General features: G+C 73.3%; 51 protein-coding genes and 1 pseudogene (2 of these 52 running past the window's edge). 24 read left to right on the top strand and 28 right to left on the bottom strand.

All coding sequences use genetic code 11. The annotated features are described in order from the left end of the window. A protein-coding gene (locus AB0F01_RS07845) for an enoyl-CoA hydratase-related protein (RefSeq protein ID WP_362090941.1) crosses the window boundary here: on the bottom strand, positions 1-384 show its beginning. Its footprint begins 417 nt before the window's first position; 384 of the gene's 801 nt are visible here — the first part of the coding sequence; the start codon lies at positions 382-384; the stop codon falls past the left edge of the window. Positions 385-600: 216 nt separating this feature from the next. On the opposite strand from AB0F01_RS07845, the gene AB0F01_RS07840 reads away from it, so the two are divergent. Beyond that, a complete protein-coding gene (locus AB0F01_RS07840; RefSeq protein ID WP_362090938.1) occupies positions 601-1,287 on the top strand; it encodes a hypothetical protein in 687 nt (228 codons plus the stop codon). A 477-nt stretch (positions 1,288-1,764) separates the two neighbouring features. On the opposite strand, the gene AB0F01_RS07835 is transcribed toward AB0F01_RS07840, so the two are convergent. Next, entirely contained in the window at positions 1,765-2,874 is a 1,110-nt protein-coding gene (locus tag AB0F01_RS07835; RefSeq protein WP_362090935.1) for an adenylate/guanylate cyclase domain-containing protein, read from the bottom strand. A 310-nt stretch (positions 2,875-3,184) separates the two neighbouring features. Continuing rightward, positions 3,185-4,060 carry a biotin--[acetyl-CoA-carboxylase] ligase gene (locus tag AB0F01_RS07830; protein ID WP_362090932.1) on the bottom strand — a complete coding sequence of 292 codons (876 nt, stop codon included), beginning with the start codon at positions 4,058-4,060 and terminating at the stop codon, positions 3,185-3,187. Positions 4,061-4,170: 110 nt separating this feature from the next. On the opposite strand from AB0F01_RS07830, the gene AB0F01_RS07825 reads away from it, so the two are divergent. The 4 genes from AB0F01_RS07825 to AB0F01_RS07810 all read left to right on the top strand — a co-directional run bounded on the left by AB0F01_RS07825 (position 4,171) and on the right by AB0F01_RS07810 (position 7,298). Continuing rightward, positions 4,171-5,760, top strand: a complete 1,590-nt coding sequence (locus AB0F01_RS07825; protein WP_362090929.1) for an acyl-CoA carboxylase subunit beta — start codon at positions 4,171-4,173, stop codon at positions 5,758-5,760. A gap of 29 nt (positions 5,761-5,789) precedes the next feature. Further along, a complete protein-coding gene (locus AB0F01_RS07820; RefSeq protein ID WP_362092514.1) occupies positions 5,790-5,999 on the top strand; it encodes an acyl-CoA carboxylase epsilon subunit in 210 nt (69 codons plus the stop codon). A 345-nt stretch (positions 6,000-6,344) separates the two neighbouring features. Further along, a complete protein-coding gene (locus AB0F01_RS07815; protein WP_362090926.1) occupies positions 6,345-6,473 on the top strand; it encodes a hypothetical protein in 129 nt (42 codons plus the stop codon). Positions 6,474-6,677: 204 nt separating this feature from the next. Next, entirely contained in the window at positions 6,678-7,298 is a 621-nt protein-coding gene (locus tag AB0F01_RS07810; protein ID WP_362090925.1) for a nucleoside triphosphate pyrophosphatase, read from the top strand. On the opposite strand, the gene AB0F01_RS07805 is transcribed toward AB0F01_RS07810, so the two are convergent. Further along, positions 7,267-7,860 (bottom strand): hypothetical protein, encoded by a 594-nt coding sequence (locus tag AB0F01_RS07805; protein ID WP_362090923.1) that lies wholly within the window; start codon positions 7,858-7,860, stop codon positions 7,267-7,269. The genes AB0F01_RS07810 and AB0F01_RS07805 overlap by 32 nt on opposite strands. Before the next feature lie 356 nt (positions 7,861-8,216). Here AB0F01_RS07805 and AB0F01_RS07800 point away from each other — a divergent pair, with 356 nt between their 5' ends. Continuing rightward, a complete protein-coding gene (locus AB0F01_RS07800; RefSeq protein WP_362090921.1) occupies positions 8,217-9,989 on the top strand; it encodes a biotin carboxylase N-terminal domain-containing protein in 1,773 nt (590 codons plus the stop codon). A gap of 572 nt (positions 9,990-10,561) precedes the next feature. Here AB0F01_RS07800 and AB0F01_RS07795 read toward each other — a convergent pair. Continuing rightward, complete coding sequence (locus AB0F01_RS07795; protein WP_362090920.1) at positions 10,562-11,509, bottom strand: DeoR/GlpR family DNA-binding transcription regulator; 948 nt, start codon at positions 11,507-11,509, stop codon at positions 10,562-10,564. Between the two features lie 199 nt (positions 11,510-11,708). Further along, on the bottom strand, positions 11,709-13,157 hold the full coding sequence (locus AB0F01_RS07790) for an NAD(P)H-quinone dehydrogenase (RefSeq protein WP_362090918.1): 1,449 nt from the start codon (positions 13,155-13,157) through the stop codon (positions 11,709-11,711). 241 nt (positions 13,158-13,398) lie between these two features. Here AB0F01_RS07790 and AB0F01_RS07785 point away from each other — a divergent pair, with 241 nt between their 5' ends. The 3 genes from AB0F01_RS07785 to AB0F01_RS07775 all read left to right on the top strand — a co-directional run bounded on the left by AB0F01_RS07785 (position 13,399) and on the right by AB0F01_RS07775 (position 17,366). Further along, a complete protein-coding gene (locus tag AB0F01_RS07785; RefSeq protein ID WP_362090916.1) occupies positions 13,399-13,836 on the top strand; it encodes a gamma-glutamylcyclotransferase in 438 nt (145 codons plus the stop codon). Positions 13,837-14,258: 422 nt separating this feature from the next. Continuing rightward, on the top strand, positions 14,259-15,083 hold the full coding sequence (locus AB0F01_RS07780) for a purine-nucleoside phosphorylase (RefSeq protein ID WP_362090914.1): 825 nt from the start codon (positions 14,259-14,261) through the stop codon (positions 15,081-15,083). Between the two features lie 651 nt (positions 15,084-15,734). After that, on the top strand, positions 15,735-17,366 hold the full coding sequence (locus AB0F01_RS07775; protein WP_362090912.1) for a phospho-sugar mutase: 1,632 nt from the start codon (positions 15,735-15,737) through the stop codon (positions 17,364-17,366). Positions 17,367-17,930: 564 nt separating this feature from the next. Here the strand turns inward: AB0F01_RS07775 and AB0F01_RS07770 are convergent. Next, the gene (locus tag AB0F01_RS07770) at positions 17,931-18,653 is read right to left on the bottom strand and encodes a PH domain-containing protein (RefSeq protein ID WP_362090910.1); all 723 of its coding nucleotides are present in this window, start codon (positions 18,651-18,653) and stop codon (positions 17,931-17,933) included. 252 nt (positions 18,654-18,905) lie between these two features. Between AB0F01_RS07770 and deoC the strand changes: the two genes are divergently transcribed. Genes deoC through AB0F01_RS07755 form a run of 3 tightly spaced genes read left to right on the top strand, consistent with a single transcriptional unit; the run spans position 18,906 to position 22,184 of the window. Next, positions 18,906-19,859: a deoxyribose-phosphate aldolase gene (gene deoC / locus AB0F01_RS07765; RefSeq protein ID WP_362092511.1), complete on the top strand. Its 954-nt coding sequence runs from the start codon at positions 18,906-18,908 to the stop codon at positions 19,857-19,859. A 5-nt stretch (positions 19,860-19,864) separates the two neighbouring features. After that, the gene (locus AB0F01_RS07760) at positions 19,865-21,301 is read left to right on the top strand and encodes an aldehyde dehydrogenase family protein (protein ID WP_362090909.1); all 1,437 of its coding nucleotides are present in this window, start codon (positions 19,865-19,867) and stop codon (positions 21,299-21,301) included. After that, entirely contained in the window at positions 21,294-22,184 is an 891-nt protein-coding gene (locus tag AB0F01_RS07755) for an aldehyde dehydrogenase family protein (protein WP_362090907.1), read from the top strand. Before AB0F01_RS07760 ends, AB0F01_RS07755 begins: the two co-directional genes overlap by 8 nt. A gap of 143 nt (positions 22,185-22,327) precedes the next feature. Here AB0F01_RS07755 and AB0F01_RS07750 read toward each other — a convergent pair whose 3' ends face one another. Next, positions 22,328-22,732, bottom strand: a complete 405-nt coding sequence (locus tag AB0F01_RS07750) for a hypothetical protein (RefSeq protein WP_362090905.1) — start codon at positions 22,730-22,732, stop codon at positions 22,328-22,330. Between the two features lie 136 nt (positions 22,733-22,868). Between AB0F01_RS07750 and AB0F01_RS07745 the strand changes: the two genes are divergently transcribed. After that, positions 22,869-23,513, top strand: a complete 645-nt coding sequence (locus AB0F01_RS07745; protein ID WP_362090903.1) for a uridine kinase — start codon at positions 22,869-22,871, stop codon at positions 23,511-23,513. Between the two features lie 46 nt (positions 23,514-23,559). On the opposite strand, the gene AB0F01_RS07740 is transcribed toward AB0F01_RS07745, so the two are convergent. Both AB0F01_RS07740 and AB0F01_RS07735 read right to left on the bottom strand, forming a co-directional pair. Then, positions 23,560-23,775: a hypothetical protein gene (locus tag AB0F01_RS07740; protein WP_362090901.1), complete on the bottom strand. Its 216-nt coding sequence runs from the start codon at positions 23,773-23,775 to the stop codon at positions 23,560-23,562. 412 nt (positions 23,776-24,187) lie between these two features. Continuing rightward, positions 24,188-24,922, bottom strand: a complete 735-nt coding sequence (locus tag AB0F01_RS07735) for a SigE family RNA polymerase sigma factor (protein WP_362090899.1) — start codon at positions 24,920-24,922, stop codon at positions 24,188-24,190. Between the two features lie 266 nt (positions 24,923-25,188). Between AB0F01_RS07735 and afsQ1 the strand changes: the two genes are divergently transcribed. The 5 genes from afsQ1 (at position 25,189) to AB0F01_RS07710 (ending at position 29,870) form a co-directional block, all read left to right on the top strand. Next, on the top strand, positions 25,189-25,866 hold the full coding sequence (gene afsQ1, locus AB0F01_RS07730; protein ID WP_024883374.1) for a two-component system response regulator AfsQ1: 678 nt from the start codon (positions 25,189-25,191) through the stop codon (positions 25,864-25,866). After that, positions 25,863-27,662 carry a HAMP domain-containing sensor histidine kinase gene (locus AB0F01_RS07725; RefSeq protein WP_362090897.1) on the top strand — a complete coding sequence of 600 codons (1,800 nt, stop codon included), beginning with the start codon at positions 25,863-25,865 and terminating at the stop codon, positions 27,660-27,662. Before afsQ1 ends, AB0F01_RS07725 begins: the two co-directional genes overlap by 4 nt. Positions 27,663-27,907: 245 nt before the next feature. Then, entirely contained in the window at positions 27,908-28,486 is a 579-nt protein-coding gene (locus AB0F01_RS07720; protein ID WP_362092509.1) for a hypothetical protein, read from the top strand. 546 nt (positions 28,487-29,032) lie between these two features. Further along, on the top strand, positions 29,033-29,611 hold the full coding sequence (locus AB0F01_RS07715) for a VanZ family protein (RefSeq protein ID WP_362090895.1): 579 nt from the start codon (positions 29,033-29,035) through the stop codon (positions 29,609-29,611). 58 nt (positions 29,612-29,669) lie between these two features. Next, on the top strand, positions 29,670-29,870 hold the full coding sequence (locus tag AB0F01_RS07710) for a PspC domain-containing protein (protein ID WP_362090893.1): 201 nt from the start codon (positions 29,670-29,672) through the stop codon (positions 29,868-29,870). A gap of 213 nt (positions 29,871-30,083) precedes the next feature. Here the strand turns inward: AB0F01_RS07710 and AB0F01_RS07705 are convergent, their stop codons facing one another. Then, complete coding sequence (locus AB0F01_RS07705) at positions 30,084-30,437, bottom strand: ATP-binding protein (RefSeq protein ID WP_362090891.1); 354 nt, start codon at positions 30,435-30,437, stop codon at positions 30,084-30,086. A gap of 139 nt (positions 30,438-30,576) precedes the next feature. Next, the gene (locus AB0F01_RS07700; protein ID WP_362090889.1) at positions 30,577-31,734 is read right to left on the bottom strand and encodes an adenosine deaminase; all 1,158 of its coding nucleotides are present in this window, start codon (positions 31,732-31,734) and stop codon (positions 30,577-30,579) included. 112 nt (positions 31,735-31,846) lie between these two features. Between AB0F01_RS07700 and AB0F01_RS07695 the strand changes: the two genes are divergently transcribed. After that, complete coding sequence (locus AB0F01_RS07695) at positions 31,847-32,608, top strand: alpha/beta hydrolase (protein WP_362090887.1); 762 nt, start codon at positions 31,847-31,849, stop codon at positions 32,606-32,608. Positions 32,609-32,643: 35 nt separating this feature from the next. Here AB0F01_RS07695 and AB0F01_RS07690 read toward each other — a convergent pair whose 3' ends face one another. Further along, the gene (locus tag AB0F01_RS07690) at positions 32,644-33,597 is read right to left on the bottom strand and encodes a LysR family transcriptional regulator (RefSeq protein WP_362090886.1); all 954 of its coding nucleotides are present in this window, start codon (positions 33,595-33,597) and stop codon (positions 32,644-32,646) included. A gap of 63 nt (positions 33,598-33,660) precedes the next feature. Between AB0F01_RS07690 and AB0F01_RS07685 the strand changes: the two genes are divergently transcribed. Together AB0F01_RS07685 and AB0F01_RS07680 are read left to right on the top strand one after the other, a co-directional pair. Beyond that, positions 33,661-34,944, top strand: a complete 1,284-nt coding sequence (locus AB0F01_RS07685; protein WP_362090884.1) for an MFS transporter — start codon at positions 33,661-33,663, stop codon at positions 34,942-34,944. Positions 34,945-35,137: 193 nt separating this feature from the next. Next, positions 35,138-36,154: a sigma-70 family RNA polymerase sigma factor gene (locus tag AB0F01_RS07680; RefSeq protein ID WP_362090882.1), complete on the top strand. Its 1,017-nt coding sequence runs from the start codon at positions 35,138-35,140 to the stop codon at positions 36,152-36,154. Here the strand turns inward: AB0F01_RS07680 and AB0F01_RS07675 are convergent. Beyond that, complete coding sequence (locus AB0F01_RS07675) at positions 36,038-36,430, bottom strand: STAS domain-containing protein (RefSeq protein WP_362090881.1); 393 nt, start codon at positions 36,428-36,430, stop codon at positions 36,038-36,040. The genes AB0F01_RS07680 and AB0F01_RS07675 overlap by 117 nt on opposite strands. 272 nt (positions 36,431-36,702) lie before the next feature. Between AB0F01_RS07675 and AB0F01_RS07670 the strand changes: the two genes are divergently transcribed. Beyond that, the gene (locus tag AB0F01_RS07670) at positions 36,703-37,626 is read left to right on the top strand and encodes an AEC family transporter (RefSeq protein ID WP_362090879.1); all 924 of its coding nucleotides are present in this window, start codon (positions 36,703-36,705) and stop codon (positions 37,624-37,626) included. Between the two features lie 84 nt (positions 37,627-37,710). On the opposite strand, the gene AB0F01_RS07665 is transcribed toward AB0F01_RS07670, so the two are convergent. The 10 genes from AB0F01_RS07665 to AB0F01_RS07620 form a co-directional block, all read right to left on the bottom strand. Next, entirely contained in the window at positions 37,711-39,765 is a 2,055-nt protein-coding gene (locus AB0F01_RS07665) for an ATP-binding domain-containing protein (protein WP_362090877.1), read from the bottom strand. 32 nt (positions 39,766-39,797) lie between these two features. Beyond that, a complete protein-coding gene (locus AB0F01_RS07660) occupies positions 39,798-40,448 on the bottom strand; it encodes a TetR/AcrR family transcriptional regulator (protein WP_362090875.1) in 651 nt (216 codons plus the stop codon). An 87-nt stretch (positions 40,449-40,535) separates the two neighbouring features. Further along, complete coding sequence (locus AB0F01_RS07655; RefSeq protein ID WP_362090873.1) at positions 40,536-41,120, bottom strand: Uma2 family endonuclease; 585 nt, start codon at positions 41,118-41,120, stop codon at positions 40,536-40,538. Between the two features lie 94 nt (positions 41,121-41,214). Then, positions 41,215-42,492, bottom strand: coding sequence for a thymidine phosphorylase (locus AB0F01_RS07650; protein WP_362092507.1), 1,278 nt, complete (start codon positions 42,490-42,492; stop codon positions 41,215-41,217). A gap of 88 nt (positions 42,493-42,580) precedes the next feature. Next, on the bottom strand, positions 42,581-42,982 hold the full coding sequence (locus AB0F01_RS07645; RefSeq protein WP_362090871.1) for a cytidine deaminase: 402 nt from the start codon (positions 42,980-42,982) through the stop codon (positions 42,581-42,583). Beyond that, positions 42,979-44,253, bottom strand: coding sequence for an ABC transporter permease (locus AB0F01_RS07640; protein ID WP_362090870.1), 1,275 nt, complete (start codon positions 44,251-44,253; stop codon positions 42,979-42,981). Before AB0F01_RS07640 ends, AB0F01_RS07645 begins: the two co-directional genes overlap by 4 nt. After that, on the bottom strand, positions 44,250-45,371 hold the full coding sequence (locus AB0F01_RS07635; RefSeq protein WP_362090868.1) for an ABC transporter permease: 1,122 nt from the start codon (positions 45,369-45,371) through the stop codon (positions 44,250-44,252). Before AB0F01_RS07635 ends, AB0F01_RS07640 begins: the two co-directional genes overlap by 4 nt. Then, on the bottom strand, positions 45,371-46,984 hold the full coding sequence (locus tag AB0F01_RS07630) for an ABC transporter ATP-binding protein (RefSeq protein WP_362092504.1): 1,614 nt from the start codon (positions 46,982-46,984) through the stop codon (positions 45,371-45,373). Before AB0F01_RS07630 ends, AB0F01_RS07635 begins: the two co-directional genes overlap by 1 nt. Before the next feature lie 168 nt (positions 46,985-47,152). Next, positions 47,153-48,208, bottom strand: a complete 1,056-nt coding sequence (locus AB0F01_RS07625; RefSeq protein WP_362090866.1) for a BMP family ABC transporter substrate-binding protein — start codon at positions 48,206-48,208, stop codon at positions 47,153-47,155. 527 nt (positions 48,209-48,735) lie between these two features. Then, positions 48,736-49,788: a BMP family ABC transporter substrate-binding protein gene (locus AB0F01_RS07620; protein WP_362090864.1), complete on the bottom strand. Its 1,053-nt coding sequence runs from the start codon at positions 49,786-49,788 to the stop codon at positions 48,736-48,738. A gap of 400 nt (positions 49,789-50,188) precedes the next feature. On the opposite strand from AB0F01_RS07620, the gene AB0F01_RS07615 reads away from it, so the two are divergent. Together AB0F01_RS07615 and AB0F01_RS07610 are read left to right on the top strand one after the other, a co-directional pair. Further along, positions 50,189-51,160, top strand: a complete 972-nt coding sequence (locus tag AB0F01_RS07615) for an aldo/keto reductase (protein WP_362090862.1) — start codon at positions 50,189-50,191, stop codon at positions 51,158-51,160. Positions 51,161-51,182: 22 nt separating this feature from the next. Further along, complete coding sequence (locus AB0F01_RS07610) at positions 51,183-51,533, top strand: MerR family transcriptional regulator (protein WP_362090860.1); 351 nt, start codon at positions 51,183-51,185, stop codon at positions 51,531-51,533. A 142-nt stretch (positions 51,534-51,675) separates the two neighbouring features. On the opposite strand, the gene AB0F01_RS07605 is transcribed toward AB0F01_RS07610, so the two are convergent. From AB0F01_RS07605 to AB0F01_RS07590, 4 genes and pseudogenes are all read right to left on the bottom strand, one after another. Continuing rightward, positions 51,676-52,905, bottom strand: a complete 1,230-nt coding sequence (locus tag AB0F01_RS07605; RefSeq protein WP_362092502.1) for a M20 family metallopeptidase — start codon at positions 52,903-52,905, stop codon at positions 51,676-51,678. A 657-nt stretch (positions 52,906-53,562) separates the two neighbouring features. Then, positions 53,563-54,617 (bottom strand): annotated as a pseudogene (locus tag AB0F01_RS07600) (hypothetical protein); the annotation flags it as partial. Between the two features lie 23 nt (positions 54,618-54,640). Next, the gene (locus AB0F01_RS07595; protein ID WP_362090858.1) at positions 54,641-55,579 is read right to left on the bottom strand and encodes an N-acetylneuraminate synthase family protein; all 939 of its coding nucleotides are present in this window, start codon (positions 55,577-55,579) and stop codon (positions 54,641-54,643) included. Positions 55,580-55,593: 14 nt separating this feature from the next. After that, positions 55,594-56,408 carry the 3' portion of an N-acylneuraminate cytidylyltransferase gene (locus AB0F01_RS07590; RefSeq protein WP_362090857.1) on the bottom strand. The gene runs 490 nt beyond the window's last position, so 815 of the gene's 1,305 nt are visible here — the last part of the coding sequence; the start codon falls outside the window, past its right edge; the stop codon is at positions 55,594-55,596.

The following is a 56,408-nucleotide window of genomic DNA, read 5'->3' as shown; positions in this document are numbered from 1 at the left end:
GATCACGTCGCAGGACAGCGCCAGCTCGAACCCGCCCCCCAGGGCGAAGCCGTGCACCGCGGCCACCGTGGGCACGGGCAGTTCCAGCACGCCGGTGTAGGCGCCCCGCGCCACCGGACGCTGGCGCACCAGATCGGCGTCGCTGAAGGAGTTGCGCTCCTTGAGATCGGCCCCGACGCAGAACGCCCGTTCGTGCGAGGACGTCAGCACCACCGCGCGCACCTCGCGGTCCGCCCCCAGCGCCGCACAGGCCCCGGCGATGGACCGGGCCATCTCCGTCGAGACGGCGTTCATGGCCTTGGGCCGGTCGAGGACGAGTTCCGCGACATGCCCCTGCTCGTGCCGTCGCACCAGCACGAACTCCCCGAACCGTTCCTCACTCATGACGCCCTCCGGTTAACGCGGGTTAACAACACGGTCGTGCCGATCATCGCAGCCGGAGCCCGCCCGGAAAAGGGCGTGCGGCCGGTTCCCCCGTCACGCCCCGCCCACCCGTTCGAGTGACATCCGCGCGACTCCGGTCATAGGGCGGACCACAGCGGCCTAACGTGCGCTCCACCGCGACGCGTACGGGGGCGCGTGCGCGGGGGGAGGGACGTCATGACAACCACCGCACCGACCGGACCGGCCCGCGGCGCACCGGCGCCGCCCGGCGCGACGCGCCCCCGGGGCCGCCACCGCAAGCCCCGCCCCCGCAAGGCCCTGCTCGCCGTGGGCGGCCTGGCCCTGGCCGCGGGCGCCCTGGGTCTCGTCCGGCTGGTGTCCGACCCGGGCGGAGCGGACACCGGTGCGGTGGCGGGCCCGCGTCCCGTCCCGGACGGTGCGGCCACCAGCGCCGCGGCGTCCCCCACCCCGGCCGACACCACCGCCCCGGCCGCCCCCGACGCCGACCCGACCTCCCCCACCACCCTCGGCGGCCAGAGCGGAACGCCGGTCACGGCGACGACCGGCCCCCCGGCGACGACGCCTCCGTCCGCATCGGCGGCTGCGGGCACCGGCACCTCCCGCGCACCTCGCATCCCGGCGGCTCCCCACGCCCCGGGCGCGCAGGGCACCCCGGCCGCGCCCGGCGCCCCGGTGCCCGAGCCGACCACCGGGCCGCCCACCCGGCCGACCCCGCCCCCGGCGCCCGAACCCGGCCGCCCCCGCCTGCCCGCACCTCCGTCGCAGCCCGAACAGCAGCAGCCCGCACCGCCCCGCCCACCGGCACAGAACACCGGGCTGTGCATCCCGCTGCTCAACCTGTGTGTGGGCGGCCTGGGCCTCGACGGCGGGACGAAGGGCTGAGCCGCGGGACAGCGAACGGGGAACGACGAACGGAGAGCGGCGAGCGGCGAGCGGCGAGCGGGGAGCAGGGGAGCCGCGAACCGAACCGCGAACCGCGGACGGCATAAACCCGACGGCGGGCAGCGGATTCAGCGGGACGGACGACGAGCCGCGAACGCCCGGGAGCGGAGCGCCGAGGGACGTCCCCCGGGCCGTCCGCCGGCTTCGGTCACCCCCGACTCCAGCCTCCCCGACGGCGGTCCTTCCCCACTCCGGTTCTCCCCCGGCCGGTGTCCCTCCCGACCGGCCGCCGCCGACGCTCCCGCAGCGGCCGGGGGCCGCTGTCCCGCCGCGGCCGCCGGTGCACCGCCCAGGGCGACTCCCCGGCAAGTCCCCGGAGTCCCCGGAGTCCTGGAGTCCCCGGGTTCCCCAAAGGTCCCCCGGCAGGCGTTCCGCCGTCGTCCGTCGTCCGTCGGCCGTCGTCCCGGCCCTCGCCGCTCAGGACTCCGGTGCCGGTCCGCCCCTGCGGGTGAGCAGCCAGGGTTCCACGACGCCGAGGCCACGCACCGGCCGCTGCCACATCGGCTGGAGCGCGAAGCGGTACGTGGGCGGATCCTCGCCCTCCTTCTCCGCCGCCGCCGCTGCCTCCGCCGCGGCGGCCTCGGAGGCGGGGGCGTCGCCGGACCGGATCAGTTCCTGGGCGAACGCGGCGTCCACCAGGACGGCGTCCCGCGGGGCTATCGACGTGAGGCGGGAGGCGAGGTTGACGGTCGTGCCGAAGACGTCGCCCATGCGGGTGGTCACCGTGCCGAAGGCCATGCCGACGCGCAGTTCCGGCATCGTCTCGTCGTTCGCCATGGTGTCGATCAGCCGCAGGGCGATCTCCGCCGCCGTGCCCGCGTCGTCCGCCGCGTACAGCACCTCGTCGCCGAGGGTCTTGATGAGCCGCCCGCCGCGGGCGGCGACGAGGTCGGCGGCGGTGGTCTCGAAGGCCTCGACGAGTTCGCCGAGCTCCTCCTCCTCCATGCGCCGGGTGAGACGGGTGAAGCCCACCAGGTCCGCGAACGCGACCGCCAGCCGCCGGTCGACCATCTCCTCGTCGTCCGCGCCCTGGACCACCCGCCCGGCGGACGCGGCGAGCTGCCGCCGCCAGACGTAGACCAGGAACTCCTCCAGCTCGGGCAGGAGCAGCTCGACGATCGGATAGGTGACCTCGGTGCGGGTCATCCCGGGTTCGGGGGGCTCGGTCAGCCCTTCCAGGAAGCTGTCGATCTGCCATTCCGCCAGCCGTGCGGTGGTCTGCCCGGTGGAGCGCGCCACCTGGACGGCCATCGCCTCGCTCAGCAGGCCCGCCTCGACGAGACCGGCCAGCCGGCGCAGCGCCAGCACGTCGGCCTCGGTGAGCGCCTTGGCCTGGCCGACGTCGGCGAAGCCCATCGCCCGCCAGAAGCGCGTCGCCAGCTCCATGGTGACGCCCGCGCTGCGGGCCGCCTGGAAGGGTGTGTAACGCCGCTCGGCACCGAGAATGAGCTGTTCGAGGCGCAGAGCGAGCGGATCCTCGCCGGAGTCCTGCGCGTCCGCGCCGGAACCCGAGTCGTCGACGGTCACGCGTTGCTGCCCTTCCGATCTGCCACGGCCCTGGATCGACCGGCCTCAACTCTACGGCAGGTGTGCCCCAGCTCACTCCGTTCGGTCACGCCGAGGGGTACCGGCCGGGATGCGGGCGCGGTGCGCCGGGAGCAGGGTGCGGCGCTCCGGGTCGTGGAACCAGTGCGCCGGGAGGCGGGCGCGGTGCTGCGGAAGGGGGCAGCGGTCCGCTGGGCGACGGGAGGCGTGCGCCGGCCCCGCGCGCCGCAGCGAACCGGCGCGCCGCCGCACGGGAGGGTGTGCGCCGCACCGCCGCGGCGACCCCGCGCGCTCACGCGCCCCCGGCCGGACGCAGGTGCACGATGTCGCCCGCCCCGACGGGCTCCTGCAGACCCGCCCCGGTGGCCAGCACCAGCCGTCCGTCGCCGTCGACGGCCATCGCCTCGCCGACCACCGACCGGTCCCCGGGCAGTTCCGCCCGCACCATCCGGCCGAGCGTGGCGCAGCCGGCCGCGTAGGTCTCCTGCAGTCCGCAGGCCGCCGCGTCACCGCCCGCGCGCCGCCACCGCCCGTACCAGTCCTCCAGGGACCGCAGCACGCTCCGCAGCAGCGGGTCGCGGTCGGTGCTCACCGCGCCGGCCAGGGCCAGCGAGCCGGCCTGCGGCACGGGCAGTTCGTCGGCGCGCAGGGAGACGTTGATGCCGACACCGACGACGACCGCGTCGTCCCCGGCCCGTTCGGCGAGGATCCCGCCGGCCTTGCGCTCCTGGTCGCCGACCGTGACGAGGAGGTCGTTGGGCCATTTCAGTGCCGTGTCGACGCCGACCGCGCGGGACAGCCCGGTCGCCACCGCGACCCCGGTGAGCAGCGGCAGCCAGCCCCACTGGTGCACGGGCACCTCGGCGGGGCGCAGCAGGACGGAGAAGGAGAGGCCGGAGCGGGGCGGTGCCGTCCACTGCCGGTCCAGGCGGCCACGCGCGGCGGTCTGCTCCTCGGCGACGAGGACCGTGCCCTCGGCGGCGGTGCCGTCGGCGGCCCGGGCCACCAGGTCGGTGTTGGTGGAGCCGGTCCGCTGCACCACGTCCACCTGCTGCCACAGTCCTCCCTCGCGGATCAGCCCGCGGCGCAGGGAGGCCGCGTGGAGCGGCGGCCGGTCCAGGTCGGACCAGCGGTTGCGGGAGGGATCGGAGGCATCGCGCGGCGTCATGCAAGCCACATTAGGTGTGGCAAAGACCGCACTGCTGATGGGTGGGCACCCCACTACCCTTCGAATGAGTAACCGTCCCCCCTTTTGAGCAGGCAGGGAGCCGCATCCCGATGTCCGAGCCGGAAGAGCAGCAGCCTGACATTCGCACGACCGCGGGCAAGCTCGCGGATCTTCGGCGTCGCATCCAGGAGGCGACGCACGCCGGCTCCGCACGCGCCGTCGAGAAGCAGCACGCCAAGGGCAAGCTGACGGCCCGTGAGCGAATCGATCTCCTGCTCGACGAGGGGTCCTTCGTCGAACTGGACGAGTTCGCCCGGCACCGGTCGACCAACTTCGGCCTGGACGCCAACCGTCCCTACGGCGACGGCGTGGTCACCGGGTACGGCACGGTCGACGGCCGCCCGGTCGCCGTGTTCTCCCAGGACTTCACCGTCTTCGGCGGGGCCCTCGGCGAGGTCTACGGGCAGAAGATCGTCAAGGTGATGGACTTCGCGCTGAAGACCGGCTGTCCGGTCATCGGCATCAACGACTCCGGCGGCGCCCGCATCCAGGAGGGGGTGGCCTCCCTCGGCGCGTACGGCGAGATCTTCCGCCGCAACACCCACGCCTCCGGTGTCATCCCGCAGATCAGCCTGGTCGTCGGCCCGTGCGCGGGCGGCGCGGTGTACTCGCCCGCGATCACCGACTTCACGGTCATGGTCGACCAGACCAGCCACATGTTCATCACCGGCCCGGACGTCATCAAGACGGTCACCGGCGAGGACGTGGGCTTCGAGGAGCTGGGCGGCGCCCGCACCCACAACACCACTTCGGGCGTGGCGCACCACATGGCCGGCGACGAGAAGGACGCCGTCGAGTACGTCAAGCAGCTGCTGTCGTACCTGCCGTCCAACAACCTGTCCGAGCCGCCGGTCTACCCGGAGGAGGCCGACCTCACGGTCACCGACGAGGACCGCGAGCTGGACACGATCGTCCCGGACAGCGCGAACCAGCCGTACAACATGCACACCGTCATCGAGCACGTCCTCGACGACCAGGAGTTCTTCGAGACGCAGCCGCTGTTCGCGCCGAACATCGTCACCGGGTACGGGCGGGTGGAAGGCCACCCGGTCGGCATCGTGGCCAACCAGCCGATGCAGTTCGCCGGCTGCCTCGACATCACCGCGTCCGAGAAGGCGGCCCGCTTCGTGCGGACCTGCGACGCCTTCAACATCCCGGTGCTGACCTTCGTCGACGTGCCGGGCTTCCTGCCGGGCGTGGACCAGGAGCACGACGGCATCATCCGCCGCGGCGCCAAGCTGATCTTCGCCTACGCGGAGGCCACCGTCCCGCTGATCACGGTGATCACCCGCAAGGCGTTCGGCGGCGCCTACGACGTGATGGGCTCCAAGCACCTGGGCGCCGACCTCAACCTGGCGTGGCCGACCGCGCAGATCGCGGTGATGGGCGCGCAGGGCGCCGTCAACATCCTGCACCGCCGCACCATCGCCGAATCGGACGACACCGAGGCCACCCGCGCCCGGTTGATGCAGGAGTACGAGGACGCGCTGCTCAACCCGTACGTGGCGGCCGAGCGCGGCTACGTCGACGCCGTGATCATGCCGTCCGACACCCGCCGGCACATCGTGCGGGGGCTGCGCCAGCTGCGCACCAAGCGGGAGTCCCTGCCGCCGAAGAAGCACGGCAACATCCCGCTGTGACCACCCCCGCCGACCCTTTGGAGGCCACCGTGATGATCAAGGTCGTCCGGGGCAACCCGACCCCGGAGGAGCTGGCCGCCGCACTGGCGGTGGTACGAGCCCGCGCCGCGGCGGCGTCCGCCACGCCGTCCGGCGCGCCCGGCCCCCGCGACTCCTGGTCCGACCCGTCCCGCATCGCCGCCCACCGGCTCCCGCAGCCCGGCCCGGCGACCTGGGCCCGGACCTTCTGGCCCGGCTGAGCCCGGCTGAGCCCGGCTGAGCGGTCCCTTGCCCGGTCCCGCCCGGTCCCGGTCGGCCCCACCGGCCTCGCTTGGGCCGGCCCCGCCTGTCCGGGCCCGTCACGGGCGGGGCCGGCCGGTGCGGCGCTGTCCGTACAGCTGTCGGTTCGGGCGCCCGTGCGGGCCCGTCCGCTCAGTCCTGTCCGTGGCGGGCCCGTCCGCCCAGTCCCTGGCGGGCTCGTCCGCTCAGTCCGTGGCGGGCCTGTCGGCTCAGTCCTGTCCGTGCGGCCTGTCCGGACGGACCGCTTCCGTACTTGAGTACCCGTACTCAGGCCCCGGCACGGTGCGGCGTACGACGCTGGAAGCATGCTGTGGTCCGACCCCGAGAACGAGCCGCCCGAGGAACTGCGGGACACGCAGGACATGCTGCGGCGGCTGGGCGTTCTCATGGCGGTCGCCATGCTGCTGGCGATGCTCGTGATCGGCGTGCGGTGACCGGCAGGCCGTGACCGGCGGCGGTGACCGGCGGGCAGTGCCCCTCGGACGGTGATCGGCGGGCAGTGCCCGCACGCAGTACCCCTCGGACGGTGACCGCCCACCGTCCCCCCGTGCCCCCGCCCCGGCCCGCGCGTGAGGCGTACGGGCCGGCGCCGGGGCCTTCGCGTGAGGCGTACAGGGCGTCGCCGATACGCTGAACGCATGACAGACCAGCCGCGCCGCCGACTCGTGCTCGCCTCCCAGTCACCCGCCCGGCTCGGGCTGCTCCGGCAGGCCGGACTCGACCCCGAGGTGATCGTCAGCGGGGTCGACGAGGACGCCGTCAGCGCGCCCACCCCGGCCGAACTCGCCCTGGCCCTCGCCGAGGCGAAGGCGTCCGTGGTGTCGGCGAAGCCCGAGGTCAAGGGCGCGCTGGTGATCGGCTGCGACTCGGTGCTGGAGCTGGACGGTCACGCCCTGGGCAAGCCCTCGGACGCCGAGGAGGCCACCGCGCGCTGGAAGGCGATGCGGGGCCGCGCGGGCACCCTGCAGACCGGCCACTGCGTCTACGACACGGTCAGCGGCCGCTACACCTCCGGCACCGCCTCCACCGTCGTCCGCTTCGGGGAGCCCAGCGACGCGGAGATCGCCGCCTACGTCGCCACGGGCGAACCGCTGCGCGTCGCCGGGGCGTTCACCCTGGACGGCAGGTCGGCACCGTTCATCGACGGCATCGACGGCGACCACGGCAACGTGATCGGCATCAGCCTGCCGCTGGTGCGCCGCCTGCTGGCCGGCCTGGGCGTCGGCATCACGGAGCTGTGGGCGCGGCCGGAGGCGTGACCGGCGCCCCGCCGTCCCCCGCGGGCCCGCGCCGCGGGGTGCCGTCCTGAGGGCCCGGAGTGCTGTCCTGCGGGCCCGGAGTGCCGTCGTGCGGGGTGCCGTCGTGCGGGGTGCCCGGCGTGCCGTCCCGCGGGTCGGGGGTCCGGTGTGCGGTGGAGGGCCCGGGACGGTCGTACGTCATCAGCAGCAGCACGATGAGGCCGAGGACCACCACCAGGTAGACGAACGCGGAGGGACCGACCAGGCCCCAGGCGAAGGCGGCCAGCAGTCCGTGCACCACGGCGGCGCTGACGAGCAGGACCCGGCCGAGTCCGGCCGGGGCCCGGTCGCGCACGCCCACCAGCAGGGCCACCAGGGCGCAGAAGGCGAAGTAGAGCCCGAAGACGACGGCGCCCACCTTCGAGGACACCGACATCATGTGCGGGTCGAGGCCCGCCAGCGACATGTCCTGCCGGTCCACGACGACGCCGAGGAACCAGTTCACCGCCGCGACGCCGAACGCCTCGACGAGAAGCACCAACGCCACCAGCCACGCCACCGGTCTGCGGACCACCGGCCCCACCCACTTTCGAGCACGCCTGTGCGGTTACCCCGAGTACGTTCGGGACGAGCGCAGGCTACTAACCGGTAAACCTCGGTACAAGGGGCCGGGGGCGGGCAAAGAATCATTGGGCCATTCGTAGGGACTCCACAAAGAAACCGAGTGGGGCGCAGCACGCTCTCACAGAGACCTTGACCACATGCGAGGGCTAGGGTTTTCCGGAGGGAGCCCTGTGTGCCGCGGTGCGACAAGGGATTTCGCCCCTCGAGCGAGCCTCGGGTCACGCTCCGTGTGGGGAAGCTCACCATTGGGGACGGGTCGAAGTGCCGTGTCGGCAGTCCCTAAACTCGGCTTGTTTCAAGGAGGGAGCCTCAATCGTGCGCAAGGTGCTCATCGCCAACCGTGGCGAAATCGCTGTCCGCGTGGCCCGGGCCTGCCGGGATGCCGGAATCGCGAGCGTTGCCGTCTACGCCGACCCGGACCGGGACGCTCTGCATGTCCGCGCCGCGGATGAGGCGTTCGCCCTGGGCGGTGACACTCCCGCCACCAGCTACCTCGACTTCGACAAGGTGCTGGGCGCCGCGCGCGAGTCCGGCGCGGACGCCGTCCACCCGGGCTACGGCTTCCTCTCCGAGAACGCGGACTTCGCCCAGGCCGTGCTCGACGCGGGCCTGATCTGGATCGGCCCGCCCCCGCAGGCGATCCGCGACCTCGGCGACAAGGTCGCCGCCCGGCACATCGCCCAGCGCGCCGGCGCCCCGCTGGTGGCCGGCACGCCGGACCCGGTCTCGGGTGCCGACGAGGTGGTCGCCTTCGCCGAGGAGCACGGCCTCCCGATCGCCATCAAGGCCGCGTTCGGCGGTGGCGGCCGCGGCCTGAAGGTCGCCCGCACGCTGGAGGAGGTCCCGGAGCTGTACGACTCGGCGGTGCGCGAGGCGGTGGCCGCCTTCGGCCGCGGCGAGTGCTTCGTGGAGCGCTACCTGGACAAGCCGCGGCACGTGGAGACCCAGTGCCTGGCGGACCGCCACGGCAACGTGGTCGTCGTCTCCACCCGTGACTGCTCCCTGCAGCGCCGGCACCAGAAGCTGGTCGAGGAGGCCCCGGCGCCGTTCCTCTCCGACGCGCAGGTCGCCGAGCTGTACTCGGCGTCCAAGGCCATCCTGAAGGAGGCCGGCTACGTCGGCGCCGGCACGGTGGAGTTCCTGGTCGGCTCCGACGGCACGATCTCCTTCCTGGAGGTCAACACCCGCCTCCAGGTGGAGCACCCGGTCACCGAGGAGGTCGCCGGCATCGACCTGGTGCGCGAGATGTTCCGCATCGCCGACGGCGAGGAGCTCGGTTACGACGACCCGCCGCTGCGGGGTCACTCCTTCGAGTTCCGCATCAACGGCGAGGACCCGGGCCGGGGCTTCCTCCCCGCCCCCGGCACCGTGACCGCGTTCGCCCCGCCGTCGGGTCCGGGCGTCCGCCTGGACGCGGGCGTGGAGTCCGGCTCGGTCATCGGCCCGGCCTGGGACTCCCTGTTGGCGAAGCTGATCGTCACCGGCCGCACCCGTGAGGAGGCGCTGCGACGTGCCTCCCGCGCCCTGGAGGAGTTCCGGGTCGAGGGCATGGCCACCGCCATCCCGTTCCACCGCGCGGTGGTCAAGGACCCGGCGTTCGCCCCCGAGCTGACCGGCTCCAGCGAGCCGTTCACGGTCCACACCCGCTGGATCGAGACCGAGTTCGTCAACGACATCAAGCCCTTCGCCGCCGCAGTGGACACCGAGGCGGACGAGGACGCGGGCCGGGAGACGGTCGTCGTCGAGGTCGGCGGCAAGCGCCTGGAGGTCTCCCTCCCGGCCTCGCTCGGCATGTCCCTTGCCCGTACGGGGCTGGCGGCGGGCGCCAAGCCGAAGCGCCGCGCGGCCAAGAAGTCCGGCCCCGTGGCCTCCGGCGACACCCTCGCCTCGCCGATGCAGGGCACGATCGTGAAGGTCGCCGTGGAGGAGGGCCAGGAGGTCAAGGAGGGCGACCTGGTCGTCGTCCTGGAGGCCATGAAGATGGAGCAGCCCCTCAACGCCCACCGGTCCGGCACCATCAAGGGCCTGAGCGCGGAGATCGGCGCGTCGGTGACGTCCGGCGCGACGATCTGCGAGATCAAGGACTGAGCGGAGATCACACTGATCTCAGAGGTCTCAGAGGTCTCGTAGGTTTCAGTGGTCTCGGAGACCGTGATGACCGTGGAGATCACAGAGCTCGAGGAGCTCGAGACGCTCAAGAAGCTCGACGACTGAGCGTCCGAGAACGGAGCAGTACCGGGGCCGGTCCCGACCGCGCCCCGTCCGCCCGCGCCCGGCAGAGCGTCAGGAACTGCCGGGCGCGGGCGTGTTCATGGGGTGGTGCCGGAGCGTTCCGGCACACCGGGGGCGTTGCCGCCTCGGTGGAGGACCCTGCGGCGTGGTGCGGGGCCCTGCGACGTGGTGCGGGGACGTAACCGTGTACGCGCGGGGGCACGGGCGCGGAGACGGGCGACGGCGCCCGTGTCGGGGCCCGCAGGGCCGTGCGACGGTCACGCGGCCCTGCCCCGGGTGCCTCCGACGCGCTGTCCGCGGCTTCGGCGCCGTCGGTCCAAGCACCGCGGGCCCGCCGTGGGACGCGGGCCTGGCCCGCGCCCGGGGCGCCCCCGCCCGGGACCCTCACCGCGCCGGCGTCCCGGTCACCGCCACCGTCCCGGTCGAGGTCAACGCCGGCGGAGGTCCGCGACCCGGGCGCGTTCCGGCTGGTCGGCGCCCATGGGGACCGTCGAGCGGAGGCCGGGGCCCTGACGGCGCGGCCCCGGCAGGGGTACGTCCCGGCGCTGCCGGCGCGTCGGGACGCCGTCACCCCCCTGGGCCGACGACCCCCCGGGAGCCCCGGCGACGGCGATCTGCACGCCCTGGTCGGCGAGCGCCTGGAGCTCGGTGCCCGCACGGTCGTCGTGGGCGGGCGGTTCGTCCGTGACGAGACGCGTGATGAGGTCCGTGGGCACGGTCTGGAACATGGTGTCGGTGCCCAGCTTGGTGTGGTCGGCGAGGACCACCACCTCGGCCGCGGCCTGCACCAGCGCCCGGTCGACGGAGGCCGAGAGCATGTTGGACGTGGACAGCCCGCGCTCGGCGGTCAGACCGCTGCCCGACAGGAAGGCACGGGACACCCGCAGCCCCTGGAGGGACTGCTCGGCACCGCTGCCCACCAGGGCGTAGTTGGAGCCGCGGAGCGTGCCGCCGGTCATCACGACCTCGACCCGGTTGGCGTGGGCCAGCGCCTGGGCCACCAGCAGGGAGTTGGTGACCACGGTCAGGCCCGGCACCCGGGCGAGCCGACGGGCCAGTTCCTGTGTGGTGGTTCCCGCACCGACCACGACGGCCTCGCCCTCTTCCACGAGGTTCGCGGCGAGGTCGGCGATCGCGGTCTTCTCGGCGGTCGCGAGATGGGACTTCTGCGGGAAACCGGACTCTCGCGTGAAACCGCCCGGCAGTACCGCACCGCCGTGCCGGCGGTCGAGGAGTCCTTCTGCCTCCAGCGCGCGCACGTCCCGCCGTACGGTCACTTCGGAGGTCTGGACGACGCGGGCGAGTTCACGGAGCGACACGGCCCCGTTCGCTCGCACCATTTCGAGGATCAATTGGCGACGTTCTGCAGCGAACACGAAACTGACAGTAACGCCGACGACCGTCTGCTTTCAGCAGTTTGCGCTGAATAGCAGAAGTTGTTCGCACACCACCCGGGCAAGTGGTATAAGGCCTAGGCCGCCCGCCTATGCCGCCCGCATGGTCGTCACCGGGCCGTCAACTCCCCGCCCGGGGCGGGGAGTCGGTCGGAGTCGGTTCGTCCGTCCCGGCGGTGGGTCAGCCCGCGCCGTCCGCCTTGCGGGTGTGCAGCTGCCGGGCGACCTCGGCGATCGACCCGGACAGCGAGGGGTAGACGGTGAAGGCGTTCGCGATCTGCTCCACCGTCAGGTTGTTGTCCACCGCCAGCGAGATGGGGTGGATCAGCTCGGACGCGCGGGGCGCCACCACGACACCGCCGACCACGATCCCGGTGCCCGGACGGCAGAAGATCTTGACGAAGCCGTCACGGATGCCCTGCATCTTGGCGCGCGGGTTGCGCAGCAGCGGAAGCTTCACCACGCGCGCGTCGATCTTCCCGCCGTCGACGTCGGCCTGCGTGTAGCCGACGGTGGCGATCTCGGGGTCGGTGAAGACGTTCGAGGAGACCGCCTTCAGGTTCAGCGGGGCGACGGCGTCGCCCAGGAAGTGGTACATCGCGATGCGCCCCTGCATCGCCGCCACCGAGGCCAGCGCGAACACCCCGGTGACGTCACCGGCCGCGTACACGCCCGGAGCGGTGGTCCGGGACACCTTGTCGGTCCAGATGTGGCCCGAGTCCCGTAGCCGGACCCCGGCCTCCTCCAGGCCCATGCCCGCGGAGTTCGGGACGGCGCCGACGGCCATCAGGCAGTGCGAGCCGGTGATGACCCGACCGTCGGCGAGGGTGACCTCCACCCGGTCGCCGACCCGCTTGGCGGACGCCGCGCGCGAGCGCGCCATCACGTTCATCCCGCGGCGCCGGAAGACGTCCTCCAGGACGGCCGCGGCGTCCGGGTCCTCACCGGGCAGCACGCGGTCGCGGGAGGACACCAGGGTCACCCGGGAGCCGAGCGCCTGGTAGGCGCCCGCGAACTCGGCACCGGTCACACCGGAGCCGACCACGATGAGTTCCTCGGGCAGCTCGGTGAGGTCGTAGACCTGCGTCCAGTTGAGGATGCGCTCGCCGTCGGGGCGGGCGTCGGCCAGTTCGCGGGGGTGCCCGCCGGTGGCGATCAGGACCGCGTCGGCGGTCAGCGTCTCCTCGGTGCCGTCGGCGGCACGCACCACGACCTTGCGGGAGCCGTCGAGGGCCTGCATGCCCTCCAGCCGGCCCCGCCCGCGCATCACGCGCGCGCCGGCCCGGGTCACGGACGCGGCGATGTCGTGCGACTGGGCGAGCGCCAGCCGCTTCACCCGGCGGTTGACCTTGCCCAGGTCCACGCCGACCACCCGGGCGGCCTGCTCGATGTGCGGGGTGTCGTCGGCGACGATGATGCCCAGTTCCTCGTAGGAGGAGTCGAAGGTCGTCATCACCTCCGCCGTGGCGATGAGGGTCTTGGACGGCACGCAGTCGGTCAGCACCGACGCACCGCCCAGGCCGTCGGCATCGACGACGGTCACCTCCGCGCCGAGCTGCGCGGCGACCAGCGCCGCTTCGTATCCGCCGGGTCCGCCACCGATGATCACGATCCGAGTCACGTACTCCATTGTCCCGCACACTTCACCGTGCGACCGCCCGGGGGCCCGGGTGCGGTCCTGGGTGCCCGTCCCGGGTGCCGCCCCCGGGTGCCCGGCGCGACCGCCCGGGAGGTCTGGGTGCGGTCTCGGGCGCCCGTCCCGGGTGCCCGGCGCGACGGCCCGGGGGCGCGGGTGCGGTCCCGGGCGCCCCCGCCCCTGCGGCTCCCCGTTGCGCCAGGGGCCCGTGTGACCGCTGCCGTACGCTCTTTCCATGTCGCTCTACGCCGCGTACGCCGGCAACCTCGACGCGCGGCTGATGTCCCGCCGCGCCCCGCACTCGCCGCTGCGCGCCACCGGGTGGCTCAACGGGTGGCGGCTGACGTTCGGGGGCGAGCAGATCGGCTGGGACGGCGCGCTGGCGACCCTGGTCGAGGATCCCCTGGCCCAGGTCTTCGTGGCGCTCTACGACATCGCGCCGATGGACGAGGAGTCCCTGGACCGCTGGGAGGGCTCCGGGATGGGCATCTACCGCCGCACCCGGGTGCGCGTCCACACCCTGGACGGCGAGGAGAACGCCTGGACCTACGTCCTGAACGCCTACGAGGGCGGCCTGCCCTCGGCCCGCTACCTGGGCGAGATCGCCGACGCGGCGGAGTCCGCGGGCGCCCCGCACGACTACGTGATGGAGCTGCGCAAGCGGCCCTGTTAGGTCCTGTCGTCCAGGTCCTGTCGTCGCCTTCCCGTCGTCCTCCCGTAGGGTGGGCCGTGTGCGTCAGGTGGTGCGTGCTCCCGGTTCCGCCGGGGGCGCGCCGGGCCGACGCGAAGGTCCGTGGTGCCGGCACCGCAGCGCCACCTCGGCCGCAGCCGCTCGCCCCCACCGATCACCCACCGGCGCGCCCCACCGATCACCCGTCGGCTGAGGCTCGCCACCTGCGTGACCGGCTCCCCCCACCCGGTCGCCACCGGTTCCCGGCCATCCCCTACGGCTCCTCCACCGCGTCCCAGCCGTGTCCCCCACCTGCTCCCGGCCCCCGGCGCGCCCCCTCCTGTCGGAAACGACAAGACAACGATCGCCACCCCGTGAGCTTTCACATCTACGCGCGTAGGCGAAGACCGGCTACTCTCGTGCGGGTGAACGCTTCTCTTCTTCCGGACGACATCCAGGGCGACCCGTACGCCGCAGCCGACGCCGCCGCCGCGCGCCTGCGCGAACTGACGGGCGCCGAGACCCACGACGTCGCCCTCGTGATGGGCTCCGGCTGGGCTCCGGCCGTCGACGCCCTCGGCGAGCCCGACGCCGAGTTCCAGGTCACCGAGCTGCCCGGCTTCCCGCCCCCGGCGGTGGAGGGCCACGGAGGCAAGATCCGCTCGTACCGCGTGGGCAGCAAGCGCGCCCTGGTCTTCCTGGGCCGCACCCACTACTACGAGGGCCGCGGCGTCGCCCCCGTGGCGCACGGCGTACGCACCGCCGTGGCGGCCGGCGCCAAGACGGTCGTCCTGACCAACGGCTGCGGCGGCCTGCGCGAGGGCATGCGCCCCGGTCAGCCGGTCCTGATCAGCGACCACATCAACCTCACCGCCACCTCCCCCATCGTCGGCGCCAACTTCGTCGACCTCACCGATCTCTACTCGCCGCGCCTTCGCGCCCTGTGCAAGGAGATCGACCCCACGCTGGAGGAGGGCGTCTACGCCCAGTTCCCCGGCCCGCACTACGAGACCCCGGCCGAGATCCGCATGGCCCGTGTCATCGGTGCGGACCTGGTGGGCATGTCGACGGTGCTGGAGGCCATCGCCGCCCGTGAGGCCGGCGCCGAGATCCTGGGCATCTCGCTGGTCACCAACCTGGCCGCGGGCATGACCGGCGAACCCCTCAACCACGAGGAGGTCCTCCAGGCCGGGCGCGACTCCGCCACCCGCATGGGGGCCCTGCTCACCCAGGTCCTGGGCCGCCTGTAACCGGCCCGCGCGGTGTCGGACGCGAGGTGCCGCCCGCCGGGCGGCACGGGGTGGGCGGACCGGGCTCCCGGGCGCGGTACTCCGGGCGCGGGCAGCCACCGCCGGCCGCCGGTCCGGGCACCCGAGGTCCGGTGCCCCGCGGGCCTGGCACGGCACCCGGTACGGGAGGTCCGCGTACCAGGCGCCCCGTCGGCCGGTCCTGCGCCGTTCCGCCCACCACCGGTCGCGCGCACGCAATCGCGCGTACCCGACCGGTGCGAGCGTGCCCCTGGCCGTACCCGCCTGCTCCCCGCACCTCCGGCCGTCCCGGACGGGTGCCGGGTGGGCGGATCGACAGGTGGACGGGTCAGCGGGTGGACGGAACAACGGGTCGACGGATCAACGGGTCGACGGATCAACGGGTGGGCGGGCCCGGACTCCGCGGACCGGGAGCCTCCGCACCGGCCCCGCCGCCCGCGAGGCGGCCGGGTCCCCGCCCGCGGCCCCGCCGATCCCCGTCCCGCCCGCGGCCCCGCCGCTCCCGTCCCGCCCGCGGCCCCTCCTACCCCCCCCCCCGCGCCTGGCGCACCCCGCTGCCGGGCCGGGTACCCGCACCGCACACCGCACCCCACGTTCCGCACACCCACCCGCACGAGGAGAGGCTGACCGACCGTGCACGACGCCCTCACCGCCCGCGCCCGGGCCTGGCTCGCCGAGGACCCCGACCCGGAGACCCGCGCCGAACTCGCCCGGCTCATCGACGCCGGTAACCACGCCGAGCTGGCCGACCGCTTCGGCGGCACCCTGCAGTTCGGCACCGCCGGTCTCCGTGGTGAGCTCGGCGCCGGTCCGATGCGCATGAACCGCGCGGTCGTCATCCGCGCGGCCGCCGGCCTGGCCGCGTACCTGCGCGGGCAGGGCCACGGCGACGGCCTGGTGGTCATCGGCTACGACGCCCGCCACAAGTCGGCCGAGTTCGCGCACGACACCGCCGCCGTCATGACCGGTGCCGGTCTGCGCGCCGCCGTGCTGCCCCGGCCGCTGCCCACGCCCGTACTGGCCTTCGCGATCCGGCACCTCGGCGCGGTCGCCGGGGTCGAGGTCACGGCCAGCCACAACCCGCCCCGCGACAACGGCTACAAGGTGTACCTCGGCGACGGTTCCCAGATCGTGCCCCCGGCCGACGCGGAGATCGCCGCGGAGATCGAGGCGGTCGCGTCCCTGGCCGACGTCCCGCGCCCGGCCGACGGCTGGGAGACCCTGGACGAAGGCGTCCTGGACGCCTACCTCGCCCGCACCGACGCCGTCCTCGCGCCGGACTCCCCGCGCACCGCCCGCACCGTCTACACGGCGATGCACGGCGTCGGCAAGGACGTGCTGCTCGCCGCCTTCGCCCGGGCCGGCTTCCCGGAGCCGGTGCTGGTCGCCGAGCAGGCCGAGCCGGACCCCGACTTCCCGACCGTCGCGTTCCCCAACCCGGAGGAGCCCGGCGCGATGGACCTGGCCTTCGCGCGGGCCCGCGCGGCCGAGCCGGACCTCGTCATCGCCAACGACCCGGACGCCGACCGCTGCGCCGCCGCCGTGCGGGACGGCGGCGACTGGCGCATGCTGCGCGGTGACGAGGTGGGCGCCCTGCTGGCCGCCCACCTGGTCCGGCGGGGGGCGACCGGCACGTTCGCCGAGTCGATCGTGTCGTCCTCGCTGCTGGGCCGGATCGCCGAGGCGGCCGGGCTGCCGTACGAGGAGACGCTGACCGGCTTCAAGTGGATCGCCCGGGTCGACGGCCTGCGCTACGGCTACGAGGAGGCGCTCGGCTACTGCGTCGACCCGGACGGCGTCCGCGACAAGGACGGCATCACGGCGGCGCTGCTGCTCACCGAGCTGGCCTCGGTGCTCAAGGCGGAGGGCCGCACGCTGCCCGACCTGCTGGACGACCTCGCGGTGGAGCACGGCCTGCACGCCACCGACCAGCTGTCGGTCCGGGTGCAGGACCTGACGCTGATCGCGGACGCGATGGGCCGCCTGCGCGAGCAGCCCCCGGCCGAGCTGGCCGGGCTGCGCGTCGTCGACGCCGAGGACCTGACCCGGGGCTCGGCGAAGCTGCCGCCGACCGACGGTCTGCGGTACACCCTGGACGGCGCCCGCGTGATCGTCCGGCCCAGCGGCACGGAGCCCAAGCTGAAGTGCTACCTGGAGGTCGTGATCCCGGTCTCCGGCCGCGACGGCCTCCCGGCGGCCCGGGCCCGCGCGACGGAACTGCTGGAGGCGCTCAAGCGGGACCTGTCCCGCGCCGCCGGCATCTGACGCCACCGGCCCACCAGCGGACAGCCCCGCCGGTCACCACTCCGGGCCCGGAACGCTCCCACGGGCGCTCCGGGCCCGCGCTCACGGGCTCGCACGGCCTCCCGGCCCACGGAAGCGGTCACCCGGAGGGTGTGTCCGTGTCCCCGTCGCGCACGGTCCGCGGGGCGCAGGGTGTCGCCGGGCGCGCCGGGGCGCCGCCGGGCGCCCTGCCGTTCCGTCTCGCAACGCCTCTCGGCTCGTGCGCCCCGATGACCTCGTGCGCCCCGGTCAACCCGTGTGCGCCGTGCGCGCCCGCGCGCCGAGTCGCGCGGCCGTCGCCCATCACCGGTCCCCGCACATGAACGCCGCAGCGCGCCTCACGTGACCCCCACATCGGCGGCGGCCGGCCGTAAGCCCCCTACGTCCGCACCGCGGCCGGGCCCGCGGTAGGCCCCCGGCCGCACCGGGCGCCGTCAGCCGTACGCGCCGCGCACCCGCCGATCACGCGCCGGCCGGTCACGCGCCCGCCGGTCACGCACCCACCGGTCTCGCGGCCCGTCGGCGCCGCGGTGCGGCCGTCCGACCTCAGCCCGTCGCCAGCAGGACCGCCAGCAGCAGGGCACCGGCCGCCGCCGGGGCGAGGATCTCGTACGCCCAGCGCACGACCGGGGCGCCCTGGGCGGTGTCCGCGCCCTGACGGCGTTCGTGCAGCTCGCGCAGGTCGTCCATGACGCTGTCGGTCCGCCCCCGGACCGGCCCGTCGTCGGCGGCGGTGGACGACCGTCCGCCCCGGCGGGAAGCGGCACCCGTGCCCGGGCCCCGTCCCGCGGTGCGTACGTCGACGCCGCTCCCCCGGTCCCCGGTGGCCCGCATCTCGCGGCGGGCGGCCCGCTTGCGGGCGCGCAGCGACACCGGCAGGGCCCACAGCTGGTACGTGGTGCCCGCGTCGGAGGTGACCTCGTTGGAGTAGCCGGAGCGCAGCGAGGCGACCCGCCCCCAGGGCAGCACGATCAGCCGGAAGGGGTTGCGGACCCGCAGCCGGTCGTCGTTGACGTACACCGCGGGGCGCAGCGTGAAGGCCACGATCAGGGGCACCGCCAGGAGCAGCGAGGCGAGCGCGAGCCACGGCGTGCGGCCCTCGCCGCGGACCGAGGCGTCGATGCCGAACCACGCGCAGACGCCGAGGAGCAGGACGCCGCCGGCGATGCCCCCGTGGGACCGGTGCACCTGGTCCCGCTCGTCGGGTGCGGCGGACACCGGGGGCTGTGCGGGCTCCGGGGCAGGCGACTGGGGGTCGGGTGTCGTCATACCGCGATTCTGCACGACGGGGCCGTGCGGGCCCGAGTCGCGGTCCGGTACGGACGATGCAGCAGGTACGGGTGGGGGCAGAGCGGCGCGAGGGACACGTCGTCGCCACGCGAAACGGAGGTTTTCCTTCCGGGTCGGGCACCGAGCACCGGACCGCCGGAACCACCGCCCCCATCGCTCCGCCGCATCCCGCCGAGACGGCACCGGGGGCTGTACAGCCGCTACGCGCGTAGATATGCTCGGCTGGTGACCATGCCCACCACTGCACCCCACGCACTTGCTGACGTCACCGCGTCCGACAGCACGCTGCGCCGCTTCCTCCACGGGCTGCCCGGCGTCGACGCGGTCGGCCTGGAGGCGCGCGCCGCCTCCCTCGGCACCCGTTCGATCAAGACGACCGCGAAGGCGTACGCCATCGACCTCGCCATCTCGATGGTCGACCTGACGACGCTGGAAGGCGCGGACACCCCGGGCAAGGTCCGGGCGCTCGGCGCCAAGGCGGTCCTCCCCGACCCGACCGACCGCTCCACGCCCACCACGGCCGCGGTCTGCGTCTACCCCGACATGGTGGCCGTGGCCAAGCAGGCCGTGGCCGGTTCCGGCGTCAAGGTGGCGTCCGTCGCCACCGCGTTCCCGGCGGGCCGTGCCCCGATCGCCGTCAAGCTGGCCGACGTCCGCGAGGCCGTCGCCGCCGGCGCGGACGAGATCGACATGGTCATCGACCGGGGCGCCTTCCTCGCGGGGAACTACCTGAAGGTGTACGACGAGATCACCGCCGTGAAGGAGGCCTGCGGGACGAGCGCCCGGCTGAAGGTCATCTTCGAGACCGGCGAGCTGTCCACGTACGACAACATCCGCCGGGCGAGCTGGCTCGGCATGCTGGCCGGGGCCGACTTCATCAAGACCTCGACCGGCAAGGTGGCGGTCAACGCCACCCCCGCCAACACGCTGCTGATGCTCCAGGCGGTGCGCGACTTCCGCGCCCAGACCGGGGTGCAGGTCGGCGTGAAGCCGGCCGGCGGCATCCGCACCAGCAAGGACGCCATCAAGTTCCTCGTCCTGGTCAACGAGACGGCGGGCGAGGACTGGCTGGACAACCACTGGTTCCGCTTCGGCGCCTCCTCGCTGCTCAACGACCTGCTGATGCAGCGGCAGAAGCTGGCCACCGGCCGTTACTCCGGCCCCGACTACGTGACGGTGGACTGATCACCATGGCATCCGCATTCGAGTACGCCCCGGCGCCCGAGTCCCGCTCGGTCGTCGACATCGCCCCCTCCTACGGCCTGTTCATCGACGGCGAGTTCGCCGAGGCCGCGGACGGCAAGGTCTTCAAGACGGTGTCGCCGTCCACCGAGGAGGTCCTCTCCGAGGTGGCCGAGGCCGGGGAGGCCGACGTCGACCGCGCGGTCGGCGCCGCCCGCAAGGCGTTCGAGAAGTGGTCCGCGCTGCCCGGCTCCGAGCGGGCGAAGTACCTCTTCCGCATCGCCCGGATCATCCAGGAGCGCAGCCGCGAGCTGGCCGTCCTGGAGACCCTGGACAACGGCAAGCCGATCAAGGAGACCCGCGACGCGGACCTGCCCCTGGTCGCCGCGCACTTCTTCTACTACGCGGGCTGGGCCGACAAGCTGGACCACGCCGGTTTCGGCGCCGACCCGCGCCCGCTGGGCGTGGCCGGCCAGGTCATCCCGTGGAACTTCCCGCTGCTGATGCTGGCGTGGAAGATCGCCCCGGCGCTGGCCACCGGCAACACGGTCGTGCTGAAGCCGGCCGAGACGACCCCGCTGTCCGCCCTGTTCTTCGCGGACATCTGCCGCCAGGCGGGCCTGCCCCGGGGCGTCGTCAACATCGTCACCGGCGACGGCCGCGCCGGAGCCGCGCTGGTTGCCCACCCCGACGTGAACAAGGTCGCCTTCACCGGCTCCACCGCCGTCGGCAAGCAGATCGCGCGCACGGTCGCCGGCACCCGCAAGAAGGTCACCCTGGAACTGGGCGGCAAGGGCGCCAACATCGTCTTCGACGACGCCCCCGTCGACCAGGCCGTCGAGGGCATCGTCAACGGCATCTTCTTCAACCAGGGCCAGGTCTGCTGCGCGGGCTCCCGGCTGCTGGTGCAGGAGTCGGTCGAGGAGGAGGTGCTGGACGCCCTCAAGCGGCGCCTGACGACCCTCCGCCTCGGCGACCCCCTGGACAAGAACACCGACATCGGCGCGATCAACTCCGAGGCGCAGCTCAGCCGCATCACCTCGCTGGTCGAGCGCGGCGAGGCGGAGGGCGCCGAGCGCTGGTCCGCGCCCTGCGACCTCCCGGAGAGCGGCTACTGGTTCGCCCCGACGCTGTTCACCGGCGTCACCCAGGCGCACACTGTCGCCCGCGACGAGATCTTCGGCCCGGTGCTGTCGGTGCTCACCTTCCGCACCCCCGACGAGGCCGTCGCCAAGGCCAACAACACGCCGTACGGCCTGTCGGCGGGCATCTGGACGGAGAAGGGTTCGCGGATCCTCGCCGTGGCGAACAAGCTCCGCGCGGGTGTCGTCTGGTCCAACACGTTCAACAAGTTCGACCCGACCTCGCCGTTCGGCGGGTACAAGGAGTCGGGCTACGGCCGCGAGGGCGGCCGACACGGCCTGGAGGCGTACCTCGATGTCTGACCCGCGACTCAGTGTCTTCAAGACCTACAAGCTGTACGTCGGCGGGAAGTTCCCGCGTTCGGAGAGCGGCCGGGTGTACGAGGTGACCGACTCCAAGGGCACGTGGCTGGCGAACGCCCCGCAGGCCTCCCGCAAGGACGCCCGGGACGCGGTGTCCGCCGCCCGCAAGGCGTTCGGCGGCTGGTCCGGCGCGACCGCGTACAACCGGGGCCAGATCCTGTACCGGATCGCCGAGATGCTGGAGGGCCGCCGCGAGCAGTACGTCCGCGAGGTCGCTGCGGCCGAGGGGCTGTCGAAGTCCAAGGCGGCCGACCAGGTGGACGCGGCGATCGACCGCTGGGTCTGGTACGCGGGCTGGACCGACAAGATCGCCCAGGTGGTCGGGGGCGGCAACCCGGTCGCGGGCCCGTTCTTCAACCTGTCGTCGCCCGAGCCGACGGGCGTCGTCGCCGTCCTGGCCCCGCAGGAGTCGTCCTTCCTGGGCCTGGTCTCGGTCGTCGCCCCGGTGATCGCCACCGGCAACACGGCGGTCGTGGTCGCCTCGGAGCGGGCTCCGCTGCCCGCCCTGTCGCTGGGCGAGGTGCTGGCCACCTCCGACCTGCCCGGCGGCGTCGTCAACGTGCTGTCCGGACACACGGCGGAGATCGCCGCGCCGCTGGCCGCGCACCAGGACGTCAACGCGATCGACCTGGCGGGCGCCGACGAGGTGCTGGCGAAGGAGCTGGAGACCGCGGCGGCCGACAACCTCAAGCGGGTACTGCGTCCACAGCCTGTGGACAACTGGGCGGCCACGCCCGGCACCGAGCGCCTGACGGCCTTCCTGGAGACCAAGACGGTCTGGCACCCGACGGGTTCGCTGGGCGCGTCCGGCTCGGCCTACTGACCCGACCGCCACCCCCCACAGTTGGAGAGCCGCGTCCCTCCTCCGTCCGGGAGGGGCGCGGCTCTTCGCCTGCCGGCGGCGGCACTTCGCGTGCCGGGGCGGGTTCTTACGCGTATTGGGGCGGTGCCGGTCCGCCGGGCGGCTCAGCCGCCGAGCAGCCCGGTCAGCTGGCCGACCACGGGGATGCTGTCCACCGACGGGGCCTGCGCCACCGGGCCGGTGAGCGCCTGCGAGGTCAGCGGCTGGAAGTCGGCGAGCTGGGTGCCCACGCCGTTGTCGAGGGGGTCGACGCCGGTGCCGGCCAGCGGGTTGGGCTTCAGGCCCGCGACCGGGCCGGTGACGTACCCGACGGTGCCGGTGAGGGCCTGCAACCCGGCCTGCGGGTCGATCTCCCCGAGCGAGGTGGGGCGGCTCTCGGCCACGCCCAGCAGCGGCTCGGTGTCCGCCGCCGCCGCTCCGGCCCCCGCCCCGAGGGCCGCGCCCGCGACGGAAAGGACCGCCAGGGCACGCCGGACGGTCGGCTTCTTCGGGGAGACGTGTCGGGCCATCGCTGCCACCTCTTGCCTTCACTTGCCTGCACTGCGTGAACGAGTCGACGCGCAGCGTAGTTGAGGTGTGACGCGCGCATCAAAGCCGACCCGCGAGGTCGCCCGGGGGCGGGCCGCTGGCGCAGAATGGTGTTCCGTGAGTTCACAGTCGCCCATATCCGCGCGTGTCGTGCTGCTCTGCGGCCCCTCAGGCTCCGGCAAGTCCCTCCTCGCGGCCCGCTCCGGCCTTCCGGTGCTGCGCCTCGACGACTTCTACAAGGAGGGGGACGACCCGACGCTCCCGCTGGTCGCGGGCAGTCCCGACATCGACTGGGACCACCCGGACTCCTGGGACGCGGACACCGCCGTCGCCGCGATCGAACGACTGTGCCGCACCGGCCGCACCGGCATCCCCGTGTACGACATCTCGCTGAGCGCCCGCACCGGCGAGGGCACCGTGGACATCGGCGGGGCCCCGCTGTTCATCGCCGAGGGCGTCTTCGCCGCGGAGATCGTCGGCCGCTGCCGCGAGGCGGGCCTGCTGGCCGACGCGCTGTGCCTGAGCCGGGGCGCCGTGACGACGTTCCGCCGCCGGTTCCTGCGGGACCTGCGGGAGGGCCGCAAGTCGGTGCCGTTCCTGCTGCGCCGCGGCTGGCGCCTGATGCGGCTGGAGCGGTCGATCATCGCCCGCCAGACCGCCCTGGGTGCTCACGCCTGCGACCGGGACGAAGCCCTGGTCCGACTCCGCACGGCGGCGTCCACGGGGCTCTCCCCGGCGAGCACGGGCGCGCCGACCGCGTAACCGGCCCGGCCCGCCCCGTGGACCCGCGGGGCGGCGCCGCGCGGACTCAGGGCCCGGGCGGCCGTGTCGGCCCGTTCCGTCCGCCGCCGCTGCTGCCGCCGCCGCCGCCGAGAAGTCGTACGGCGGATCCGGCAGCGGTGAGCACCGCCCCCGCCACGAGGACCGGAAGGCCGGGCCCGGGGAGCACGTACATCAGGACACCGGCCAGGACGCCGACGGCACCGAGGGCGATCAGCGCACCGCCGGCGGACGCGTGGTTCACGTGGATCTCCCGACAGGTGCTGATACGTCTGCGCTGCCCGCCCCGGACCGGTCCGCCCCGCGGCGGTCGGCACGGGCCCGGGCACTTCCCGGTGATCCTCGACCCGTGGGTGCGGATCGCACAAGAGGTCGGCGGGCGGCACCAGGAGAGCGGACCCGGTCCGTCCAGTCCCGCACACACGGAAACGGGACTGGACGGACCCCCCGGCCCTCCAGTCCCGCTCCTTTGTGCTCCCCCGTGCTTCCCCCCTCGCGGGATCCCCCCAGATCCCCCCAGGGTCCCCCGTGACCCCCCGTGTGCGGTGACGCCCCCCGGCGTCCCCGCGGTTCCCCCCGGTGACCGGTCTCCTGGAACCGTCGGATCCCCCGATCCTCCGGTTCCTCTTCCCCCTCCGGTCTCCCCCCGAGGACCTTCAGGCGACCAGCTCGCCGAAGGCGCTCTCCTCGTCACGGCCGAAGCTGAGGACCTCGTCCTCGCGCAGCCGGCGGAGCGACCGCCAGATGCTGGACTTCACCGTGCCGACACTGATGCCGAGGATGTCCGCGATCTCCGGGTCCGTACGGCCCTCGTAGTAGCGCAGGACCAGCATGGTGCGCTGGAGCTCGGGCAGCCGGGCCAGGGCCTGCCACAGGACCGCGCGCAGCTCGGTGCCGCGCATCGCGTCCGTGTCGCCGGCCGTCTCCGGCAGTTCCTCGGTCGGGTACTCGTTGAGCTTGCGGCGCCGCCAGGCGCTGATGTGCAGGTTCGTCATGGTGCGGCGGAGGTACCCGCCGACCGCCGCCTTGTCGCTGATCCGGTCCCACGCCCGGTAGGTCGAGAACAGCGCGCTCTGCAGCAGGTCCTCGGCCTCGAAACGGTCGCCGGTCAGGTGGTAGGCGGTGGCGTACAGGGAGGCGCGCCGCTCCTGGACGTAGGCGGTGAACTCCGCCTCCGACGGCGAGCGACGCTCCCCCGAGCCCTCCCCGTACGCGCTTCCCCCGTGCGTTTCCCCCGTCGGCGCGTCCACCACCGTCATGAACGTGGTGTGACGCCCGGTGCCGTGCGAGCACCCCCGCCTGGTCACGGCACCGGACTTCTCGGCACCCCGGTGCACGTCGTGCAGACGCGTGACCACTGCGCTGGTGCTGGAGCCCTGCAGCGTGTTCATCTCGCGCCCCCCCGTCGTGGAGTTCCGGTGTTCTCGGTGCTGATCTCTGCCTGTGCCGAAAAGCTTGCCGAACCCACTTCATGGCCGTGTCCGCCGACTGTCACAGACCTGTCACAGGGACCGGCCGCCCGCGCCCACACGATCTTCACGCGAACGGCGCGCGGGCGGGTGCGCGGGCCGGTGCGGGGACCGCCTTCGTACGGGCCCGGCGGGCATCTGAAGTCCGCGGGTCGAACCGGAAGCCCTCCATGGGCCAGAATGAGCCCGTGCCTTCCCTGTTGCTGATCGAGGACGACGACGCCATCCGTACGGCCCTGGAGCTCTCCCTGACGCGCCAGGGCCACCGGGTGGCGACCGCTGCCAGCGGTGAGGACGGTCTGAAACTGCTCCGCGAGCAGCGACCGGATCTGATCGTGCTGGATGTGATGCTGCCCGGCATCGACGGCTTCGAGGTGTGCCGGCGCATCCGGCGCACCGACCAGTTGCCGATCATCCTGCTCACCGCGCGCAACGACGACATCGACGTGGTGGTCGGGCTGGAGTCCGGCGCCGACGACTACGTCGTCAAGCCCGTGCAGGGCCGGGTGCTGGACGCCCGGATCCGGGCGGTGCTGCGGCGCGGCGAGCGGGAGTCCAGCGACTCGGCGACCTTCGGCAGCCTCGTCATCGACCGGTCGGCGATGACCGTGACGAAGAACGGCGAGGACCTCCAGCTGACGCCGACCGAGCTGCGCCTGCTGCTCGAACTGAGCCGGCGTCCGGGCCAGGCCCTGTCCCGGCAGCAGCTGCTGCGGCTGGTGTGGGAGCACGACTACCTGGGCGACTCGCGCCTGGTGGACGCGTGTGTGCAGCGGCTGCGGGCCAAGGTCGAGGACGTGCCGTCGTCCCCGACCCTGATCCGTACCGTGCGCGGTGTCGGCTACCGGCTGGACCCGCCTCAGTGACCCAGGAACACCAGGGGGGACCCCGCCGCTGGTCCGCGGCACGCAAGGGAATGTGGGCGCGGCTGCGCCTGACCAGCCTCCGGCTGCGGCTCGTCCTCGTCTTCGCGCTGGTCGCGCTCACCGCGGCCGTGTCGGCGTCCGGCATCGCCTACTGGCTGAACCGCGAGGCGGTGCTGACCCGTACGCAGGACGCGGTGCTGCGCGACTTCGAGCAGGCGATGCAGAACCGGGCGGGCGCGCTGCCCCAGCACCCGACGCAGGACGAACTGCAGCACACGGCCGGACAGATGGCGAACAGCAGTCAGCGCTTCACGGTGCTGCTGGTCGCCCAGGACCCCGACGGCCGCACGGTCTACGGCAGTTCGGGCGGGCTGAACGGCTTCTCGCTGCGGGACGTTCCCGAGTCGCTGCGCACCGCGGTGACCGAACAGCAGAAGATCACCTCCACCAACAAGCACCCGCACCGCATGTACTGGCAGCGGATCGTCGAGGACGACACGCCCTATCTGGTGGCGGGCGCCCGGATGATCGGCGGCGGCCCGACCGGCTACATGCTCAAGTCGCTGGAGCCGGAGGCCAAGGACCTCAACTCGCTGGCCTGGTCCCTGGGGATCGCGACCGCACTGGCCCTCATCGGCTCCGCCCTGCTCGCGCAGGCCGCCGCGACCACGGTCCTCAAGCCCGTGCAGCGGCTCGGCACGGCCGCGCGGCGGCTCGGCGAGGGCCGGCTGGACACCCGCCTCAGGGTGTCCGGCACGGACGAACTGGCCGACCTCTCCCGGACGTTCAACAAGGCGGCGGAGGCGCTGGAGAAGCGGGTGGCGGAGATGGCCGCACGTGACGAGGCGTCCCGCCGGTTCGTGGCCGACATGAGCCACGAGCTGCGCACCCCGCTGACCGCGATCACCGCCGTGACGGAAGTCCTGGAGGAGGAGCTGGAGTTCGAGGGCGGCGGCATCGACCCGATGATCGAGCCCGCCGTGCGGCTCGTGGTCAGCGAGACCCGGCGGCTGAACGACCTCGTCGAGAACCTGATGGAGGTCACCCGCTTCGACGCGGGCACCGCCCGGCTGGTCCTGGACGACGTCGACGTCGCCGACCAGATCACCGCCTGCATCGACGCCCGGGCCTGGCTGGACGCGGTGGAGCTGGACGCCGAACGCGGCATCCACGCCCGCATCGACCCGCGCCGGCTGGACGTCATCCTCGCCAACCTCATCGGCAACGCCCTCAAGCACGGCGGCTCGCCGGTGCGGGTGTCGGTGCGCGAGGAACGGGAGGACGGTGCCGAGGACGGCGGGGCGGTGGTCATCGAGGTGCGCGACCGCGGGCCGGGCATCCCCGAGGAGGTCCTGCCGCACGTCTTCGACCGCTTCTACAAGGCCAGCGCCTCCCGTCCGCGCTCCGAGGGCAGCGGACTCGGACTGTCCATCGCCCTGGAGAACGCGCACATCCACGGCGGCGAGATCACCGCGTTCAACCACCCCGAGGGCGGTGCGGTGTTCACCCTGAGCCTGCCCCGTGACGCCACCGCGCTGACGGAGCAGGACGCCGCCGAGGACGCCGAGGACGCCGTCGGCTCGGGGGCCGCGGCCAGGACGGACGGCAGGCGCGGCACGAAGGGCACACGGAGCGCGGGCACCGGGCGCGGTGCCGGCCAGGAGGCCGGAGACAAGGCCGGCGGGACGGCGGACGAAACAGCCGCCGAAACGGCCGACGAGGAGAACGGGGACGTGCCGGACGGCACGCGGAGGTCCGCCGGCAAGGGCGGGGGCGGCAAGGGGGACGCCGGATGATCGGGCGCGGCAGACGAGTACGGCGCATGGGCCTGCGCGGGATGGACGCGGCCGGCTTGGACGCTGCGGGCCGTACGGACGCGGGACGCACGGACGCGGGCCGTACGGACGCCGGCCCCACGGGCGTGCGGCCGGCGGCCGGAAACCGGGCGGAGGTCGCTCCGGAGCAGGCCGGTTCGGCGACGGCGGGCCGGCTGAAGGCGGGCGGGCCGAAGGCGGGCCGCGCCAGGGGACTGCTCGCCGCCATGGCGCTCGGTGTCCTGGTCACGGGCTGCGGCATCCGGGCCACCGAGGTGCCGACCGACTTCGGTCCCGCACCCTCCCGGGTGCGCTGCTCGCTGACCGAGCCGGAGGTGACGGCCCGGGAGGGGGCGGGCCTGCCGGTGCGCCTGTTCCTGCTCTGCGGCTCGTCCTTGGCGGCCGTCGACCGGACGGTACGGGTCCCCGACGGCGCTGCGGACGACGGCCGGCGCGCGCTGGTGGCCCAGGGTGTGCTGGACGCGCTCGCCGCCCCGCCCACGGCCGCGGAGAAGCGCGCCGGGTACAGCACCCACGTCCCGGCGCGGACCACCGTGAGCGGACCGCGCCCCGGCGACCCGGAGGACACCCTGCGCCTGAGCACCCCGCCCGGGGATCTCACGTCCTTCGCCCTCGCGCAGGTCGTGTGCACCTTCTCCGACGCGGCCACGGCGGAGGGCGACGGATCGGTGGTGCTCGGCGGCCCGGGCGACGACCGGCCGCGCCGCTACGCCTGCACCGAGGAGGTCCGGGCCCGCCCGGGGAGCAACGAACCGCCGTCGTCGGAGGCCGCCGGGAACCGCTGACGCCGACGGCTCCGGCGCGTCCGTAAGGACGGGACGGCCCCGGAGGCAGACGGTTCCGGGCCGGTCAGCCGGGGGCTGACGGACCTGGGGGCGAACAGCCGGGGCGGACGGCCCTGGGACGGCGGACCTGGGGCGGACAGCCCGGCGCTCGGCCCCTCCGCGGGCGGCCCGACTCCTCGACCGACAGTGCGGCTCCTCGGCCGACAGTGCGGCTCCTCGGCCGACAGTGCGGCTCCTCGGCCGGCGGTGCGGCTTTCCAGCGGATGGCCTGGTCCCCCGGTGGGCGGCCCGGCTCGTCCGCGGGCCGCCCGGCTCCTCGGCCCGCGGCGCCGACCCCGCAATCGACGGCCCGACTCCGCGAGTCGTCTCCCCCGGCCCGCGGTCGGCGGCCTCGTCCCGCGTCGACGGCCCCCTCCCACGCTCGGCGGGCGGAAGCGCTGGTGCCCCGGCAGCGGGCGGACGGGAAGCCGGGTGTGGCGCACGCCTCAGTCGGGGAACGGACCCCTCCACGGAACCGACGGCGCCAGGGGTCGCGTCTAGGGGTTCGTGCAGCGTCAAGGCTCCATCGGCGGCACCGCCGCGATCCGCGTCCGTGTGACGGGAGGACTCCTCCTGGCCACGTATCTGGCGTTCGTCGCCTGGTACACGCTGCGCCCGCTCGACGTGCCCTGGGTCATGCCCGCCAACCTGCGCCCGCTCGACGGACTGCGGGCCGACTTCGCGGTGGGCTGGACCGAGGGGGCCCGCCGGGTCGCGGAGGGGCTGGCGCTGCTCGCCCCCCTGGGGGTTCTGCTGCCCATGGCCGGGGGGCGGCTGGGGGTGTCCCCGCTCGGCTCGCTGGTGCGCACCATGGCCGCGACGGCCCTGCTGTCGCTGGGCATCGAGATGCTGCAGACGGCGGTGCCCGGGCAGGTCGTGGATGTCGACTCGCTGCTGCTCAACACGGCGGGCGCGGCCCTCGCGCACGTGCTGGTGGTGCCCGCCGGACGGTCCTGGCTGCGCCGCCGGACCGGTCACCGTGCCGTCCCGCTGCCGCTCCAGGAGCCGGCTCAGGGTCGGACCCCGACGATTCCCAGGGTCGGGATCGCCCCGTGGAGCGACGCTTTGCCCCCTTCGTCTCCGTAGCGTGGAAGGCACGGAGGCACCCGGACGGGAGCCTCGGACCGCTCACGAAGGAGCCACGATGTCCCGCCTCGCCCGACCCACCCACGGCCGCATGCTCGGCGGAGTGTGCGCCGCGCTGGCCCGGCGCTTCGGCACCTCGACGACCACGATGCGGGTGATCTTCCTCGCGTCCTGCCTGCTGCCCGGCCCGCAGTTCCTGCTGTACATCGCGCTCTGGATCCTGCTGCCGTCGGAGGACACGCAACGGGCCGCCTGGTGACGCGGGCGCCGGGCGCGGACGGCCCCGTGGAGGATGACCGCACCGGCGCCCCTCGCGCCCGAGCACCCCTCACGCCCGAAGCGTTCGAGGCGCACCTCGGGGTGCCAGGCACGCCGCGTCGAGGCATGCGCCCCCGAGTACGCGCCTCCGGATACGCCGACGGGGCGCCCCGGTCCGCGGGGCGCCCCGTCGGCGCGGTTCCGTCCGGGTGGGTCAGCCGAGCGGGAGGCCGTTGACGGGGAGGCCCTGGGTGGGCAGACCCTGGAGCGGCAGGCCGCCGAGCAGGCCGGCCACCGGCTGGGTGGGACCCTCGGAGAGGAGCTGCTGGGCGACCGGCTGCGCCGCCGTCATGCCCGTGCCCGCCACGTGCTGACCCGTCTCCAGGGCACGCTCGGCGCCGGGCAGCACGCCGGAGAGGTTCTCCGCCGGGACCGCCTGGGTGACGGTGTCCAGCGCCGAGCCGGCGTCGGGGAGCGCCGGGGCCGCGTTGGCGGCGCCCGCGCCGGTGGCGGCGAAGGCGGCACCGAGGGCGGCGACGCCGAGGGTCTTGGCAGCAGACTGCTTCATGAAGATGTGTCCTCGAATGCGATACGGGGATGTGAGCGGTGCTGTGACCGTAAACACGCCGTACCGCCCGCCGCAAACATCGAAATGCGGACGGATGGTGAACACCGTCCGTATTTCCCGTGTGCGCAGGCCGTCGAGGTCAACCCTTTTCGGCGACAGAACCGCTGGTGGAGGCGGTCTGCCGGAACAGCCATTCGGATTTCAGCTCGGCGTATCCGGGCTTGATCACGTCATTGATCATGGCCAGCCTTTCATCGAAAGGAATGAAAGCTGATTTCATCGCATTGACGGAGAACCACTGGAGATCGTCGAGCGTGTAACCGAATGCCTCGACAAGGTGCTCGAATTCCCGGCTCATACTCGTGTCCGACATGAGGCGGTTGTCCGTGTTGACCGTCGCGCGGAAATGCAGGCGCCGCAGCAGTCCGATGGGATGCTCGGCGTAGGAGTCCGCCGCCCCGGTCTGGAGGTTCGAACTGGGGCACAGTTCGAGCGGGATCCGCTTGTCGCGGACGTAGGAGGCGAGCCGGCCGAGTTCCACCGTGCCGTCCTCGTGGACCTGGATGTCGTCGATGATGCGCACGCCGTGACCGAGCCGGTCGGCGCCGCACCACTGGAGGGCCTGCCAGATGGACGGCAGCCCGAACGCCTCGCCGGCGTGGATAGTGAAGTGGTTGTTCTCCCGCTTCAGGTACTCGAAGGCGTCCAGGTGCCGGGTGGGCGGGTACCCCGCCTCGGCGCCCGCGATGTCGAAGCCGACGACGCCCAGATCCCGGTAGCGGTTGGCGAGTTCGGCGATCTCCAGGGCCCGGGCGGCGTGCCGCATGGCGGTGAGCAGGGCGCCGACACGGATGCGGCGCCCGTTCTCCCTCGCCCGCCGCTCCCCCTCCCGGAAGCCCTCGTTGACCGCCTCGACGACCTCCTCCAGGGTCAGCCCGCCCTCCAGGTGCTGCTCGGGGGCGTACCGGACCTCGGCGTAGACGACCCCGTCCTCGGCGAGGTCCTCGGCGCACTCGGCGGCGACGCGGACCAGCGCCTCGCGGGTCTGCATGACGCCGACGGTGTGCGAGAACGTCTCCAGGTACCGCTCCAGGGAACCGGAGTCGGCCGCCTCCCGGAACCACAGGCCGAGCTTGTCGGCGTCGGTCTCCGGCAGCCGGTCGTAGCCGTTCTCCCGGGCCAGGTCGACGACGGTGCCGGGGCGCAGCCCGCCGTCCAGGTGGTCGTGCAGCAGAACCTTGGGCGCCCGGCGGATCTGATCCGCCGTCGGCGTGTTCGCGATGCTCTGGCTGGTCATCTCGGCACTGTAACCCCTACGCGCGTAGATCACCGGTGTACGAATCCGTCGATACGTAACGGTGACCGCACGGACGGGGCGGGTTCGGCCCGGGTTCTGAGAACGTTCTGTCATGGCACAGCAAGCGACGCCGGTGCGCAGGGCCCGGCTGGGCAAGGCCCTCGGTCCCGAGCCGACGGCGGTGAGCGGTGTGGTGCTCCTGCTGCCGACCGGTGACGAGGTCTCCACCCGCAGGCCGTCCCCGATGATGGCGGCCGCCTCCGTCCGCTCCCTGGGGCGCCGGCTCGGCCGCACGGGCCGCGCCGACGGCCTCGTCGTCCATGTCGTCCACTACCGCTACCGGGGCTGGAACGGCGGCCGTGCCCATCTCGCCGAGGACGCGGCCTGGGCCGCCGACGAGGCCGTACGGCGCTACGGGGACGTCCCCGTGTGCCTCGCCGGACTCGGGATGGGCGGCCGGGCCGCGCTGCGCGCCGGCGGGCACGACGCCGTCAACTCCGTCGTCGCACTGGCCCCTTGGCTGCCCCCGGAGGGTGGCGCGGAGGCACCCGAACCGGTGAAGCACCTCGCGGGCCGGCGCGTGCTCATCGTGCACGGCACCCATGACGCGCGGACCGACCCGGAGTTGTCCTTCCGGCTGGCCGCACGGGCCAAGAAGGCCAACCGGGACGTGTGCCGGTTCGAAGTGCACGCCGACGGCCACGGGTTGAGCCAGTACCGGGACGAAGTGCTCGCCCTCGCCGAGAACTTCGTGGGCGGCGTGCTGTTCGGCCGCCCCTTCTCCCGTCCGGTCCAGGACGCCCTCGCGGCACCGCCGCCGCTGGGCCTGCGCATGCCGCTGGCCGCCGGGTTCGGCACCTCCCTGCGTCGCTGAGGCACCGCCCGGCCTCCCGCCGCGTTCCGGCGTCCTCAGTGCGGCAGCAGCGCGCCCCGGCGGGAGAGCAGGAACTTCTTGAAGGCGGCGACCGGAGGCGTGTCCGGGCGGCCCGCCAGCCAGGCCACGCCGATCTCGCGGGCCGCCCTGGGGGACGTGACGGTCAGTTCCACCACCCCCGGGCGGGGCACCGCCGGCGGGGGCAGCAGCGCCACGCCGAGGCCGGCCGCGACCAGGCCGCGCAGCGTCTCCGCCTCCTCGCCCTCGAAGGCCACCCGGGGCCGGAACCCGGCCCGGCCGCACAGGTCGTCGGTGATGCGGCGCAGGCCGTAGCCGGGTTCCAGGGTCACGAAGGCCTCGTCGGCGGCCTCCGCGAGCCGGATGCGGCGGCGTCCGGCCAGCCGGTGGTCGGCCGGCACGACCAGCCGCAGCTTCTGCTCGTCCAGGCGGCGGGCGACGAGGTCGGGGGCGTCCGGCACCGGGGAGGTCAGGCACAGGTCGAGGTCGCCCGCGCGCAGGCGTTCGAGCATGGCCTCGCCGTAGTTCTGGACCAGCGCGAAGCGGATGCGCGGGTGGTCGGCGCGGAAGGCGTGCAGGAGGCCGGGCACGGTCTCCGCCCCCATGGTGTGCAGGAAGCCGAAGGCGACCTTGCCGGTGGCCGGGTCGGCGTCGGCGCGGACCTCCTCCGCGGCCCGCCCGACCTCGGCGAGGGCGCGTTCGACGGAGGCGAGGAAGGTGCGGCCGGCCGGGGTGAGGGAGAGGGTGCGGCCGTGGCGCGCGAACAGGTCGACGCCGAGGTCCTGTTCGAGCCGGACCATCGCCCGCGACAGGGTGGACTGCGGCACCTGCATCTCCTGCGCGGCCCGAGTGACGTGCTCGGTCCGGGCGACGCCCGCGAAGTACGCGAGACGGGGCGCGAGCGACATCACCATGTCTTCTGTGTCACCGGACTGTGACAGGCGACCCTCTGACCTCTGCTGATGCACCATGGGAACGATTATGACGATTCCATGCATTGGACGGATCAGCGGGGGCCTCCGTACGTTCGAGGCATGTCTCCCGCCAGTACCGGGGCGTCCACCCTGGTGGACGCCGGTCCGAACGTTCCCTCCTCCCCGCCTCCCGCCGAGTCCCGGATGTCCCCGGGCGGCCCCGGCTACCGCCGGATGAGCCTCGCGCTGTTCCTCGCGGGGGTGGCGACCTTCGCGCTGCTGTACTCGACCCAGGCCCTGCTGCCGCTGATCTCCGGCGACTTCGGGGTGAGCGCGGGCGACGCGAGCTGGACGGTGGCGGCGGCGACCGGCGGGCTGGCGGTGTTCGTCCTGCCGATGAGCGCCCTCTCCGAGCGCTACGGCCGGCGGACGGTCATGACCGCTTCCCTGGCCGTGGCGGTCACCCTCGGCGTGCTGGTCCCCTTCGCCCCCTCCCTCGGGGTCCTGGTGGCGCTGCGGGCGCTCCAGGGGGCCGCACTGGCCGGCCTGCCCGCCTCCGCTACCGCGTACCTCGCGGAGGAGGTCACGCCCCGGGCCCTGGTCACCGCGATCGGGCTGTTCGTCGCGGGCAACAGCGTCGGCGGCATGAGCGGCCGGGTCCTCACCGGCTGGGTGGCGCAGGAGTGGGGCTGGCGGGTCGCCGTCGCCGTCGTCGGGGTGCTCGCGGTGGGCTGCGCGGTGGCCTTCCGGCTGCTGCTGCCCGCGCCGCGGCACTTCCGCCCCGGCTCCCTGCGCCCCGGCGTGCTGGTGCGCACGGTCCGGGGCCACCTCGCTGACCCGCTGCTGCGGCGGCTGTACGCGATCGGCGCGCTGTTCATGACGGTGTTCGGCGGTGTCTACACCGTGATCGGCTACCGCCTGACGGAGGCACCGTTCTCCCTCCCGCAGGGCATCGTCGGCTCGATCTTCCTGGTCTACCTGGTGGGCACGGTGTCGGCGTCGGCGGCGGGCCGCCTGGTGAGCCGGCTCGGCCGCCGGGGCGCCCTGTACGCCGGCGGCGCGACGACCGCGGCCGGGCTGCTGCTGTCCCTGGCGGACTCGCTCGCCCTGGTCCTGCTCGGCCTGGTGCTGATCACCGCGGGCTTCTTCGCCGGGCACGCGGTGGCGTCCTCCGCGGTCGGCAGGACCGCGACCCACGGCCGGGCGCAGGCGTCGGCGCTCTACCAGTCCGCCTACTACGTCGGCTCCAGCGTCGGCAGCACGGTGGGGGCGCTCGCCTTCCACAGCACCGGCTGGGCGGGGACGGTGGGCGTCGGACTCGTCGCGGTGGCCGGCGTCGGGGCGATCACCCTGCTGGGCACGCGGGCGGCCCGGGTGGAGCGCCGGGTGGCCGCGGCGGCCTGACCCGGACGCCGGCCCCTCCGGGGATCCTCCCCGCCCCTCCTCGTCGCTGCCCGGTCCCGCCCCTCGTGCGGCGCGATCACGCTCCGACCTGCGGGTCTCCCCGCTCGCCGGGCCGTTGTCAGTGGGCTGCGGTAGCTTCCGAAGTGCTGGATGCGACGACGCACCACGGACAGGCCACAGGGGCGGGTGGACGATGACGAACGGCACGGCGACGACGACGGACCTGGACAGCAGGCTGGAGGCCCACCGGGTCGAACTGACCGGGTACTGCTACCGGATGCTCGGTTCGTCCTTCGAGGCGGAGGACGCCGTGCAGGACACGATGGTCCGGGCCTGGCGCAGCTTCGACAAGTTCGAGGGGCGTTCCAGCCTGCGCTCCTGGCTGTACCGCATCGCGACCAACGTCTGCTTGGACATGCTCACGGCGGGCAACAAGCGGGCCCGCCCGATGGACCTCACCGAGTCGACGCCGCTCGCCCAGGCCGCCCTGTCACCGCGCCCGGACCACACCTGGCTGGAGCCGGTCCCCGACGCCCGGGTGCTGCCCACCGTGGAGGACCCGGCGGAGGCGGCCGTCGCCAAGGAGTCGGTGCGGCTGGCCTTCATGGCCGCGCTCCAGCAACTGCCACCGAAGCAGCGCGCGGTGCTGATCCTGCGGGAGGTGCTGGCGTGGCGGGCGAGCGAGGTCGCCGAACTGCTCGGCACCTCGGTCGCCTCGGTGAACAGCGCGCTGCAGCGGGCGCGGGCCACGCTCGCCGAGCGGCGGCAGCCGGGCGAGGACGCGGCCGTCTCGGACCCGCTCGACGAGGAGCAGCAGAGGCTGCTGGACCGGTACATGGCCGCGTTCGAGGGGTACGACATGACGGCCCTGACCGCGCTGCTGCACGAGGACGCCATCATGACGATGCCGCCGTTCGACCTGTGGCTGACCGGCGCGGAGGACATCACGGGCTTCATGACCACGATGGGTGCCGCCTGCGCCCACTCCCGCCTGCTTCCGGTCCAGGTCAACGGCCTGCCCGGGTTCGCGCAGTACAAGCCCGACCCGGAGTCCGGCGGTCACACGCCCTGGGCGGTGCAGGTCCTGGAGATCTCAGACGGGCGGATCACCGGGTTCCACTGTTTCCTCGACACCCAGCGGTGGTTCCCGCTGTTCGGGCTGCCCCTCCACCTCGAAGGAGAGACCGACCAGGTCGAGCAGCACGCATAGGGCGGGATCGGGGTCACGCAACCGGATCCCCCCACCGGCCCGGCGGGCGAGCAGCTGCAGACGCGCGAGCAGGTTCACCGCCGCGAGACCGGGCGGCCCCAGCCCGGCCACGTCGCACACGACCACCCGGCAGCCGCCGCCTCCACCGTCCAGCAGAGCCCCCAGCGCGGCGCAGGGCTCCCGCACCCCGTCCCGGGTGACGGGGCCCTGCAGCACGAGTACGGGCGGTGTCATGGCATCCACGACCGGTAGACCCGGCGGGCGGGCGGAACTCATCGGGGCCCGGCCACGGTCCGGGGCAGGGACCTCCGACCGGGCGAGGAAGTGAGCGGGAGACCGGCGTGGGCGGCGCGCGCACCGCGGGCGCGCTTCCGGCGCGGGCCCGCCGGACGACCAACGAGGCGGAGCCGCTCGGGCGCGGGCCTCCGCAGCGCGCCACGAGGATCACATTGACCCCGGCGCGCCCGCCCCCGGAGGGTTGGCTGTATGTGCCACAGACCCCCTCCGCCCGTCGCGCCCGGTGCCGTGCTCCACCGTCAGGGGCCGCCGTGCAGGGGGTGCTGAGCGGCTTCGCGGTGATCGCGGTCGTCATCGGCGCCGGCTACCTCATCGGCCGGCGGGGCTACCTCGGACCGCACGGCAGTGAGGTCCTGACCCGGCTCGCCTTCCGGGTGGCGTCACCGGCGCTGCTGTTCACGATCCTCGCCGACGCCGACCTATCCGTCGTCTTCTCCAGCCGCCTCCTGGTCACGGCGCTGAGCGCGGTGGGCGTGGCGGGCGTCTTCGTGGCGGTGGGGGTGGCCCGCCGCTGGGGCACGGCCCGCACCACCATCGGCGCCCTGTGCTCCGGTTACGTCAACGCCGGCAACCTCGGCATCCCGATCGCCGTGTACGTCCTCGGCGACGCCTCGCTGGTGGCACCGGTCCTGCTGTTCCAGCTCGTCGGCGTCACCCCGGTCGCGCTGACCGTGCTCGACCTGGCCACCTCCGACGGCGCCCGGCAGTCCCTGGCACGCCGGCTGCTCACCCCGCTGCGCAATCCGGTCGCGGTGGGCTCCCTGGCGGGCGTGGCGGTGTCCGCGGGCGGGCTGGAGATCCCCGGCCCGGTGCTGGACCCCCTCACCCTCATCGGCAACATGGCCGTCCCGGCGGTCCTCCTCGCCTTCGGCATCTCCCTGCGCGGCAGCACCCCGCCCCTGCGCAACGGCGAGCGCGGCGCGGTGCTGCTCGCCGTGGCCCTGAAGTCCTTCGTCCAGCCCGCGGTCGCCTGGGTCCTGGCGGCCGGCGTCTTCGGTCTGCGCGGCCCCCTCCTCCTCGACGTGGTCGTCACCTCGGCGCTCCCCGCCGCCCAGAACCTGTTCACCTACGCCAGCAGCTACCGCGCGGGCGAGACCCTGGCCCGGGAGGCCATCCTGGTGTCGACGGTGCTGTCGGTCCCGGTGCTGGTGGTCGTGGCGGCGCTGCTGGGGTGAGCGTGCGGGCCCAGAGGACGCCGCAGACACCGGAGTGCGGGGGTCTTCCGTTGCCCGCCCCGGGGACGTCCTGCCGTGGCCGGCTCAGCGTGGCCGGAGTGGGGGTGGCAGCTCGCCGCCGTGCACGATGTGCAGGCGGGAGACGGCCCGGGTCAGCGCCACGTAAAGGCGGTTGGTACCGCGGGGCCCTGCCCCCGCGACGGCCGACGGCTCGACGAGCACCACGTGGTCGTACTCCAGCCCCTTGACGGTCGAGGCCGGGACCACGGTGAGCCGGGCTCCCCCGCTGTCCGGGCCCGACACGGCGAACCCGGCCGCCTCCAGAGCGCGGTGGAGGGCAGGAGCCGTGGCGTCGTCGGCGATCACACCGACGGACCCCTCGTGCTCCATCGCGCTGCTCACGGCCGCGACGGTCGAGGCGACCGGGTCGGCGACCGCCTCGATCCTCACCTCCCCGTCGCGCCGCAGGGACCGGACGGGCGGCAAGTGTGGGTTCAGCTGTGGCAGGAGACGGTTGGCGAGTTCGGCCACGGCGGCCGGGACCCGGAAGCCGGTGGTGAGCGGGGTGACGACGGCGTCCGGCTTCCCCAGGTGGGCGAGGAACTGCGTCCAGTCGCGCGCGGCCCACGGCGTGGTGCCCTGTGCGAGGTCACCGAGGACGGTGACGGTGCCGAAGGACGCCCGGCGTGCGATGGCACGGCACTGCATGGGAGAGAGGTCCTGCGCCTCGTCGACCACGATGTGCGCGTACCCGGCGGGGCGTTCGATCAGGCCGGCGAGTTCGTCCAGGAGGACGAGGTCCGCCGCCGACCAGCGGGCCGACCGGGCCGGGCGCGGCGGCCCTTCCCGGGTGAGGACCTGCTGCTCGTGCGGTGCCAGAAGCCCCTCGGCAGCGGTGGCGAGCACGTCGGGCCGGCCGAACAGGTCGGCCAGGACCTCTTCCGGCCGGACGGCGGGCCAGACGGTGTCGAGCAGGGCCGTGACCGGCCGTGACCGGGCCACCTTGCCGGCCCACGTGCGGGAGCGCGGGCCGCCACGCCGCTCGGCCTGTCGCCGGACGGCCCGGACGAGGCGGTCACGGACGCGCTCGCGGCCCACCGCGTACCGCGGCTCCTCAGCGCGCACGTCATGGACGATGGCCCGCAGCTCGTCGGCCGGGACCCGCCAGCGGTAGGAGCCGTCCGGGAGGACCAGCGGCTGGGCCGCCCGTGCGTTCACCCGCGCGTAGAGGGCCCGGCGCAGGACCTGCGCCATGCGGGGGTCGTGCTTGAGGAGCGCCGCGGCCTCCCCGTCCCGTGCCGTGACCGGGTGCCGGGCGATCTCCTCGTCGAGGGTGGCCTGCCGCACCCCGGTCTCGCCGAGCGCGGGCAGCACGGCGGAGATGTAGGACAGAAAGGCCCGGTTGGGCCCGAGGACCAGCATGCCCCGGCGCTGGATGCGCTCCGGGTACGTGTACAGGAGGTAGGCGGCGCGGTGCAGTCCGACAGCGGTCTTGCCCGTGCCCGGAGCCCCCTGGACGCACAGGGAGGTGGACAGGTCCGCCCGCACCAGGTCGTCCTGTTCCGGCTGGATGGTCGCGGCGATGTCCCGCATGGGGCCGACGCGCGGGCGCTCGATCTCACCGGCGACGATGTCGCTCTCCGCCGCCTCGCCCTCGGCGAGGTGCTCGTCCTCCAGCCCGGTCAGGTCGCCCGCATCGCCGCGGCTCCCGGGCGACCAGCCGAAGCGACGCCGGACGGCGACCCCTCGGGGGTCACGGGTGCTCGCCTGGTAGAAGGCGCGTGCCACCGGCGCGCGCCAGTCGACCACCAGGGGCGGTGCGGACGGATCGTGCGCCACCCGGAGCCGCCCGATGTGGTACGTCTGCGCGGCGTGGTCCCCGGCCGCCGCGGCGTCCTCGGCGAAGTCCAGCCGGCCGAAGAACAGTGGCCCCCGGGGAAGTTCGCGGAGTTCCTTCGCCCGGCTGCGGAGCCGGTGACCGAGCACTTCGGCGTCGGCACCGGACGCGGAGGTGTCCTCCCCGGTCACCACATGACGCTGCGCGCCCTCGGACATCGCCTCCAGGGCGGTTCGGCAGGTGTCGTGGTAGGCGCGTTCCCGGGACAGGGCGTCGTCGAGTACGGAGTCGGAGCGTGTCATCCCCCGAGAATAATGTAACTGAGTAACTTTTTTTACTCGGTTACATCCTGTGGGCGGGCCAGATGCGGCAGACCTGCTTCGAGCTGGGAATGTGCCAGCTCGGCCACCGCCACGGCCTCGGGATACAGCGCGTCCGCACCACGGCCCGTGGTGACGCCGCGCCAGTTCTCCTGCGCGAGGACGCGCCGGACCGCCACGATCTGACCGGCGGCCAGCCGCGCCCGGACGCCCCCTCCATACTCCCCGTCGATCACCTCGGCGAGGGCCTCCTCGTCCCGCTCGACGTGGGTGTGCAGGCGCGCCACCAGGGACGGCGTCCCGTACAGCAACCGGTGGAAGGCGAGCACGTCCGGGTCGTCGTTCAGGCCGGTGACCGGGTCGCGCCGGGCGAGCCCGGCCAGGAAGTGGCGCCGCAGGGCCTCCAGCGGAGACTGCCCGGCCGGGCGCCCCGCGACCACCCGGCCGGCCTCCCCCACGTGGTCGGCGAGCCGGTGCAGGACGAGGTCCTCCTTGGCCGGGAAGTACCGGAAGAGCGTCGGCTTGGAGACGTCGACCGCGGCCGCGACATCGGCGACGGTCACCTGCTCGTACCCGCGGTCCAGGAAGAGGCCGATGGCCGTGTCCGACAGCCGTCGGTACATCTGCTGTTTCTTGCGCTCGCGCAGCCCGCCCTCGTCGCCCATGCCCCGAAGCGTACGCAGCCTCCGGCGGTCCCCCGTTCCCCCGGTCCGCCTCCCGGCCTGGGTCACGGCCGCGTCCCGCCGGCGCACTCAGGGGGCGGGGAACTCCGCGGTGTCGATCACGAGGTCGAAGGGGGCGGGGAGCTTCAGCGGCTCACCGAACTTCGCCGTGAGCAGGGGCCGGTAGACGTCACCCTTGGGGTCGCCGTAGAGGGTCGCGGCCGGGCCGTCGGGGGCCCAGCGGTCGACCAGGAGGAACAGCGGGATGCCCGCGGCGGCGTAGGCGGCGGGCTTGCTGACACGGTCGTGGCGGGCGTTGGACTTGGAGGTGACTTCGACGACCAACTCTGCGAGCGCGGCAGGGATGTGGGACTCGAGATCGGTGTGATCCCGTACCGGGGCGACCACGAGATCCGGGATGAACATGCCCAACCGGGACGGCACGGCGATGGCCTGCGTCTGGAAAATCTCCCAGTCCTCGGGGATCACGGAGTACAGACGGCGCTGAATGCGGGCCGCGATCAGATTGTGACTGTACGCGGGAGCAGGTGACACGGTGACGATCCCCTCGATGATCTCCACCCTGCTGCCCTCGGGCCATTCCATCTCCTCCCAGAACCGGACGAGGTCGTCCCAGCTCTGCTCGGGGTCCTGGCTCACGGTGAGTGCGCTCATGGCGGTCTCCTTCGGTGCGTCACCGAGTACAGCATGCCGAAACGGGACCGGTGGGGTCCACCGGTCCCGTTCACCCGATCGGGGAAACCGCAGGTCAGGCGATACGTTCCAGCACCACGGGGGTGGGCGTGAAGGCCGTGCCGGGGGCGGCGATGTCGTAGGAGCCGTCGAGTGCCGTGAGGGCGTAGTCGAAGCGGTCGGGGGTGTCGGTGTGGAGGGTGAGGAGAGGCTGGCCCTCGGTCACCTCGTCGCCGGGGCGGGCGTGGAGTTCGACGCCGGCGCCGGCCTGCACCGGGTCCTCCTTGCGGGCGCGGCCCGCGCCGAGGCGCCAGGCGGCGACGCCGATGTCGTAGGCGTCGAGGCGGGTCAGGACGCCGGAGGACGGGGCCTTGACGACGTGCTGCTCGCGGGCGACGGGGAGTTCGGCGTCCGGGTCGCCGCCCTGGGCGGTGATCATGCGGCGCCAGACGTCCATGGCGGAGCCGTCGGCCAGGGCCTTCGCCGGGTCGGCGTCCTTGAGGCCGGCCGCGTCGAGCATCTCGCGAGCCAGGGCGAGGGTCAGCTCGACGACGTCGGCGGGGCCGCCGCCGGCGAGGACCTCGACGGACTCGCGGACCTCCAGCGCGTTGCCGGCGGTCAAGCCGAGGGGGGTGGACATGTCGGTGAGCAGGGCGACCGTCCTCACCCCGGCGTCGGTGCCGAGGCTGACCATGGTGCGGGCGAGTTCGCGGGCGTCGTCGAGGGTCTTCATGAAGGCGCCGGTGCCGACCTTGACGTCCAGGACCAGGGAGCCGGTGCCCTCGGCGATCTTCTTGGACATGATGGAGGAGGCGATCAGCGGGATGGCCTCGACGGTGCCGGTGACGTCGCGCAGCGCGTAGAGCTTCTTGTCGGCGGGGGCCAGGCCGTCGCCCGCCGCGCAGATGACGGCGCCGGTGGTGTCCAGGACGTCCAGCATCTCCTCGTTGGAGAGCAGGGCGCGCCAGCCGGGGATGGCCTCCAGCTTGTCGAGGGTGCCGCCGGTGTGGCCGAGGCCGCGGCCGGAGAGCTGGGGGACGGCCGCGCCGCAGGCAGCGACCAGGGGGGCCAGCGGGAGGGTGATCTTGTCGCCGACGCCGCCGGTGGAGTGCTTGTCGGCGGTGGGGCGGGACAGCGAGGAGAAGTCCATGCGCTCGCCGGAGGCGATCATCGCCGCCGTCCAGCGGGAGATCTCGCGCCGGTTCATGCCGTTGAGGAGGATCGCCATGGCGAGCGCCGACATCTGCTCGTCGGCCACCTCCCCGCGGGTGTAGGCGTCGATGACCCAGTCGATCTGCTCGTCGGTGAGTTCGGCGCGGTCCCGCTTGGTGCGGATGACGGAGATGGCGTCCATGGCCATGCTGGCGTTCCTTCCGGGGTGCGAAGGGTGCGGCCCCCTCCGGGCGACGGTACCGGCCGTCGTCCGAGGGGGCCGCTGGGCGTTACTTGGTGAGGTGCTGCGGGCCGAAGGGCTGGGGCAGCATCTCCGAGAGCGGCCGGATGCCCGCCGGGGTCTCCAGCAGCAGGTCCGGGCCGCCGAACTCGTACAGCAGCTGCCGGCAGCGGCCGCACGGGACGAGGATCTCGCCCCGGCCGTCCACGCACGTGAAGTGCGTGAGCCGGCCGCCTCCGGTGCGCTGCAGCTCGGAGACCAGTCCGCACTCGGCGCACAGGCCGAGTCCGTAGCTGGCGTTCTCCACGTTGCAGCCGGAGACGGTGCGCCCGTCGTCGACCAGGGCGGCCACGCCGACCGGGTAGCCCGAGTAGGGGACGTACGCGTGGGTCATGGCCTCGCGGGCGAGGGCCCGCAGCGCCTCCCAGTCGGGCTCCGCCGCCGGGGTCACTTGCCTTGTCCCTTCCGGTACGCCATGCCGTTCGCCCTTGGCATGCGCAGCCGTTGGGCGGACAGGGCGAGGACGACGAGGGTGATGACGTACGGCGTGGCGGCGACGACCTGGTTGGGGACCTCGTTGGTGCCGGCGTACCAGGCGTAGACGAGGGCGCCGATGACCAGGGTGATCGCCGCGTGGACGTACTTCTTGCGGATCGCCAGCCAGATCGCGCCGATGACCAGCAGCAGCGCGCCGAGCAGCAGCAGGGCGTGCACGTTGGCGGAGCCGCCGCGCAGGTTGAGGCTGTCGGTGTAGCCGAAGAGGCCGGCGCCGATGGCGAGGCCGCCCGGCATCCAGTTGCCGAAGATCATCGCGGCGAGGCCGATGTAGCCGCGTCCGCTGGTCTGGCCCTCCAGGTAGAAGGGGTTGGCGACGATGGACAGGAAGACACCGCCGAGGCCGGCCAGGGCACCGGAGATGATCACGGCCAGGTACTTGTACTTGTAGACGTTGACGCCGAGGGACTCCGCCGCGATCGGGTTCTCACCGCAGGAGCGCAGGCGCAGGCCGAACGGGGTGCGCCACAGGACGTACCAGGTGGCCGGGACGAGCGCGACGGCGATCAGGGTCAGCCAGGACACGTTGGTGACCAGGCCGCCGAGCAGTCCCGCGATGTCCGAGACGAAGAACCAGCCCTTGGCGTTGAGGTCCCGCAGGGCGTCGGAGAGCCCCGGCACCGTGAAGCTGCCGAGCGACTCGACCGCCGGGGACTGCTTCGCGGAGCCGCCCTGGTGGCCCTCGAAGGCCAGCGGGGCGAGGTAGCGGGTGGCGCCGAGGGCGAGGATGTTGATCGCCACGCCGGAGACGATGTGGTTGACCTTGAAGGTGACGGTGACGACGGCGTGCAGCAGGCCGCCGAGCGCGCCGCCGATGAGGCCGACGAGGACGCCGGTCCACGGGCCCCACTGGAATCCGGCCCAGGCGCCGAACCAGGTGCCGAGGATCATCATGCCCTCGAGGCCGATGTTGATGACGCCCGCGCGCTCCGCCCACAGGCCGCCGAGACCGGCGAGGCCGATCGGGACGGCGAGCTGGAGGGCGGTGGACATCTGGCTGACGTTGGTGATGCCGTTGGCGCCGGTGATCAGGCGGACGATCGAGGTCAGCGCCAGGGCCCCGGCGATGACCAGGAGCAGCACCGGCAGCGACAGGCGGCGGCCGGTCGGCGCGTTGTGCTCCAGCGACGGCTGGTTGACGTCGGTCGCTGTGGTCGGAGCAGTCATCGGCCGGCCACCTCCTTCGTGTTGTTGTCGGCGCCCAGGACGTGTCCCGCGGCGAGCTCCGCGCCGACCCGGCGCTGCTGGCGGCGCAGGCCCCACTCGCGGACGGCCTCGTAGGAGACGACGACCGAGAGGACGATGAGGCCCTGCATGATGACCGCGATCTCCTTGTCGTAGCCGTGGAAGTCCAGCTCGGGGGACGCCTTGTCGAGCCAGGCCCACAGCACGGCGGCGAAGGCGATGCCGACCGGGCTGTTGCGGCCGAGCAGGGCGATGCCGATGCCGAGGAAGCCGATGCCGGTGGGGAAGTTGAGGCTGTAGGTGTGGGTGTCGCCGAGCAGGATCGGCAGACCGGCGAGTCCGGCGACGGCACCGGAGAGCAGCATGGCGGTGAGGACCATGCGCTTGGGGTTGACGCCGCTGGCCGCGGCGGCGGACTCGGAGGCGCCGGAGGCACGCAGGTCGAAGCCGAACCGGGTGCGGTTGAGGACGATCCAGTAGCCGATGCCGAGGATCACGGCGAGGAGGACCAGGCCGTAGATCTCGCCCGCGTCGCCCATGTCGAGGCCCGGGACCCAGCCGGACTCGTTCATCTCGCCGGTGGTGTTGTTGTTGCCGACCTTGACGCCGAAGACGCTGGGCAGCCAGAGGTAGCCGATGACGGCGGTGGCGGTGGCGTTGAGCATGATCGTGGCGACGACCTCGCTGACCCCGCGGGTGACCTTCAGGACGCCGGCGATGCCGGACCAGAAGGCTCCGGTGAACACGGCGGTCAGGAGGAGCAGGGGGATCTGCAGGGCGGCCGGCAGGTCGGCGTGGGCGCCGACGATGGCGGCCATCATGGCGGCGAGCTGGTACTGGCCGTCGACGCCGATGTTGAACAGGTTCATCCGGAAGCCGATGGCCACCGCCAGGGCGGCGATGTAGTACATCGACGCCTGGTTGATGATCAGGACCTGGATGTCCGAGTAGGTCGCCTGCTGGAACATCAGGGCGAACGGCTCGGTGGGGTTCTTGCCGGAGGCGAGCAGCACGATCGCGCTCAGCACGAAGGCCACGGCCAGCGCGATGACCGGTCCGGCCACCGCGAGGAGTACGCGCTCCTTGTCGAACTTCTTCATCAGCGGGCCTCGTCTTCCGGAGACTCGGGGGCGTCGGCCGAGGTCTCGGGGGTGTCTGCGTGTTCGAGGTGGCCGGTGGCGGCACCGGTCATGGCGGTGCCGAGTTCCTCCGGGGTGACGGTCGCGGGGTCGGCGTCCGCGACCAGCCTGCCGTCGTAGATCACCCGGAGCGTGTCGGACAGGCCGATCAGCTCGTCGAGGTCGGCCGAGATCAGCAGGACGGCCAGTCCCTCGCGGCGGGCCTCGCGGATGTGGTCCCAGATGGCGGCCTGCGCGCCGACGTCCACACCGCGGGTGGGGTGGGCGGCGATCAGGAAGCGCGGCTTGTGGCTCATCTCGCGGCCGACGATCAGCTTCTGCTGGTTGCCGCCGGACAGGGAGGCCGCGGTGACGTCGATGCCCGGGGTGCGGACGTCGTACGTCGTCACGATGCGGCGGGTGTCCTCCTGCGCGGCCTTGGGGTCCAGCCAGATGCCCTTGGCGTTGGGCTTCTCGGTGACGTGGCCGAGGATGCGGTTCTCCCAGAGGGGCGCCTCCAGGAGCAGGCCGTGGCGGTGGCGGTCCTCGGGGATGTAGCCGATGCCCTCCTCGCGCCGCTTCCGGGTGCTCCAGGCGGTCATGTCCTCGTCGGCGAGCCGGATGACGCCGGAGTCGGCGGCCCGCAGGCCGATCAGCGCGTCGACGAGTTCGGTCTGGCCGTTGCCCTCCACGCCGGCGATGCCCAGGATCTCGCCCTCGTGGATGGTGAAGGTGATGTCGTCGAGCAGGGCCTTGCCGCCCGGGGCGGTCAGGCGGAGCTTGTCGACGGTGATGACGGGACGGTCGGTGACCGTCGACTCGCCCTTCTCCGGGCTGGGCAGCTCGCTGCCGACCATCATCTCGGCGAGCTGCTTGGAGGTGGTCTCGGCGGGCACCGCGGTGCCGACGGTGGTACCGCGGCGGATGACGGTGATCTCGTCGGCGACGGAGAGGACCTCGCCCAGCTTGTGGGAGATGAAGATGACCGACAGGCCCTCGGACTTCAGCTCGCGGAGGTTGTCGAAGAGGGCGTCCACCTCCTGCGGGACCAGGACGGCGGTGGGCTCGTCGAGGATCAGGGTGGTCGCGCCGCGGTAGAGGACCTTGAGGATCTCCACGCGCTGGCGGGCGGCGACGCCGAGTTCCTCGACCAGGACGTCGGGGCGCACGTCGAGGCCGTAGCGCTCGGAGAGCTCCTTGATCTTGCGACGGGCCCGGGCGCCGATGCCGTACAGCTTCTCGCTGCCGAGCACGACGTTCTCGAGGACGGTGAGGTTGTCGGCGAGCATGAAGTGCTGGTGCACCATGCCGATGCCGCGCGCGATGGCGTCGGCGGGTGAGCCGAAGGTGACCTGCTCGCCGTCGACGGCGATGGTGCCCTCGTCCGGCTTCTGCATGCCGTAGAGGATCTTCATCAGGGTCGACTTGCCGGCGCCGTTCTCGCCCACCAGGGCATGCACGGTGCCCTTGTGGACAGTCAGGTGGATGTCGTGGTTGGCCACGACACCGGGGAATCGCTTGGTGATCCCGGCGAGCTCGACGGCGGTCTGACCGTTGACCGCCGCTCCGGCCGGAGGGCTGCTGGACGCTTTGATGGCGCACTCTCCTGGGGACGGGGGCCGTCTACGCGCGTAGCGCCCCTACGGCATACAAAGGGGTGGCGCACCGAACCCACGGGGTGCGGAGAGCCTGGCTCCCCGCACCCCGTGGCGCGGACGCAACCCCGGAGTCACACGCTGCTCAGGGTTCGTTCGGAGGGGGTGTCAGCTGGACTTGACCTTGATCTCGCCGCTGATGATCTTCTCCTTGGCCTTCTCGATGGCTGCCTGGAGCTCGGCGTCGTCCGCGAACTTCGGGTTGGAGTTCGACAGGCTCACCTCACCCGTCTTCAGATCGCCCTTGACGATACCGGTCACGGGCTTGCCGTCCTCGACCGACTGCGCCAGGTTGTACACCGCCTTGGCGACATCCTTCATCGCCGAGGTGAGGATCGAGTCCTTGTACTTGGCGAGGGCTTCCTGCTTGTACTGGTCGGAGTCGACACCGATCGCCCACACCTTGTTGGCGGCGGCGGCCTCGATGACACCCTGACCGGACAGACCGGCCGCCGCGTACACGACGTCGGCCTTCTTCTCGATCTGGCCCTCGGCGGCGCTCTTGCCCTTGTCGGGGCTGGAGAAGCCGCCCTCCTCCGCGGTCTGGGTCAGGAACTGCGAGATGACCTTGACCTTCGGGTCGGTGTCCTTGACACCCTGCTCGAAGCCCGCGCGGAACTTGTGGATCAGCGGGATGTCCACGCCGCCGATGAAGCCGACGACGTCCGTCTCGGTGGTCTCCGCGGCGGCGACGCCGGCCAGGTAGGACGCCTCCTCCTCGGAGAAGACCAGGTCGGCGACGTTGTCGGCCTCGACCGTGGCGTCGTCGACGATGCCGAAGGTGGTGTCCGGGAACTTCTCCGCGGCGCCCTTCACGGCGGAGGCGTACGCGTAGCCCACCCCGATGACGGGGTTGTAGCCCTGCTTGGCCAGCGAGGACAGGCGCTGCTCCTTGTCCGCGTCCGTCTCGCCGTCGGTCGGCTCGACGTCGGCGGTCTTGTAGCCGAACTCGTCCTTGGCCTTCTTCAGACCGGCGTAGGCGGCGTCGTTGAAGGACTGGTCGCCGCGGCCGCCGACGTCGTACGCGATGGCCAGGCCCTTGTCCTCCTTCGACCCGGAGGAGTCCGAGGAGGAGGACGTCGAGGTGCCGCCGCAGGCGGAGAGGGCGAGGGCCAGGGAGGCGGTCGCTGCGCCTGCGACCGTGATCCGGGAAATCCGGCGCATGATGTGGTGCTCCTGTCGTACAAAGCGCCGGACGGTATCAGCAACGGCGCTGGCTTCGCCGCAGATTAACGCGCGTAGACCTGCCTGAAAACCCCTTCTGTCCACCTTGTTATGCGCCCGTGGCCAAGCGGCCGTGCGCGCTGGTCAGGACGTTGCCGACTGCGAAGAGGAGGTGGCCCTGGGTGATGTGAGGGCGGCCACTGCGGACGCACGGAAACGGGCGGGCAGTGCGCCCCCGCCCGCAGGTGGGACGGGGGAGGCGGTGGGTCGCCCGCACAGGGGAGCAGGCGGGGCGGTGTGCCGCTCGCACGGGGGAGCGGGCCGGGCAGTGGGTCGCCCGCACGGGGGAGCAGGCGGGGCAGTGTGCCGCCCGCACGGGGGAGCAGGCGGGGCGGTGTGCCGCCCGCACACGGAAGCGGGCGGGGGCACGTGTGCCGCCCGCCCGCTTCCGTGGATGGGATCCGGTCGCCGCCGGCCCGGCGACGGGGTGCCTGCCGGACACCCCGCGCACGGCCGGCGCCGGTCCGCTACTCCGTCTTGACGGTGATCGTCCCGTCGACGATGCCCTCCTTGGCCTTGGCCACGGCATCGGTCAGGCCCGGGACCTCGGCCATCTTCGGGTTGCTGTCGGACAGGCCGACCCCGTCCACCTTGAGGTCGAAGACCTGGGTGCCGGTCAGCGGCTTGTCCTCCTCGACGGACTTGGCCAGCGCGTAGACCGCGCCGCCGACGTCCTTCAGGGCGGAGGTGAGGATGTAGTCCTTGTAGGACGCCAGGGCCTCCTGCTGGTACTGGTCGGAGTCGACGCCGATCGCCCACACCTTCGCCTTGGCGGCGGCCTCGATCACGCCCTGACCGGACAGACCGGCGGCCTGGTAGATGACGTCGGCCTTCTTCTCGATCTGGCCCTCGGCGGCGGCCTTGCCCTTGTCGGGGCTGGAGAAGCCGCCCTCCTCGGCCGTCTGCGTCAGGTACTGGGCGATGACGCGGACCTTGGGGTCGGTGGCCTTGACGCCCTGCTGGAAACCGGCCTCGAACTTGTGGATCAGGGGGATGTCCACACCGCCCACGAAGCCGACGACGTCGGTCTTGGTGGCCTTGGCGGCGGCGACACCGGCGAGGTAGGACGCCTGCTCCTCGGCGAAGACCAGGGAGGCGACGTTGTCGCCCTCGACCACGGAGTCGACGATGCCGAAGGTGGTCTTCGGGTACTTCGCGGCGACCGCCTCCATCGCCGGACCGTAGGCGAACCCGACGCCGATGACGGGGTTGTAGCCCTGCTTGGCCAGCGAGGACAGGCGCTGCTCCTTGTCCGCGTCCGTCTCGCCCTCGGTGGGCTCGACGTCGGCGGTCTTGTAGCCGAACTCCTTCTGGGCCTTCTCCAGACCCGCGTAGGCGGCGTCGTTGAAGGACTGGTCGCCCTTGCCGCCGATGTCGTAGGCGATGGCGAGACCGAGGTCCTCCTTGGTGCTGCCGCCGCTGTCGCCGTTGTCACTGCTGGTGCCGCCGCAGGCCGTGGCGGCGAGTGCGAGCGACGCGACCCCCACCGCGACGCGAGTCAGTTTCGATGTCCGACGCATCTGAAGTTCCCCATTCTCCAAAGCCCCGCAGCGGGTGCTCGGTTCGGCGCACATTAACGCGCGTAGACACTCCTGGGAACGGGGTTTGGCGGCGCCGTTATCCATTCGTGCCGCTGGCCGGTTGCGCCCCGGAGGGGCCGGGGGACCGCCGGGGCGGAAGGGGGCGGAACCGGTCAGGCGCGCATGCCTGACGGCACGGCACCACGCTGCCCCTCCCCCGTCCCAGCCGCAACCGGAACAGGCGGACGGGGGACGGCTGGGGCCCTTGAGGTGGGCGAGGCGGGAGGGACGGCACGCCCCGGGCACCGGACCACACGGGCGGTTGTCCGCGGCCCCTCCCGGACCTTGCCGCGCCCGTTCCCGCCCCGCACTTGATCTGGAGCGCGCTCCAGATCCCAGGATGCAGCGCATGGACACCAACACCGCCCGCACCACCCACCCCGACGCCCCCCGGATCGTCCTCGGGACGATGGACTTCGGCACCCGCGTCGCACAGGACGACGCCTACGCGATCCTCGACGCCTTCGTCGACGGGGGCGGCGTCTGGCTCGACACGGCGAACTGCTACTCCTTCTGGGTCGATCCGAGCGGCGTCGGGGGTGCCAGTGAACGGGTCATCGGCGCATGGCTCCGGTCCCGCCCCGGCGCGCGGGACGCCGTGCGGATCGCGACGAAGGTCCGGCAGAACCCGCTCGTCCCGCACGCCTGGCCGGAGAGCGCCGAGGGGCTTTCGGCCCCCGCCGTGCGCAAGGGGTTCGAGGCGAGCCTGGAGCGTCTCGGCGTCGACCACGTCGATCTCCTCTGGGCGCACGCCGAGGACCGTTCGGTGCCGCTGGAGGAGACCGTCGGCGCCTTCGGCGAACTGGTCACCGAGGGGACGGCTCTGCGCGTCGGGGCGGCGAACCACGCGGCCTGGCGCGTGGCGCGCGCCCGGTCACTCGCCCGGGAGCACGGCGTGGAACCGTGGACGGCCCTGCAGTTGCGCCACTCCCTCGTCCAGCCGCGCCCGCTCACTGCGCTCCCGGAGAGCGGCCACCGCCTGCTCACCGCCGAGGACCTGGACCTCGCACGGTCGGAAGGGCTCACGGTGTGGTCGTACAGCTCGCTGATGTGGGGTTCCTACGTACGCGCGGACAAGCCGCTTCCGCAGGCCTATGATCACCCCGGCACCACCCGGGTGCTCGCGGTCCTGGACGACGTGGCCGGCGAACTGGCGGCCACGAGGAACCAGGTCGTCCTCGCCTGGCTGATGCGGCTGGGCATCGACCCCATCGTCGGCGTGAGCCGGGTGGAGCAGATCGAGGAGGCGCTCGCCGCACACCGCGTGCGGCTGGGCGACGAGCACCTGGCGCGCTTCGCCGAAGCCCGGTGACGACGGTCGGACAAGGAGGTCCGTGACCACCAGCCTCACTCCCGCAGCCGCGGCCGACCGCACCGGCGTCTCCCTCGACACACTGCGCTACTACGAGCGCGAGGGGCTGATCGGACCGATCCGGCGCTCCCCCGGCGGGCACAGGGAGTACACCGAGGACGACATCTTCTGGATCGGCCTGGTCACCTGCCTGCGGGACGCCGGGCTCGGCATCGCGGACCTGCGGGCGTTCGTCGCCATCCTGCGCACCGAGCACTCGGCGCGGGACCGGGTGGCCTTCCTCCGCGCGCACCGTGAGGCCCTGGAGCAGCGGGTGGCGGCCCTGCGCCGGGCCCTGGAGGTGCTCGACGACAAGATCGCCTACTACAGCTGAGGGCCAGGCCCCCGGTGGCGAAGCCCGGCGGTGAGCCCGGCGACGCGGCCGGGGGTCGGGGCTGGGAGCCGGGACCGGGAGCCGGGAGTCGAGGTCCCGTCGGGCGAGCGCATGTCCCGGCGGGCCCCGCCCCGGGCGCCCCTCAGCGCAGCGTGTCCAGCAGGGCGGCGGCGGTGAAGAGTTCCACGCCCACGGTGATGGCGTGCTCGTCGACGTCGAAGTCGCCCTGGTGCAGGTCGCGCACCGTGCGCTCGCCCGGGGTGCGCACGCCGAGGCGGGCCATCGCACCGGGCACGTGCTGCAGGTACCAGGAGAAGTCCTCGCCGCCCAGGCTCTGTTCGGTGCCCTCGACGGACTCCGGACCGCGCCGCGCGATCATGGCGTCGCGCAGCAGTTCGGTCACCCCGGCCTCGTTGACGACCGGGGGCACGCCGCGCACGTAGGAGATCTCCGACTTGGCCCGGTGCAGGTTGGCGACCTCGTCGATGGCGGCGACCACGATGTCGGCGGCCTGCCGCCAGGTCTCCAGGTCCAGGCAGCGCACGGTGCCGGACAGCTCGGCGTGCTGCGGGATCACGTTGGGCGCGTGGCCGGACTCGACGCGGCCCCAGGTGACGGCGAGACCGCTGCGGGAGTCGACGCGCCGGCCGACCAGGGCGGGCACGTCGGTGACGACCCGCGCGGCGGCGGTGACCAGGTCGGTGGTCAGGTGCGGGCGGGCGGTGTGGCCGCCGGGGCCGTCGAGGGAGATCTCCAGCCGGTCGCACGCCGAGGTGATCGGGCCCTGGCGCAGTCCGATCCGCCCCGCGTCGACGCGCGGGTCGCAGTGCACGGCGATGATCCGGCCGACGCCGTCCAGCGCGCCGTCCGCGATGACGTCGGAGGCACCGCCCGGCAGCACCTCCTCGGCGGGCTGGAAGATCAGCCGCACCGGACGCGCCAGCAGCCCCTGCCGGTGCAGGTCGGCCAGGATCAGGCCGGCGCCCAGCACCACGGTGGTGTGCACGTCGTGCCCGCAGGCGTGCGCGCGGTCGGGCACGGTGGAGCGGTACGGGCAGTCGGCCTTCATGTCGGGGATGGGCAGGCCGTCGATGTCGGCCCGCATGGCGAGCACCGCCCGGTCCGAGCCGGGGATCTCGCCCACTCCGATGTCACAGATCAGCCCGGTCCCGCCGGAGAGCACCCGCGGCCGGAGACCGGCGCGCTCGAGCCGCTCCTTGATCGCCGCGGTGGTGCGGAACTCCTGGTGGCCGAGTTCCGGGTGCCGGTGCAGGTCGCGGCGGAACAGTACGAGCTCGGCGCGGAGCTCCTCGGACAGCGCGCCGGGAAGCACCGCTCCGCCGGCGAGTTCGATCTCGGACTCCAGTGACATCAGTGGCTTCACCCTTTGAAGAGTAGGGCGCCAGTGACCTCGACCGGTGCTCGATCAAGAAAAATCAGTCCGTTAGGGGAAGAAAAACTGGCCGCCCTACGCATGGCTGTGCGTGTGGCTGGGTAAACTTGCCGCTCTTTGACGGGAGTCCGGGCCCTCCGTACCCGTCGGGACGTGACGTCGGTCACGGTCCCGGCCGCCGTCCGAGAGTGACAGGCCACCCCTCCACCTTCCCACGGATACCACGCATCGCCGTGTCCACGCCGGTCCGCCCGTCCGGGGCCCCGTGGACCGGCCCAGTGCGGCTCACCGGGACAGGGTCCAGGACGGGGCAGGACCAGGGGCAGGACCGGGGACAGGACCAGGGGCAGAAACGCGTCCCGGGTCTGCCGGGAGCGCCTCCCGGCCGGCGGGGACAACCGTCGGCAGGAGGCCGCCGACGGCGGTGCCGTCGGCCGAGCGCCTAGACCCGTCGGGGACCTGCCGTCCTCAGACCGCCGGTGCCGGAGGCGCGGGCGGCGCGGGTGGCACCGGCGGCCCCGCGGGGGTCGCCGAGGGCGCGGTCCTGGGCCACGCGGGCGCGGCGGGCGTCGCAGGCACCGCGGGAGTCGCGGGAGCCGCAGGCGCCCCAGGGACCGCAGGCGTCGCCGGGGCTGCGGGCGTCGCCGGCAGGCGGTGGGCGCCCTGGGCGGTGCGGGTGACGCCGGACAGGAAGCCCCGGGCCCGCGGGGAGGCGCCCGCGGTGAGCCAGGCGGGGTCGATGTCGCAGACCGCGACCCGGACGTCCGTGCCCGCCAGGGCCAGCGGAAGGGTGTGCACCACGGTGGAGGGGAAGCTGAGGACGGTGCGGGCGACCGGCCCGCGGCGGGCGACCAGTTCGAGGGGCAGTTCGGGACGCACGACCTCCAGCCCCGTCTCCACGGCCAGCCGGTGGAGCTTGTCCGTGCTCTCCCGGCGGTGGGCGAAGTAGCGGGTCGCGCCGTGGGCGCGGGCGAGGTCCCCGACGGCCGCCAGGTAGGCGTCCCGGTCCACCACCCCGGTCTCCACCAGCGAGGTGCCCACCAGGTCGGCGCCCCCGGTGACGCGGGGCGGGCCGAAGCGTTGCCTGGTCCAGGCGAAGGTGTGCGGGAGGACGGTGACGCCGGGCGGGGTGGCGTCGACCGGCATGGAGGAGAACACCTCGACGGTGTGTCCGCCGCCCGGGGTGAGGCGCCGGCGGGCCGCGCCGGACACCGGGGCGAGCAGCAGGTCCCGGGGCCCCGGACGGCCGCCCTTGCGGTGCCAGCGGACCAGGCGTTCGCCCCGTGCGAGCTGGCCGACGAACTCCATGGTCGCGGTGCCGTCGTCGACGACGACCAGGGCGGGCGCCCGGGTGAGGGTCAGCAGCAGCTGGACGTAGCGGGAGAAGGGGTCGCCGAGGACGACCCGGTCGGCGCGGCGCAGGGCGGCCGTGAGGCCCCGACGGTGCGCAGCGGGGCGCCCGGGCCGCCGCGGGCCTCCTCCCAGCGGACCTCGTGGCCCTCCTCCCGGGCCAGTCCGCACATGCGGCGCAGCTGGCCGCGGGTCATCGGGTCGACGGGGGACAGCACCACCAGGGTGAGCCCGGCGCCGGGAGCGTGCGCGTGCGCCCACTCCAGCACGTTCAGCAGCTGTACCGGGCTCTCCACGAAGGCGAGCGTGCGGGGGCCGGTGCTCCCGGCGCGTGGGCTCATCGGCGGGTCACGGCGTCCGGGTCTCAGACCGTCAGCGGCTCGCCCGCCGCCGCGGCGATCTCGGCGTCGGCGACCACTCCGGGCACCCGGCGCAGCTTCTTCATCGGGCCCAGCTCGGAGTCGTAGACCTTCTTCACGCCGTCGCCGAGGGACGCCTCGATGGTGCGGATGTCGCGGACCAGGCGGCTCAGGCCCTGCGGCTCGACGGAGGCGGCCTGGTCGGAGCCCCACATGGCGCGGTCGAGGGTGATGTGACGCTCGACGAAGGCGGCGCCGAGGGCGACGGCGGCGAGCGTGGTCTGCAGGCCGGTCTCGTGGCCGGAGTAGCCGATGGGGACGTTCGGGTACTCCTGCTGGAGCGTGTTGATCACCCGCAGGTTGAGCTCCTCGGCCTTCGCCGGGTAGGTGGACGTGGCGTGGCAGAGCAGGATGTTGTCCGAGCCCAGGACCTCGACCGCGTGGCGGATCTGCTTCGGGGTGGACATCCCGGTGGACAGGATGATCGTGCGTCCGGTGGCGCGCAGTGCGCGCAGCAGTTCGTCGTCGGTGAGGGAGGCGGAGGCGACCTTGTGGGCGGGGACGTCGAACTTCTCCAGGAAGGCGACGGCCTCGGTGTCCCACGGGGAGGCGAACCAGTCGATGCCCTTCTTCCGGCAGTAGGCGTCGATCTGGCGGTACTCGTCCTCGCCGAACTCCACGCGGTGGCGGTAGTCGATGTAGGTCATCCGGCCCCAGGGGGTGTCGCGCTCGATGTCCCACTGGTCGCGCGGGGTGCAGATCTCCGGGGTGCGCTTCTGGAACTTGACGGCGTCGCAGCCGGCCTCGGCGGCGGCGTCGATCAGCTTGAACGCGTTCTCGATGTCGCCGTTGTGGTTGATGCCGATCTCGCCGGTGACGTAGACGGGGCGGCCGGGGCCGGCCTCGCGCGGACCGAGGGTGCGAATGCGGGAGTTGGTGCTCATGACCGGGGGTTTCCTTACCTGGGGAGGGAATCGAGGGAGGGGCCGAGGATCCAGCCGGCGATCTCCCGGATCGCGCCGTCGCCGCCCCGGAGGGTGGTGACGGCGCGGGCGGCGCCGCGGACGGCGTCGTGGGCGCTCGCGACCGCCACGGGCCAGCCGACGAGGGCCAGGCACGGGAGGTCGTTGACGTCGTTGCCGACGTAGAGCACGCGCTCGGGCGCGATGCCCTGTTCGTCGCACCACTGCTTGAGTGCGAGGTCCTTGCGGTCGACGCCGTGCAGCACGGGGATGCGCAGCTTGCGTGCGCGGGCGGCGACGACCGGGTTCTGTTCGGTGGACAGGATCAGCAGCTTCAGGCCGCTGTCGCGCAGGGCCGCGATGCCGAGTCCGTCGCCGCGGTGCACGGCGACGAACTCCCGTCCGCCGGAGTCGATCAGCACCCGGTCGTCGGTCTGGGTGCCGTCGAAGTCGAGGACGACCGCGTCGAGGTCGGCGGCCGTCGGCAGGGAACCGGGCCCGTCGGCGTCGAGGAGCGGCGCGAGGGCGCGGGCCCGGGCGAGGTCGTGCGGATCGTCGATCTCCAGGACGCGGGCCGGGTCGGTGCGCACGGGTTCGGTGCGGCCGAAGAAGCGGTGCCGGTGGGTGCGGAAGCCGGCCGCCTCCATGGCGTAGGCGGCGCCGGTCTCCAACAGGTCCTGCGGGCGGTCCTGGCGGCGGGGGCGGACGGCCTTGTCGTGGTTGACGCCGTGTCCGCCGCCTGACGTCCCGGCACCGGTGGCCGCGCCCCGCGCGTCCTGCCCGTCCTGGCCGTCCTGGCCGTCCACGCGGT

The organism is Streptomyces sp. NPDC029526, assembly GCF_040637405.1.
Classification (GTDB): Bacteria; Actinomycetota; Actinomycetes; order Streptomycetales; family Streptomycetaceae; genus Streptomyces.
The sequence above is the reverse complement of the archived record's forward strand: the minus strand, read 5'-3'. Positions and strand labels throughout refer to the sequence as shown.

What these genes read in the sequence shown, in the direction of transcription:
- AB0F01_RS07735 (WP_362090899.1), bottom strand. Translation starts at nt 24,922, where the DNA reads ATGAACACGCTGCAGGGCTCCAGCACCAGCGCAGTGGTCACGCGTCTG.
- AB0F01_RS07705 (WP_362090891.1), bottom strand. Translation starts at nt 30,437, where the DNA reads ATGAAGCAGTCTGCTGCCAAGACCCTCGGCGTCGCCGCCCTCGGTGCC.
- AB0F01_RS07700 (WP_362090889.1), bottom strand. Translation starts at nt 31,734, where the DNA reads ATGACCAGCCAGAGCATCGCGAACACGCCGACGGCGGATCAGATCCGC.
- AB0F01_RS07650 (WP_362092507.1), bottom strand. Translation starts at nt 42,492, where the DNA reads ATGGACGCCATCTCCGTCATCCGCACCAAGCGGGACCGCGCCGAACTC.
- AB0F01_RS07825 (WP_362090929.1), top strand. Translation starts at nt 4,171, where the DNA reads ATGTCCGAGCCGGAAGAGCAGCAGCCTGACATTCGCACGACCGCGGGC.
- AB0F01_RS07830 (WP_362090932.1), bottom strand. Translation starts at nt 4,060, where the DNA reads ATGACGCCGCGCGATGCCTCCGATCCCTCCCGCAACCGCTGGTCCGAC.
- AB0F01_RS07750 (WP_362090905.1), bottom strand. Translation starts at nt 22,732, where the DNA reads ATGGCCCGACACGTCTCCCCGAAGAAGCCGACCGTCCGGCGTGCCCTG.
- AB0F01_RS07640 (WP_362090870.1), bottom strand. Translation starts at nt 44,253, where the DNA reads ATGACTGCTCCGACCACAGCGACCGACGTCAACCAGCCGTCGCTGGAG.
- AB0F01_RS07810 (WP_362090925.1), top strand. Translation starts at nt 6,678, where the DNA reads ATGACAGACCAGCCGCGCCGCCGACTCGTGCTCGCCTCCCAGTCACCC.
- AB0F01_RS07685 (WP_362090884.1), top strand. Translation starts at nt 33,661, where the DNA reads ATGTCTCCCGCCAGTACCGGGGCGTCCACCCTGGTGGACGCCGGTCCG.
- AB0F01_RS07655 (WP_362090873.1), bottom strand. Translation starts at nt 41,120, where the DNA reads ATGAGCGCACTCACCGTGAGCCAGGACCCCGAGCAGAGCTGGGACGAC.
- AB0F01_RS07665 (WP_362090877.1), bottom strand. Translation starts at nt 39,765, where the DNA reads ATGACACGCTCCGACTCCGTACTCGACGACGCCCTGTCCCGGGAACGC.
- AB0F01_RS07625 (WP_362090866.1), bottom strand. Translation starts at nt 48,208, where the DNA reads ATGCGCCGGATTTCCCGGATCACGGTCGCAGGCGCAGCGACCGCCTCC.
- AB0F01_RS07615 (WP_362090862.1), top strand. Translation starts at nt 50,189, where the DNA reads ATGCAGCGCATGGACACCAACACCGCCCGCACCACCCACCCCGACGCC.
- AB0F01_RS07790 (WP_362090918.1), bottom strand. Translation starts at nt 13,157, where the DNA reads ATGGAGTACGTGACTCGGATCGTGATCATCGGTGGCGGACCCGGCGGA.
- AB0F01_RS07680 (WP_362090882.1), top strand. Translation starts at nt 35,138, where the DNA reads ATGACGAACGGCACGGCGACGACGACGGACCTGGACAGCAGGCTGGAG.
- AB0F01_RS07785 (WP_362090916.1), top strand. Translation starts at nt 13,399, where the DNA reads ATGTCGCTCTACGCCGCGTACGCCGGCAACCTCGACGCGCGGCTGATG.
- AB0F01_RS07660 (WP_362090875.1), bottom strand. Translation starts at nt 40,448, where the DNA reads ATGGGCGACGAGGGCGGGCTGCGCGAGCGCAAGAAACAGCAGATGTAC.
- AB0F01_RS07720 (WP_362092509.1), top strand. Translation starts at nt 27,908, where the DNA reads ATGGCGCTCGGTGTCCTGGTCACGGGCTGCGGCATCCGGGCCACCGAG.
- AB0F01_RS07695 (WP_362090887.1), top strand. Translation starts at nt 31,847, where the DNA reads ATGGCACAGCAAGCGACGCCGGTGCGCAGGGCCCGGCTGGGCAAGGCC.
- deoC (WP_362092511.1), top strand. Translation starts at nt 18,906, where the DNA reads ATGCCCACCACTGCACCCCACGCACTTGCTGACGTCACCGCGTCCGAC.
- AB0F01_RS07710 (WP_362090893.1), top strand. Translation starts at nt 29,670, where the DNA reads ATGTCCCGCCTCGCCCGACCCACCCACGGCCGCATGCTCGGCGGAGTG.
- AB0F01_RS07620 (WP_362090864.1), bottom strand. Translation starts at nt 49,788, where the DNA reads ATGCGTCGGACATCGAAACTGACTCGCGTCGCGGTGGGGGTCGCGTCG.
- AB0F01_RS07840 (WP_362090938.1), top strand. Translation starts at nt 601, where the DNA reads ATGACAACCACCGCACCGACCGGACCGGCCCGCGGCGCACCGGCGCCG.
- AB0F01_RS07815 (WP_362090926.1), top strand. Translation starts at nt 6,345, where the DNA reads ATGCTGTGGTCCGACCCCGAGAACGAGCCGCCCGAGGAACTGCGGGAC.
- AB0F01_RS07770 (WP_362090910.1), bottom strand. Translation starts at nt 18,653, where the DNA reads ATGACGACACCCGACCCCCAGTCGCCTGCCCCGGAGCCCGCACAGCCC.
- AB0F01_RS07760 (WP_362090909.1), top strand. Translation starts at nt 19,865, where the DNA reads ATGGCATCCGCATTCGAGTACGCCCCGGCGCCCGAGTCCCGCTCGGTC.
- AB0F01_RS07690 (WP_362090886.1), bottom strand. Translation starts at nt 33,597, where the DNA reads ATGGTGCATCAGCAGAGGTCAGAGGGTCGCCTGTCACAGTCCGGTGAC.
- AB0F01_RS07595 (WP_362090858.1), bottom strand. Translation starts at nt 55,579, where the DNA reads ATGAGCACCAACTCCCGCATTCGCACCCTCGGTCCGCGCGAGGCCGGC.
- AB0F01_RS07635 (WP_362090868.1), bottom strand. Translation starts at nt 45,371, where the DNA reads ATGAAGAAGTTCGACAAGGAGCGCGTACTCCTCGCGGTGGCCGGACCG.
- AB0F01_RS07675 (WP_362090881.1), bottom strand. Translation starts at nt 36,430, where the DNA reads ATGAGTTCCGCCCGCCCGCCGGGTCTACCGGTCGTGGATGCCATGACA.
- AB0F01_RS07755 (WP_362090907.1), top strand. Translation starts at nt 21,294, where the DNA reads ATGTCTGACCCGCGACTCAGTGTCTTCAAGACCTACAAGCTGTACGTC.
- AB0F01_RS07605 (WP_362092502.1), bottom strand. Translation starts at nt 52,905, where the DNA reads ATGTCACTGGAGTCCGAGATCGAACTCGCCGGCGGAGCGGTGCTTCCC.